General features: G+C 64.6%; 52 protein-coding genes (2 of these 52 cut by a window edge). 19 read left to right on the top strand and 33 right to left on the bottom strand.

What is annotated here, in order from left to right:
• Nucleotides 1–111: the 5' end (the start) of a selenoneine synthase SenA gene (senA, locus tag AC1DXS_RS04100; protein WP_477736309.1), read on the bottom strand. The gene continues 1,140 nt to the left of window position 1, outside the view; the window shows 111 of its 1,251 coding nt (coding positions 1–111); the start codon lies at nucleotides 109–111; its stop codon lies beyond the left edge, outside the window.
• Between the two features lie 447 nt (nucleotides 112–558).
• On the opposite strand from senA, the gene AC1DXS_RS04095 reads away from it, so the two are divergent.
• Nucleotides 559–2,334 (top strand): FimL-related protein, encoded by a 1,776-nt coding sequence (locus AC1DXS_RS04095; protein ID WP_477736302.1) that lies wholly within the window; start codon nucleotides 559–561, stop codon nucleotides 2,332–2,334.
• A 209-nt stretch (nucleotides 2,335–2,543) separates the two neighbouring features.
• On the opposite strand, the gene AC1DXS_RS04090 is transcribed toward AC1DXS_RS04095, so the two are convergent.
• The 3 genes from AC1DXS_RS04090 to AC1DXS_RS04080 are packed head-to-tail and all read right to left on the bottom strand — an operon-like array spanning nucleotide 2,544 to nucleotide 6,086.
• Entirely contained in the window at nucleotides 2,544–4,745 is a 2,202-nt protein-coding gene (locus AC1DXS_RS04090) for a glycoside hydrolase 64/thaumatin family protein (RefSeq protein ID WP_477736301.1), read from the bottom strand.
• The gene (locus tag AC1DXS_RS04085; protein WP_477736300.1) at nucleotides 4,742–5,410 is read right to left on the bottom strand and encodes a glycoside hydrolase family 25 protein; all 669 of its coding nucleotides are present in this window, start codon (nucleotides 5,408–5,410) and stop codon (nucleotides 4,742–4,744) included. The genes AC1DXS_RS04090 and AC1DXS_RS04085 overlap by 4 nt, the downstream gene beginning before the upstream one ends.
• Before the next feature lie 10 nt (nucleotides 5,411–5,420).
• Entirely contained in the window at nucleotides 5,421–6,086 is a 666-nt protein-coding gene (locus AC1DXS_RS04080) for a hypothetical protein (RefSeq protein WP_477736299.1), read from the bottom strand.
• A 424-nt stretch (nucleotides 6,087–6,510) separates the two neighbouring features.
• On the opposite strand from AC1DXS_RS04080, the gene AC1DXS_RS04075 reads away from it, so the two are divergent.
• Both AC1DXS_RS04075 and AC1DXS_RS04070 read left to right on the top strand, forming a co-directional pair.
• Nucleotides 6,511–7,503: an FHA domain-containing protein gene (locus tag AC1DXS_RS04075; RefSeq protein WP_477736298.1), complete on the top strand. Its 993-nt coding sequence runs from the start codon at nucleotides 6,511–6,513 to the stop codon at nucleotides 7,501–7,503.
• A gap of 122 nt (nucleotides 7,504–7,625) precedes the next feature.
• Nucleotides 7,626–9,122: a protein kinase domain-containing protein gene (locus AC1DXS_RS04070; RefSeq protein ID WP_477736297.1), complete on the top strand. Its 1,497-nt coding sequence runs from the start codon at nucleotides 7,626–7,628 to the stop codon at nucleotides 9,120–9,122.
• Between the two features lie 36 nt (nucleotides 9,123–9,158).
• On the opposite strand, the gene AC1DXS_RS04065 is transcribed toward AC1DXS_RS04070, so the two are convergent.
• From AC1DXS_RS04065 to AC1DXS_RS04035, 7 genes are all read right to left on the bottom strand, one after another.
• Nucleotides 9,159–11,450, bottom strand: coding sequence for a glycosyltransferase (locus AC1DXS_RS04065; RefSeq protein ID WP_477736296.1), 2,292 nt, complete (start codon nucleotides 11,448–11,450; stop codon nucleotides 9,159–9,161).
• Nucleotides 11,451–12,320, bottom strand: a complete 870-nt coding sequence (locus tag AC1DXS_RS04060) for an FkbM family methyltransferase (RefSeq protein WP_477736295.1) — start codon at nucleotides 12,318–12,320, stop codon at nucleotides 11,451–11,453.
• 19 nt (nucleotides 12,321–12,339) lie between these two features.
• Entirely contained in the window at nucleotides 12,340–13,719 is a 1,380-nt protein-coding gene (locus AC1DXS_RS04055) for a hypothetical protein (protein ID WP_477736294.1), read from the bottom strand.
• A 52-nt stretch (nucleotides 13,720–13,771) separates the two neighbouring features.
• Nucleotides 13,772–14,389, bottom strand: coding sequence for a phage tail protein (locus tag AC1DXS_RS04050; protein ID WP_477736293.1), 618 nt, complete (start codon nucleotides 14,387–14,389; stop codon nucleotides 13,772–13,774).
• Between the two features lie 11 nt (nucleotides 14,390–14,400).
• Nucleotides 14,401–17,364: a hypothetical protein gene (locus tag AC1DXS_RS04045; RefSeq protein ID WP_477736308.1), complete on the bottom strand. Its 2,964-nt coding sequence runs from the start codon at nucleotides 17,362–17,364 to the stop codon at nucleotides 14,401–14,403.
• Between the two features lie 87 nt (nucleotides 17,365–17,451).
• Entirely contained in the window at nucleotides 17,452–18,069 is a 618-nt protein-coding gene (locus AC1DXS_RS04040) for a hypothetical protein (protein ID WP_477736292.1), read from the bottom strand.
• Between the two features lie 111 nt (nucleotides 18,070–18,180).
• Nucleotides 18,181–18,801, bottom strand: coding sequence for a hypothetical protein (locus tag AC1DXS_RS04035; RefSeq protein ID WP_477736291.1), 621 nt, complete (start codon nucleotides 18,799–18,801; stop codon nucleotides 18,181–18,183).
• Between the two features lie 263 nt (nucleotides 18,802–19,064).
• Here AC1DXS_RS04035 and selD point away from each other — a divergent pair, with 263 nt between their 5' ends.
• The 4 genes from selD (at nucleotide 19,065) to AC1DXS_RS04015 (ending at nucleotide 23,109) form a co-directional block, all read left to right on the top strand.
• Entirely contained in the window at nucleotides 19,065–20,138 is a 1,074-nt protein-coding gene (gene selD / locus AC1DXS_RS04030; RefSeq protein WP_477736290.1) for a selenide, water dikinase SelD, read from the top strand.
• A 236-nt stretch (nucleotides 20,139–20,374) separates the two neighbouring features.
• Nucleotides 20,375–20,914: a TRAP transporter small permease subunit gene (locus AC1DXS_RS04025; protein ID WP_477736289.1), complete on the top strand. Its 540-nt coding sequence runs from the start codon at nucleotides 20,375–20,377 to the stop codon at nucleotides 20,912–20,914.
• 47 nt (nucleotides 20,915–20,961) lie between these two features.
• Nucleotides 20,962–22,503 carry a TRAP transporter large permease gene (locus AC1DXS_RS04020; RefSeq protein WP_477736288.1) on the top strand — a complete coding sequence of 514 codons (1,542 nt, stop codon included), beginning with the start codon at nucleotides 20,962–20,964 and terminating at the stop codon, nucleotides 22,501–22,503.
• 66 nt (nucleotides 22,504–22,569) lie between these two features.
• Nucleotides 22,570–23,109 carry a hypothetical protein gene (locus tag AC1DXS_RS04015; protein WP_477736287.1) on the top strand — a complete coding sequence of 180 codons (540 nt, stop codon included), beginning with the start codon at nucleotides 22,570–22,572 and terminating at the stop codon, nucleotides 23,107–23,109.
• A 130-nt stretch (nucleotides 23,110–23,239) separates the two neighbouring features.
• Here the strand turns inward: AC1DXS_RS04015 and AC1DXS_RS04010 are convergent, their stop codons facing one another.
• The 6 genes from AC1DXS_RS04010 to AC1DXS_RS03985 all read right to left on the bottom strand — a co-directional run bounded on the left by AC1DXS_RS04010 (nucleotide 23,240) and on the right by AC1DXS_RS03985 (nucleotide 30,632).
• A complete protein-coding gene (locus AC1DXS_RS04010; protein WP_477736286.1) occupies nucleotides 23,240–24,319 on the bottom strand; it encodes a TRAP transporter substrate-binding protein in 1,080 nt (359 codons plus the stop codon).
• Nucleotides 24,320–24,550: 231 nt separating this feature from the next.
• Complete coding sequence (locus AC1DXS_RS04005) at nucleotides 24,551–25,630, bottom strand: TRAP transporter substrate-binding protein (protein WP_477736285.1); 1,080 nt, start codon at nucleotides 25,628–25,630, stop codon at nucleotides 24,551–24,553.
• Nucleotides 25,631–25,906: 276 nt separating this feature from the next.
• Nucleotides 25,907–26,986, bottom strand: coding sequence for a TRAP transporter substrate-binding protein (locus AC1DXS_RS04000; protein ID WP_477736284.1), 1,080 nt, complete (start codon nucleotides 26,984–26,986; stop codon nucleotides 25,907–25,909).
• Nucleotides 26,987–27,376: 390 nt separating this feature from the next.
• A complete protein-coding gene (gene dxs, locus AC1DXS_RS03995; RefSeq protein WP_477736283.1) occupies nucleotides 27,377–29,284 on the bottom strand; it encodes a 1-deoxy-D-xylulose-5-phosphate synthase in 1,908 nt (635 codons plus the stop codon).
• A 102-nt stretch (nucleotides 29,285–29,386) separates the two neighbouring features.
• Nucleotides 29,387–30,307 (bottom strand): polyprenyl synthetase family protein, encoded by a 921-nt coding sequence (locus AC1DXS_RS03990; protein ID WP_477736282.1) that lies wholly within the window; start codon nucleotides 30,305–30,307, stop codon nucleotides 29,387–29,389.
• A 64-nt stretch (nucleotides 30,308–30,371) separates the two neighbouring features.
• The gene (locus AC1DXS_RS03985) at nucleotides 30,372–30,632 is read right to left on the bottom strand and encodes an exodeoxyribonuclease VII small subunit (protein ID WP_477736281.1); all 261 of its coding nucleotides are present in this window, start codon (nucleotides 30,630–30,632) and stop codon (nucleotides 30,372–30,374) included.
• A 279-nt stretch (nucleotides 30,633–30,911) separates the two neighbouring features.
• Between AC1DXS_RS03985 and AC1DXS_RS03980 the strand changes: the two genes are divergently transcribed.
• The 3 genes from AC1DXS_RS03980 (at nucleotide 30,912) to AC1DXS_RS03970 (ending at nucleotide 34,020) form a co-directional block, all read left to right on the top strand.
• Nucleotides 30,912–32,030: an aromatic ring-hydroxylating oxygenase subunit alpha gene (locus tag AC1DXS_RS03980; RefSeq protein WP_477736280.1), complete on the top strand. Its 1,119-nt coding sequence runs from the start codon at nucleotides 30,912–30,914 to the stop codon at nucleotides 32,028–32,030.
• Between the two features lie 97 nt (nucleotides 32,031–32,127).
• Nucleotides 32,128–33,084, top strand: coding sequence for a DMT family transporter (locus AC1DXS_RS03975; RefSeq protein ID WP_477736279.1), 957 nt, complete (start codon nucleotides 32,128–32,130; stop codon nucleotides 33,082–33,084).
• A 36-nt stretch (nucleotides 33,085–33,120) separates the two neighbouring features.
• Nucleotides 33,121–34,020: a sulfurtransferase gene (locus tag AC1DXS_RS03970; RefSeq protein ID WP_477736278.1), complete on the top strand. Its 900-nt coding sequence runs from the start codon at nucleotides 33,121–33,123 to the stop codon at nucleotides 34,018–34,020.
• Between the two features lie 100 nt (nucleotides 34,021–34,120).
• Here AC1DXS_RS03970 and AC1DXS_RS03965 read toward each other — a convergent pair whose 3' ends face one another.
• The 12 genes from AC1DXS_RS03965 to AC1DXS_RS03910 form a co-directional block, all read right to left on the bottom strand.
• A complete protein-coding gene (locus tag AC1DXS_RS03965) occupies nucleotides 34,121–34,432 on the bottom strand; it encodes a hypothetical protein (RefSeq protein ID WP_477736277.1) in 312 nt (103 codons plus the stop codon).
• Nucleotides 34,433–34,606: 174 nt separating this feature from the next.
• On the bottom strand, nucleotides 34,607–34,786 hold the full coding sequence (locus AC1DXS_RS03960; protein ID WP_477736276.1) for a hypothetical protein: 180 nt from the start codon (nucleotides 34,784–34,786) through the stop codon (nucleotides 34,607–34,609).
• Between the two features lie 152 nt (nucleotides 34,787–34,938).
• Nucleotides 34,939–36,207: an FAD-dependent oxidoreductase gene (locus AC1DXS_RS03955; protein WP_477736275.1), complete on the bottom strand. Its 1,269-nt coding sequence runs from the start codon at nucleotides 36,205–36,207 to the stop codon at nucleotides 34,939–34,941.
• 72 nt (nucleotides 36,208–36,279) lie between these two features.
• Nucleotides 36,280–36,501, bottom strand: coding sequence for a hypothetical protein (locus tag AC1DXS_RS03950; protein WP_477736274.1), 222 nt, complete (start codon nucleotides 36,499–36,501; stop codon nucleotides 36,280–36,282).
• A 241-nt stretch (nucleotides 36,502–36,742) separates the two neighbouring features.
• Nucleotides 36,743–37,024, bottom strand: a complete 282-nt coding sequence (locus AC1DXS_RS03945) for a hypothetical protein (RefSeq protein WP_477736273.1) — start codon at nucleotides 37,022–37,024, stop codon at nucleotides 36,743–36,745.
• A complete protein-coding gene (locus AC1DXS_RS03940; protein WP_477736272.1) occupies nucleotides 37,024–37,242 on the bottom strand; it encodes a hypothetical protein in 219 nt (72 codons plus the stop codon). Before AC1DXS_RS03940 ends, AC1DXS_RS03945 begins: the two co-directional genes overlap by 1 nt.
• A 162-nt stretch (nucleotides 37,243–37,404) precedes the next feature.
• Entirely contained in the window at nucleotides 37,405–38,649 is a 1,245-nt protein-coding gene (locus AC1DXS_RS03935) for a type II toxin-antitoxin system HipA family toxin (protein WP_477736271.1), read from the bottom strand.
• Nucleotides 38,639–38,995 carry a helix-turn-helix domain-containing protein gene (locus tag AC1DXS_RS03930; RefSeq protein ID WP_477736270.1) on the bottom strand — a complete coding sequence of 119 codons (357 nt, stop codon included), beginning with the start codon at nucleotides 38,993–38,995 and terminating at the stop codon, nucleotides 38,639–38,641. Before AC1DXS_RS03930 ends, AC1DXS_RS03935 begins: the two co-directional genes overlap by 11 nt.
• A gap of 90 nt (nucleotides 38,996–39,085) precedes the next feature.
• Nucleotides 39,086–39,934, bottom strand: a complete 849-nt coding sequence (locus tag AC1DXS_RS03925; RefSeq protein ID WP_477736269.1) for a ZIP family metal transporter — start codon at nucleotides 39,932–39,934, stop codon at nucleotides 39,086–39,088.
• Between the two features lie 219 nt (nucleotides 39,935–40,153).
• Complete coding sequence (locus AC1DXS_RS03920) at nucleotides 40,154–41,065, bottom strand: dienelactone hydrolase family protein (RefSeq protein ID WP_477736268.1); 912 nt, start codon at nucleotides 41,063–41,065, stop codon at nucleotides 40,154–40,156.
• A gap of 134 nt (nucleotides 41,066–41,199) precedes the next feature.
• The gene (locus AC1DXS_RS03915; RefSeq protein WP_477736267.1) at nucleotides 41,200–42,000 is read right to left on the bottom strand and encodes a fumarylacetoacetate hydrolase family protein; all 801 of its coding nucleotides are present in this window, start codon (nucleotides 41,998–42,000) and stop codon (nucleotides 41,200–41,202) included.
• A gap of 270 nt (nucleotides 42,001–42,270) precedes the next feature.
• On the bottom strand, nucleotides 42,271–43,176 hold the full coding sequence (locus AC1DXS_RS03910) for a helix-turn-helix transcriptional regulator (RefSeq protein WP_477736266.1): 906 nt from the start codon (nucleotides 43,174–43,176) through the stop codon (nucleotides 42,271–42,273).
• A gap of 97 nt (nucleotides 43,177–43,273) precedes the next feature.
• Between AC1DXS_RS03910 and AC1DXS_RS03905 the strand changes: the two genes are divergently transcribed.
• The 5 genes from AC1DXS_RS03905 (at nucleotide 43,274) to AC1DXS_RS03885 (ending at nucleotide 46,967) form a co-directional block, all read left to right on the top strand.
• Nucleotides 43,274–43,846 (top strand): GbsR/MarR family transcriptional regulator, encoded by a 573-nt coding sequence (locus tag AC1DXS_RS03905; protein ID WP_007865774.1) that lies wholly within the window; start codon nucleotides 43,274–43,276, stop codon nucleotides 43,844–43,846.
• A gap of 66 nt (nucleotides 43,847–43,912) precedes the next feature.
• Nucleotides 43,913–44,446, top strand: coding sequence for a thiol-disulfide oxidoreductase DCC family protein (locus tag AC1DXS_RS03900; RefSeq protein ID WP_477736265.1), 534 nt, complete (start codon nucleotides 43,913–43,915; stop codon nucleotides 44,444–44,446).
• Between the two features lie 46 nt (nucleotides 44,447–44,492).
• Complete coding sequence (locus AC1DXS_RS03895) at nucleotides 44,493–44,912, top strand: hypothetical protein (protein WP_477736264.1); 420 nt, start codon at nucleotides 44,493–44,495, stop codon at nucleotides 44,910–44,912.
• Between the two features lie 51 nt (nucleotides 44,913–44,963).
• On the top strand, nucleotides 44,964–45,902 hold the full coding sequence (locus tag AC1DXS_RS03890) for an SAM-dependent methyltransferase (RefSeq protein WP_477736263.1): 939 nt from the start codon (nucleotides 44,964–44,966) through the stop codon (nucleotides 45,900–45,902).
• Between the two features lie 15 nt (nucleotides 45,903–45,917).
• On the top strand, nucleotides 45,918–46,967 hold the full coding sequence (locus AC1DXS_RS03885; RefSeq protein ID WP_477736262.1) for an SRPBCC family protein: 1,050 nt from the start codon (nucleotides 45,918–45,920) through the stop codon (nucleotides 46,965–46,967).
• Nucleotides 46,968–47,018: 51 nt separating this feature from the next.
• Here the strand turns inward: AC1DXS_RS03885 and AC1DXS_RS03880 are convergent, their stop codons facing one another.
• From AC1DXS_RS03880 to polA, 3 genes are all read right to left on the bottom strand, one after another.
• Nucleotides 47,019–47,930, bottom strand: coding sequence for a M28 family peptidase (locus AC1DXS_RS03880; RefSeq protein WP_477736261.1), 912 nt, complete (start codon nucleotides 47,928–47,930; stop codon nucleotides 47,019–47,021).
• A gap of 211 nt (nucleotides 47,931–48,141) precedes the next feature.
• Entirely contained in the window at nucleotides 48,142–48,804 is a 663-nt protein-coding gene (locus AC1DXS_RS03875) for a hypothetical protein (protein ID WP_477736260.1), read from the bottom strand.
• A 2-nt stretch (nucleotides 48,805–48,806) separates the two neighbouring features.
• Nucleotides 48,807–51,638: a DNA polymerase I gene (gene polA, locus AC1DXS_RS03870; protein WP_477736259.1), complete on the bottom strand. Its 2,832-nt coding sequence runs from the start codon at nucleotides 51,636–51,638 to the stop codon at nucleotides 48,807–48,809.
• Nucleotides 51,639–51,795: 157 nt separating this feature from the next.
• Here polA and AC1DXS_RS03865 point away from each other — a divergent pair, with 157 nt between their 5' ends.
• From AC1DXS_RS03865 to AC1DXS_RS03850, 4 genes are all read left to right on the top strand, one after another.
• On the top strand, nucleotides 51,796–52,143 hold the full coding sequence (locus tag AC1DXS_RS03865; RefSeq protein WP_477736258.1) for a hypothetical protein: 348 nt from the start codon (nucleotides 51,796–51,798) through the stop codon (nucleotides 52,141–52,143).
• Between the two features lie 51 nt (nucleotides 52,144–52,194).
• Nucleotides 52,195–53,145: a homoserine kinase gene (locus tag AC1DXS_RS03860; RefSeq protein ID WP_477736257.1), complete on the top strand. Its 951-nt coding sequence runs from the start codon at nucleotides 52,195–52,197 to the stop codon at nucleotides 53,143–53,145.
• Nucleotides 53,146–53,268: 123 nt separating this feature from the next.
• On the top strand, nucleotides 53,269–54,102 hold the full coding sequence (locus AC1DXS_RS03855) for a BPSS1780 family membrane protein (RefSeq protein WP_477736256.1): 834 nt from the start codon (nucleotides 53,269–53,271) through the stop codon (nucleotides 54,100–54,102).
• Nucleotides 54,099–54,860 (top strand): FecR family protein, encoded by a 762-nt coding sequence (locus AC1DXS_RS03850; RefSeq protein ID WP_477736255.1) that lies wholly within the window; start codon nucleotides 54,099–54,101, stop codon nucleotides 54,858–54,860. Before AC1DXS_RS03855 ends, AC1DXS_RS03850 begins: the two co-directional genes overlap by 4 nt.
• On the opposite strand, the gene AC1DXS_RS03845 is transcribed toward AC1DXS_RS03850, so the two are convergent.
• Nucleotides 54,857–56,012: the final stretch of a UvrD-helicase domain-containing protein gene (locus AC1DXS_RS03845; RefSeq protein ID WP_477736254.1), read on the bottom strand. Its footprint extends 1,277 nt past the window's final position; only the last 1,156 of its 2,433 coding nucleotides appear in the window; its start codon lies off the right edge, out of view — the gene reads right to left on this strand; its stop codon occupies nucleotides 54,857–54,859. The genes AC1DXS_RS03850 and AC1DXS_RS03845 overlap by 4 nt on opposite strands.

The raw sequence follows: 56,012 nt of genomic DNA, 5'->3' as shown, positions 1-56,012 counted from the left end.
GCTGAAATCGCCGCTCTCCATAGCTTTTTGGTATTGAGCGAACAGGTTCAGGGTATGGTTGCGCGCATCCATCAAGGCCAGCGACAGCCGGTCACGGCCCGCGCTGCGCATCGCGTGCGAATCCGTCAAAAAAAAGCCAGTTTCAGCCGGCGATGAAGAGGGTAATGAATTAGGTGTAGCGTCTGTAGCCAAGGCTGCCGTCCTCGCGCGCCCGGCGGTGAGATGCGCCCACAAGGCGGCATCGCATCCGCGCACGCGTTGAAGCCAGAATAGCAGAGACAGGCACGGAGGCAAGGCCGCGCGACCCCTATAAGTCAATAGCGTGCATGCCGTGTTTCAACCAGCCCATCGCCCCCGCGCCACCGCCGGTCGGCCCGCGCCGTCCATGCGTATTTCCCCCTTGGGATTCCGCGAGGACGCGGATAGACTGCGGCCAGTCTCCTCCAATTGAAGGAGGCATAAGAAGAACCTGTTCAAGGTTTAAAGGGAGTCATGAGGCACAGCGTTTGCCTCCGGATCCACGACTAGAACCTCGGCCTTTTACCGGCCAGCCGCCACATGCAATTACACGACCTCAACTCATCGCCCGCCGAACTCGACATGACCCTGCTGGACCTGGGGCCGCTGGCCTGGGTGCTGGAAGAATTGCGCAAATCACTGGAAGGCTCCGCCAAGGCGCTGAAACGTTTCATACGCGAGACCGAGTCCGGGCGCGACTCCGAGATCGGCGCGCTGGACGCGGGCCAGTTGCGCATCGCCCGCCAGCAGTTGCACCAGGCCGTGGGCGCGCTGGAGATGGTGGGCATGAGCGCGCCGGCGCTGGTGCTGCGGGCCATGGAAACGGCGGTGCAAAAATTCATACAGTCGCCGGTGCAGTGCAAGCAGGACGCCGTGGGCAAGATTGAACTGGCGGGCTTTTCAATCGTCCACTACCTGGAAGAAGTCCTGGCGGGCAAGCCGGCTTCGGCCGTCTCCCTGTTCCCGCAGTACCGCGACATCCAGGCTTTGGTCGGCGCCGACCGCGTCCACCCCGCGGACCTCTGGGTCTTCGAGTGGCGCTGGATAGAGCCGGCCATGGAGATCACCGCCCCGGCCGTGGAATACGGCGATGAGACCCGGCAACTGCTGGACCGGCTGATGCTGACGTTGATACGGACCGGTAATCCCGAGGCCGCGCTCAGCCTTCGCGACACCTGCCTGGGCTTTGCGAAAACGCAGAAAGCCATTGAATCCCGCACCTTCTGGAAAATCGCCGCCGGCTTTTTCGAGGCGCTGGCGCAGGGCCTGCTGAATGTCGACCTCTACGTCAAGCGCGCGACCCTGCGCGTGCTGCTGCAGTACGTGTGGCTGGCCAAGGGCACCGACGCCTCCGCCAGGCTGGCGGAAGACCTGCTCTTCCTGTGTTCGCAGGCGAAAGTCCAGCGCGCCGGCGATTCGCCTGTCCTGTCTGCGGTGCGTTCGGCCTACGGCCTCAAACGCTTCAAGCCGGTGGATTACGAGTCGGTCCAGTTCGGCCGCTTTGCACCGGCCCTGATCGCGCAGGCGCGCAAGCGCATCGCCTCGGCCAAGGAAACCTGGTCGGCAGCGACCGCGGGCGACCTCAGCAAATTCAAGGTGCTGACCGACCAGTTCAGCCTGGTGTCGGACTCGCTGGTCAAGCTGCACCCGCCCAGCGAGGTGCTGGCGCGCGCCATGGGCCGCGTGATTGAAGGCACGGTCAGTTCCGGCCAGGCGCCCAGCCCCGAACTGGCACTGGAGGTCGCCACCGCCGTGCTCTTCCTGGAGGCGGTGTTCGACGACTTCGATCCGAACGACCCCCAGCTGTGGGCGCGCACGGCGCGCCTGGCCGAACGACTTCAAAGCGCGCGCAATGGCGGCGCTGCGCAGCCCCTGGAGTCGTGGATGGAGCAGCTGTACCAGCGCGTCAACGACAAGCAGACCATGGGAAGCGTGGTGGGCGAATTGCAGGCCTCCCTGGCCGCGCTGGAAAAATCGCTGGACATGTTCTTCCGCACGCCCGAAGACACCCAACTGCTGGCCGTGGTGCCGGGGCAACTGGCGCAGATGCAGGGTGTGCTGTCCGTGCTGGACCTGGACCAGGCCGCGCTCGCCGTGACGCACATGCGCGAACTGGTGGAGCGCATGCTCAAGCCCGGCGCCGACGAAAAGAAGTCGCTTGCGGACGGAAGCTTCGACAGGCTGGGCAACAACCTGGGCGCCCTGAGCTTCCTGATCGACATGCTCAACTACCAGCCCGCGCTGGCCAAGCGCCTGTTTGTCTACGACGCCGCCAAGGGCGAGCTCAAGGCGGACAAGGACCAGGAAGCTGGTTAGAACCAGCTCTTAGAGCCGCTTACAAAATCCTCCTGGCGTTGCTGATCAGTCCTTGCTCCCTCTCCCTCTGGGAGAGGGCGGGGGTGAGGGCCGCGGCCCGGGTTCGAAAGAGTGGCGTATTTACCGCCGCTGGCCCCTCACCCCAACCCTCTCCCAAGGGGAGAGGGGGGAAAACAAGGACCGCTTCGTTGCGGTTCTGCGATCAACCCTTAGTTCTCCCAAACCGTGTACGGCGGCGGGTTGTTGTACTGGGTGCTGAACTCGAAGGCATTGCCCTCGAAGTCAAAGCCCGGCACATGAATGTTGCACCACAGCCCCCAGTTGTAGCCGTCTGCATGCAGGGCCACCAGGGTCATATCGAGGGTCTCCGTCGCGCTTTGCAGCGCCACCGGTGGGGTGTAGCCGTCGCCGCTGAACTGGCCGCCCTGGATCGAGATCTGCATCGTGGTGTACACGCCACTGGCGTCGTAGTACAGCAGGAAGGTGAAGCAATAGTCCTCACTGGCCTGCCAGACGAGCCGTACCGGCAGCTGGACTCCACCCACAACGGCCGGTCTGACGGCCTCTGGCGCCCAGGGTCCCAGCGTGACCAGCACGCTGGCCGGGCTGGCGACCGAGGTCGCGGCATTGAGGTCCGAACTGAAGCCGCCCTGGTCGTCAAACGGCAAGGCATACGCCCGCCCATCAATGGTGACGGCGGGGTCGTGCAGGAAATTGGCAAAGGCGCTCCAGGTTCCGCCGGCGGGATAAAACTGCGAGAAGGTCAGCAGGTCCGGCGTGGTCGGCAGGATGTCCAGGGGCGAGCTCACGCTGAAGCTGCCCGAAGGCGCACCGTCCGGGAGGGACACCGTCATCGGAATATTCGCGATCTGGAAGGAGGCCATGTCCATCTGGTCCACCAGGCCTTCCGTGGTGGCGCCGCCGGCCAGGCTGACGGTCGCGGTGGTGGCAGGGTTGCCGGGCGTGATGCCGCCTTGCAGGAACTTCCAGCTGGTTGCATAGCCGCGCGCCAGTGCAGTGACGATGACGTTCTCGATCGCGCCCAGCACGGCGCTGCTGTTGGGCGCGGTGAGCGGCTGCTGGGTGTTGTCGGCAAATACACCGCTGGCGCCGAACACCATCATTGAAGGCGGCGCGTAATACGTCAGGCCTTTGAGGGGCGTCCACCAGGCCGGCGGCGGCGGCACGGCCGCGCCGAAAGGCGTGGTCTTGCCGGCCGCCGAGTTGGTGCTGAAGAAGGGGTAATAGAGGTTGTAGGCCTCGCCGTTGCCGCCGGTGAACTGCAGCACGGTATAGGTGTTGCTGTTGCCGTCGATGTCGATGATGCCGGCCACCTGCGTCAGCCTGCCGCTGTAGATGTGGTTGGCGTTGTTGTTCTGCTCGACCTGCAGCAGGCCGGGGTTTTTTCCGCACCAGGCAAAAAAATTGTCGATGGCCRCGTCAAAGTACGTTGCAAGCGCGGTCGTGGGCGGCGTGACGAAGAAGATCTCCACCGGGCTTGTGCTCGCGGTGAACGGGTTGGTGGCGGCGCTGCTCGCGCTGGCGATCACCACAGTGCTGCCGGCGGGCGCGCCGGGCAGGCTGCTCACGGTGGCGCCGGCGGGCATGAGGGGTCCGCTGACCGGCATGCCCACACTCAGGCCGCCGTTGGTGGGCGCCGGGCTTCCCGGGCCGGTGATGGTGAAGGTGGCCAGCCATGCGCCCTGCACGCCCGAGACGGTGACGGTCCCCTGCAAGCTGGCGGCCTGCAGCTGGCCGTTGATCAGGTCGTTGGGATTGAGCAGGCGATAAGGCGTGGACGCATCGCTGCCCTCGGGGTACACGCAGCCGGCGAAAGCCGCGAGCGGGCCCACCGCCATGGCCTTGAAGTCGCTCACCAGGGTCTGCCGGTCCAGCGTGGCCACGATGCCCGAGCCGGCGCCGAAATTCGGGTCACGGGGTGTGACCTGCAGCGTCAGCGGTATCCCCAGCTGGTCCACCTGGGTGGTATCCACATTGAGGTTGTTCGGCGCGCTGCTGGACGTCGCGCCTGGCGTGGTGCAGGTGAGCGCCAGTTCCACGAAGTCGTAGAAAAAATCCGCCGTCGCCGCGGTAGGCCCGCTGATCTTGTTGTTCGGTGCGGTCACCGCGTCCGGCGAATTGCTGAGGTACAGGCGCGCCGAAGGAACCTGCACGCTTGCATCCAGCTGGATCGCGCCACCGGCTTTTTTCAGGTCGGCCAGGGTAAACAAGGGAGCCAGCGTCCCCTGCGCGGCCACGGGGCTGGCGACGCCGGTGGCAGGGTCCATGCTCCACGCCTGGTTCAGGGTCTCCTGCGTGAGGAACAGGTAGATCGCACCATCGGCCAGGCCGGATGCCGAGCCGTTTTGCTGGCTGTTGTTGACGACGTTGAGGGTGACGTAAGTGGTCATGGAAGTCCTTGGCCTGCATTGGGTTGCGGTGGTTGTGAGGGTTGCGGTGTGGTCAGCGCCTGAAGGTCAGCCTGCAGGAACCAGTTCTGGTCCACGTCGACGGGCACGCCGGCCACGGGTGTTCCGCCGTTGACGGAGCCATCGCTGTACTGCCAGCACGACCACGCCGTCCAGGGCGGGGGAACAGTGGGGCTGGCCACATAGTCGGCCAGCCACAGCGGGCGCACACCGAGTTGCTCGCAACCCGGCAAGGACGCGAGGTTCTGCCAGAAGCCGTCGTCGGTGTAGATCATCGTCTGCCGCCCGAACAGGGCATCGGCAGCCTTGGTGAAGTCCAGCACCCACTGCAGCACCGCGGGTGGGCTGCCACCGTCCAGGGTTTCGATATCCAGCGCCGGGGGCAGGTCGTTCGGCCCCAGCGCGCCCACGGTCTTGAAAAAGAATTCAGCCTGGGCCTGGGCACCGCTGCCGGGATGCCCGAAATGGTAAGCACCGCGCGTCAAGCCGGCCGCCGCGCATCCCGGCCAGTTTTTGCTGAAACGGGGATCCACGATGCCGGTTCCTTCCGTGGCTTTGACAAAACAAAAAAACACGTCATCTGCCGCCACCTGGGGCCAGTCGATGGCGCGCTGATAGTGGCTGACATCTATGCCGCGTACCCACATGCCTGGCTCCTCAAACAACGTTGTTGAGCATGTCGACCTGCGCCTGCTGCAGGCCGTCTATCCTGAGCACCGTTTCCGTCAGGCCTTCATCCCACACCGTGCCGCAGTTGTATTTCAGCGGCCGCGGCCTCGCCAGGCTGCCGCTGACCTTCTGCTGGAAAGTGGTGGTCACGCCGTCTGTGGCCTGCACGCCCAGCGCCCAGTGGTCCCAGCCGTACCAGCTGCGGGTTTTCATGATCATGGTGTAGACGGCCGAGCCATCCGCGCCCAGCACCGTGTGGCCGTTGAGCTGCGCGGTGATGGTCATCAAGGCCACACGGCACGCACCCTGCGCGTCCTCGTCGCCGTCCAGCGCGGCCTGAAGGTTGTCGGCCAGCACCTGGTGAAACGGCACCGTCTGCGGAAAGATGATGTCGGTGGTGTTGAAGAAGTCCTCATTGAGGCCGGTGGGCACGCGCTCTTCGTCGAACACAAACGCGCCCTCGTCGGAGTTGTAGATGGTGGGCGCGGTGTAGGCGTTGTCGGCGCTCTCGTACTCGCCTGTCAGGGCCCATCCCCAGCAGGCGGTGTAGATGAAAGGAGCCTGGTCCGAGTTGGGCACGAGTTCACCATCGCGCGGATGGTCTTCACCGGCGGGTGCCAGCAGGTTGCGTTGGGCGTTGCTGAGGTAAGGCATGAGCTTCTCCGTGAAAGTGTTCGCTGCGGATGGCAGCCGCCACTCGCTTGGCAAATTGTGGAAGCGGGTCCGCGCGCTGGCGATTACAGGGCATTACAGGCGGCGGGCGCCGCCCAAGCCGGCCGCTGCGCGCTGCCCGCTTGCGAGCGGCACGCGCTAACACTTTGAGATGCAGGCAGTCGGGCGAATTTTTTATTCGCGAAACGTTTTGTTTTAGGTGCGCAGGCGCACCACTCGTGTCAAGGCAATTAATGCCAAATGAGAATGCATGTGTAAATCCCTGCCGCGGCGCTTGACGACGATTGAGCCTCTCGCAGATACTGCGGCCGACCGGCTCGGTTTTTCAACATTGGCAGGATGCACGTCTCCGCAGAGCGACGGCCCCCGCCGTGAAGCCTGATGGCAAGAAGGAGGGAGAAGGCAAGTGGCTATTTTGAGAAACCGCGTCACGCATCGAAGAATTTACCTTCGGACACACCATGTTTTCGGGCGCGGCCGCTCCGCCGACACCCTGCTTGAAAACCTCGACGCCTCGCAACTGCACGCGTCGGTACGCTGGACCGGCCAGGCCTGGGAGTTGCGCGACCACAGCCGCAACGGCACCTTCCTCGACGGCACGCTGCTCTCCAACACCCAGGGCCAGGCACTGCGTGCAGGCAGCACCCTGAGCTTTGGCAATGAAGGCGGGGCCGCATGGCTGGTAGAAGACCTGTCGCCGCCCCGAAACCTGCTGTGGCCGCTGGGCCATGACGAGCCCTACATTCCCCTGGGCCGCTCCAACCTGCTGCCGCAAGGGCTTGGCGCCGAGCTGTCCATCCATCACAGCGAGAAAGGCCAGTGGGTGTGCACCACCCCCGAAGGCAGCTGGCTCCTGGAAGACGGCGACGAGGTCCGTTTTGCCGGCAAGGTCTGGTGCTTCCTGCTGGCGGCCGAGGTGGTCTCCACCATGGACTGCATGGCCGGCAAGGCGCAGCTCAAGCGCTCGCAGCCGACGCTCTTTTTCAAGGTCAGCCAGGATGAGGAACACGCATGGCTGGAGCTGCATGACGCGGGCTTTCACCTCAACCTCGGTGAACGCTCGCACCACTACGCGCTGCTGATCCTGGCGCGCCTGCGGCTGGCGGACGCGCAGCGCCAGCTCGCGCCCCACGCCCAGGGCTGGGTCGAACTCGACCGCCTGGCCAAGATGCTGGGCCTGGACCCGGGCCACCTGAACATCCAGATCTTTCGCATGCGCAAGCAGCTTGCGCTCGCGATGCCGGCCGGTGCGCAGGTGCCTGAACTGATAGAGCGCCGCCGCGGCTCGCTGCGTTTCGGCGACCTGCGCTTTCGCATCATGCACGGGGCCACGCTCGAGGCCGACTTCGATCCATTGGCCGGCGGCCGGAGCTTTCCCGAAGAAACGCTCGTGGCCTAGGGCCTGTTAACACCCTGGCCCAGGCACCCGGCCTGGACGTCGCCGCGCGCCTTGATCGGCGCCGTTTTCACCCCATTCGCATTTGCATTCATGGTGTTGACACGCCTTAATCCCTCTCCTCCATGACGCGGGTGCCCTCGCACGGCTTCCCCGTCGGCGTGCCGGGGTACCAGTCGCTGGGTTTGCTGGGACAAGGTGCGTCAGGCCAGGTGTTCAAGGCCAGGCAACGCAGCACGGGCCAGTTCGTCGCCATCAAGATTCCCCATCCGGCTTCGGCGGACGACCCCGCGACGAACCGGCGCGTGCAGCAACGCCTGCACCAGGAGACCCGCGTGCTGGCCATGCTGCAGCACGCCCACGTGGTGCGTCTCATCGACAAGGGCATGGCCGAGGGTGGGCGGCTCTTCGCCGTCCTTGAGTTCATCCCTGGAGAAACCCTGGGGGATTTTCTGCAGCGCAACGGCCCGCTGCCCCTGCCGGACACCATGGCCCTGATGGCGCAGTTGCTCGATGCGTTGACGTTTCTGCACCAGCACCAGGTCGTGCACCGCGACCTCAAGCCGGAAAACATCATGGTCGCCTCCACCGGCACGGCCCTGCACCTCAAGCTGCTGGACTTCGGCTTGGCCAGCCATCGGGGCGAGCCGCGCTTCGTGACGGGCGCGGAGGGCACGCCTGCCTATTGCGCGCCGGAGCAGTTGCGCGCCGAGCCCTGCCTTCCCGCGACGGACATCTACGCCTGGGCCCTTGTCTTCCTCGAATGCCTGACCGGCCGTCCCTGCGTGCAGGGCGCCGACGTCGCTGAGGTGCTGCAGCGCCAGCTCAGCCCGGAGTCCATCGCCCTGCCCGACGAACTGGCCGGCCACCCGGTGGCGCCGCTGCTGCAGCAGGCGCTGCGCAAAGACGTGCGGCAACGCACGGCCGACGCGGCCGGCCTTTACCTGGACCTCATGCAGTGCCTGGCGCAGTTGCGGGTCTCGCGCCTGGCCCTGCCGGCGCAAGCGCCCAGCCTGGATGGCGGCCCCAGGCAACTGACGCTCGACAGCATGGACATTCACGCGGAGCCCTCTGGCACAGAGCATGCCCTGGGCATCCTCTGCGTGGGCCTGCGCCTCTACCCCGCCAGGAATTCCTCGCTGGCGCTGGCCTACCTGCAGGAGATGCGCGAGCAGCAGATGCGCTGGTGCGCCAACGCCGTGCAAGTCGGCCAGGGCCAGAGCGCCGGGGTGCTGGGCGACTGCATGCTGTTTCATTTTGAACAGGGCACGAGCAGCGCGCAGAACCTGCAGCAGGCGGCCGTCGCCGCCATGGACCTGTGCACACGCGTGCAGCGCAGAAGCCGCCTGCTGGAAGTCCAGCACGGCGTGCGCCTGGAAATATCGGGCGGCATCCACAGCGTGCGGCCGGCCTCGCGCCACGATGCCTCCAGCCGCAACCAGGGCGCCAACGTCGCGCTGCACCTGAACAGCGTGGCCGAGCCGGGCGCCATTGTGGCCAGCCAGCATGCCCGCCGTGAACTGGCGGCCAACATGCAGTTCGAAGAATATGTCGGAACGGCGGCGGCACGGCATGAGAGCGAGGACCGGGTGTTCAGGCTGATGGCAGACCTCCAGGGGTGAGTGCGCCATGGCCCCGCCGCCCGCCCGCAGGCGCACTCACAGCATCAGTTGCTCGACCTGCTCGACCGGGTAGCTGCGCCAGCGGCGGTTAAGGGTTTCCTTGGGGCTGGTGTTGCGGGCGTGCACCCGGGCCACGTAGAGGTGCTGGTCGGGATTGACCACGATGCGCTTGTGCTGCGGCGCCCACACGAAGGCATTGTCTTCGCCCACATTGATGTCGGCGAAAGGCGCGCCGCGCCAGAACTCGCGGCGGTAGCAAAGGGTGCCGCCGCAGACCCAGGGCGAGCGCCCGTCGTACACGTACTGCCAGGCGCGCCGCCCTTCAGGTGCATAAAAAAATACCTTGTCGAGCCCGCAGATGTCCGCGCCCTGCTCCAGCATGGCCTTGACCTGCGAGCTGAGCCAGCCGGGCGCCATCCAGTCGTCGTCGTCCCAATGCGCGATCAGCTCGCCGCGGGCCATCTCGCAGGCGATGTTGCGTTTGGCGCCCAGCGTGAGCTTGCGGTCCAGCCGCATGTAGTGGATGGTTTCGTGCGGCGGGATGAGGTCGGCCACGCTGTCGCGGCCGTCGTCCAGCACGATGAGCTCGCGCGGGCCGTAGTCCTGCGCCATGAAGTTGCGGATCGCCTGCGGCACGAAGTCGCGCCGGTCGGCGGTGGGCATGATGCAGGACACCAGCGGCTGCGCGGCCGCGGCGGGCGCCGGCATGGCGGCGGCCGGCGGAAAGTAGAAATCGCGGTCGCGCTGCAGGCATTGCGGCTGCGGCACCCGGGCCCAGGCGCTTTGCTGCAGGTATTGGCCTTCCTTGAACTTCCAGGTGTTGCCGTCATGGCGCACATAGATGTACAGCTCGCGCCCCGGCACGCGGCACAGGCGCGCGCCGCCGGCCAGGGCCTTGAGCAGGAAGTCGGCATCCTCGCGCAGCGAAGTCGTGGGATAGCGGCCATGGACCTCCCACAGGCTGCGCCGGAACAGCAGTGAGCCGCCGCAGACGTTCTCCGCGAACATGCGGCGAAACAGCGCGCGGCTGGGCGCCCAGAACTCCGCCTGCGGGCGCGCCATGAAGAGCATGTCGTTGATCCCGGTGATGTCGGCGATGTTGCACAGCAGGGGTGCGGCCTGGCGGCTCAGGCGCTGCTCGCCGTACCAGTCGTCATCGTCCCAGTTCGCGACCAGTTCACCCTGGGCCACGCGCACCGCCTCGTTGCGCTTTGCGCCTATGCTGGTTCCGGCGGCCACGCGCACGCAGCGTATGCGCGCGTCGCTGATGTCCTCGGGCAGGTCGCCGTCCTCCTCGTACACGATGATGAGTTCCAGTAACGGGTAATCCTGGCGCTGGAAGTAGCGTATGGACTGCGCGACGAAACCGGCCCGGCCGCGTGTTGGCATGATGCAGCTGAGCAGGGGCGCCGGCGGTCTTGCCGCTGCTGCCAATGCCACCGGCGGCTGCGGCGGCGGGGCCCCACCGGCATCCGCCTGCAGGAAGATGCGCATTCGCTCGGGCATGGCGAAGTAGCGGCACTTCTCCCCGGCGCAATGTACGTGGTAAGGCGCGGGCGGCTGGTGGGCCTCGCCGCGCCAGGCGCAGAAGCGGTCCTGGTACAGCTGCTTGCTGGTTTCCAGCAGTTCGGCCTCCAGCCGCAATCGCCGCGGGCAAGGCGGCGCCCGGTGCACAAAAGCCCCCTGGGCCCACACGCCGCGAAAGCCGGCGCGCGCCGCGCGTATGTTGTAGTCCATCTCCCAGCAAGGGCCTTGCGCATAGGCGATGTCGGCCGCGCCTATGGCGGCCACCACCTCGTTCTTCACCACATAGCAAAAATCCGACAGGCTGTGCAGCGGCTCCAGTGTCGCAAAGGCATTGCCGAACTTTGCCGCCAGCGCATCAGCCTGGTTCCACAAAGCTTCCTGTGTGGCGCCGCAGCCCGGCGCGACCGCCTGCTCGTTCCAGCCGCGGTTCGTCGAGGGACCGGCCAGGCCGTGGCTGGGGTCGGCATCGAGCGCGGCCAGCAGCAGCTCGAGCCAGCCGGGCGTGACCCGCGCGCCGTTTTCCAGGAACACATACACATCAGCGGGCACGCCCACCAGCCGGTTGAAGCACGCGGCCGCGCCTTCATTCAGGGGCCCGGGCAATGAGTCCATGCCCGGCAGGGCTTCGAAGCACGCCTGCAGCGCGGCGGCCCCGGCTTCATCAGCCGGGTCCGGCAGCAGCCGCAAGCCGAAAGGCAAGGAGGTGTTCTCGAACAGGCTGGCCAGGGTGGCGGCCAGTGCATCGGCCTGCGCGGCCACGTACACGCCGACCAGGATCTGGCGCTCTTGCGGAACGGGCATCTACCACTCCTCGCGGCTGGCCAGCAGGCCCGCGCCCAACAGCGCCTCGAGCTTGCGCCAGGGGCTGCCCGGGGCTTCATCGCCCCAGTCGCCCACCGCATCGAGCAGGCGCTCCAGCGCCACCGCCTGTGCATCGGCCGCGCGGTAAAAGCGCGGGTAGCACAGCAGCAGTTCCTCCGCGCAGGCGCGGATCAATGCCTCGCGCCGCGCCGGCTCGGGTGCATGAAAGGAGACATACAGCGTGGGCAGGCCCAGCTGCGGCAGGCGCCGCCACAGGCCGGGTATCACCGCGTACTCGCCGCCCTCGATGTCCATCTTGATGAAGTTGCAGTCGTCGATGGCGTTGAGCGACAGGAAATGCTCAAGGTCCAGGGCCTGGACCTCGCGGCAGGGCTGGCCGGCCGCGCCCGGCGCGGCCAGCATGCCCGACATGCTGTCGCCGAAGCGGCTTTGCTCGCCGAAGTACAGGCCCCCGGCGTAAAGCCGCAGCGGGCCGCTCTCGGCGCCTATGCCGTAGGGATAAAGCCTGATTTTCGGCAGCAGCCCGGGATTGGCCTCGACATTGGCCGCCAGCTCCGCAAACGCCACCGGGTCCGGCTCCAGGGCATGCACGCGGCGCGACAGCATCGCGCCGTAGAGCACCGTGGGCCCTATCCAGGCGCCGATGTCAATGTAGGACTTGTCGTGCCGCAGGAAGCGCTGGAACACCTCGAAGGTCTGCGGTTCCCACAGGCCGGCGCCCACGCGGCGCCAGAAGTCCTTGCGCGCATCGTCGGCACGAACCCGGAAGGCGCGGCGGTGGGCGAACACGCTGAGCTCATGCCGCGCATCCGCGGCCGGCGCAGCCTGAAAAAGATGGGCTTGCTGCATGGGCGGTCCCGCTCGCCGCTCACCAGACCGTCGTCGGCGCCGGGCCGGACGTGGTGGCGCTGAACTCGAAGGCATTGCCCTCGAAGACAAAACCCGGCACGTTGATCTTGCACCAGACGGCGCCGGCGTAGGGACTGCTGCCGGCGGCCAGGTGCATCTGGATGCTCACGTCCTGCTTGAGCGAATCCTGCGTCTGCAGCGACAGCGGCAGGTAATAGTTGTTGCCGTAGAAGTTGGTCTTCTTGCTGCGCGGTTCGCAGACCATGGTCACGTACTTGCCGTTGTCATCGTAGACCAGCAGGAAGACGAACTGGTAGTCGGTGCTGGCCTGCCAGAAGAGCCGCACGGTGCTGCCCGGAACGGTCTGCTGCGCCGGCAGGGCGCGCACGGGGTAGATGTTGATCACGCCGGCCCCGTTCGCGTAGAGGTCGTCGACGGGCACCGTCGTTCCGTTGTTCAGCGGCAGGTTGGTGTCGCCGACCGGCGTGCTGGAAGACATCGGCACATCAGCCAGCGGCGGCACCTGCTCGGCCAGCGTCGAATGGCGCGCGGCGCCGGAGCCGTCGCAGTTGAACACATAGCCGCCGAACTGCGTGACCACGCTGGGCGCTTCCACACCCATGCCGCAGGACGGCACCAGTTGCAGCTGGATCAGGTTTTCGCCCGGCAGCTGCGGCGATTTCTGCAGGCGGCGCACGGTGCCGCGGTGGTCCAGGCAGACCTCCAGCCCCCAGGTGATGCCGGCCAGCGAGAACACGCCCGCCCCGTCGTAGTTGAGCACCTGCTGCTCGCGCCCGGGGCCGCCCGTGGTCGAGGGCGCCAGGTGGTCGACCTCGCCGAGCAGCAGGCTGTTGGGGCTGGCCGCGGTGGCCAGGAAGTCGACACCGGACATGAGCTCCTTCATCACCACCACCGCGCCTGCATCGCCCCGCGTGGCCACCCCGCCCTGCTGCACCAGCGCGAAGTTGTAGACCTCCTTGTTGGCCAGCGGATCGATGTCGTAGGGCGGCGTCTTGAGCGTGGGCGAGGACACGCCCAGGATGGTGCCGAAGACGAACATCCAGTCGCCCCAGTCCGCAAGGGCGGCGTAGCTTTGCAGCTTGGTGATGATCCGCTGCACATCGTCCATCTGGTAGGCGCCCGTGGAGCCCCGAAAAAAGAACTCGGGCGCCATGAAGACATTGAGGGTGTCGCTGGGCACGGGCGGCGACGAGGGAGGCGACGCGGACTGCTGCAGCACATCGTAGGCCGCGTCCATGGCGCGGAACATCAGCGCGCAGCGCGCCTCGAGGTCGAGTTCCGGATTGTCCAGCCCGAGGTAGGTTTTGGACCCGTCGGGATTCAGCTCGGGCGCGGTGTCAATCACGTAGCCTATGAATCGAACGTTGTTGTAAGCCATGCTGTTTCTCCTGGTAAAAATGCTCGGTGGGTCAATTGCGGTTACGTGCCGGTCACCGGATGAACGGCGTCAAACCGTAGGTGAACTTGATGATGTGGTTCACGTACACGTTGATCGGCCGCGTTTCGTACTGGCTCACCTGGACCGGGGTGGGCTGCTTCTGGCCTGCGACCGGCGGGGTGGTCGGCGTGGCGGTGCTCGTGGTCGCGCCGGCCGCCGAGCCGCTTGAAGAGGGGGTTGCCGGCGCGGGCGCGCTGTCGTAGTCATGCGCATGGGTTTGCATGGCGAAAGACTGGGTGGAGCCCACACCGCTGCCCTGCCCCTGGCCGTCGGCGGCATTGCGCGCGCCGATGTCGGGATCGTTGTTGGTGCCCGTGCCGATGCCGCGCAGGAAATACCCGCGGTAATCGGGAATCAGGAACTGGTTGCCGCTGCCGCCGTAGACATAGCCCAGCACCGCGAAGAGCTCGGGATAGTCATAGGTGGGCAGTGTGCGGCCGTCGCAGTACATCCAGCCCCAGGCTTCCAGCGGGTTGGTGACATAGTTCTCAGGTGTCACCGTGGTGGCCGCGCCGGCGCTGTCCGGCGCGCCCAGTGTGCCGGCAAAAGCCGTCACCGAGCCGACCGGTAGCTCGCCAAAGCCCGGGCGCACGAAGTACGGCATGTTCATGCCCGGCGCCATCATGGAAGTTCACTCCCCACATTCCCTATGGCCACACCAGGCGCCACGCAGGCGCCGGGCTCGTCGAGCACCTGCATGGCCGTGGGCACCAGCACTTCCCAGCATGGGCCTATGGGGCGGACTGGATGGCGCTCGGGCCCGGACTGCTTGAGGTCGTTGACCAGCGGGACATCCACGGGATTGGCCGGTGCCAGCCGGTCGCTTGAGGCCCACAGCATGCCCGACGAATAGAAATACAAAAACGCCATCACATGCGCGGGCTGCACCGGCAAAAGCACGCGTGCCTGGTCGGCCTGCAGGAAGCTCGAGAACAGGGCGTCGTCGTCAGCGGCCAGGCTGCCCAGCTCCACGCCGCCCACAGCGCCGGAACCCGGGCCGGGGCCGGCGTAGAAGCTGTAAACCATTTCGTTCCACTCCAGCACCTCGTCGAAGAACTGCAGGTAGCGCGGCTCGTAGACGGCAAATTCGGACGGCGGCGACAGCGCATAGCCCTGGGCGCCCATGCCGGTCAGCGTGAGCATGCGCTCCAGCAGCAGGCGCAGGCAGGCGTTCCTGAGTTCGCGCTGCTCGATCTGCCGGTTCGCCAGCGGCGACCGGGTGGCCGCACGGCCTTGCGGGCCGCCCTCGACGCGCAGGTTGTAGGCGGCCAGGCGCTCCTGGTAGGCGCGCATGACGGCGGCGTAAATACCGATGCGCCACTCGTCCATGCACCGATCCGAAGGCGCGCACTGGATCTCGATGTTGACCTGCACCTGCGGATCGGTGGGCGGTGACAGGCTGGGCGGGTAATCGAGCACGGACACCGGCACGCTGTCGTCCTCGCCGAACAGCGCCATGCCGTCCGGGCTGCCGGAGGCCGTGACGGTCTGCCGCCCCACCAGCACCACGGGCGCCGGCAGGCCGGTGGGCGCGCTCACGTAACCGACAAAGGCCTTGGTGGCGCCATAGCCCGCGGGAATGGCGATCTGCTTTTCCTCGCCGTCGCGCAATGTCGCTGAAGCGAAGCGCTGCGCCAGCGGCGGCGGCTCCAGGTCCAGCACACCGTAGTAAGCACCCAGGCCGGCGTAATTGCCCGGCTGGATGTCCTTGAAGGTGGCGATATGCAGCCGCAGCGGCGGCAGCGGCTTGACGAAGTCGTGCCCGGCCGCGGCCTGCTCGCCCGCGATGAAAGCGGCGGCAGGTTTGCACACCATGAATTCCATCATCAGCCGCTGGCCGTAGTTGACGACGCAGGCTTCGTACACCTTGTTGAGCCATCGGTAGACGCCGCGCAGGCTGTGCGTGCCGGCCGTGTTGTCGACCAGGCTCACCACCGAGTCCTCGGTCTGGCTCATGGTGCTGCTCGAGCGCGTGAGGCTGACGCTGCGGCTGATGCGGTTGACGGTCTTGCTCAGGATGTCGCGCGCGAAACGCGTGGTGTCGTCCAGCCCCGGCGTGGCCCCGGGCTGCACGGTCTTGCTCCAGGAGCCGTCCAGCGTGGCCTGGGTGGGCGGGCCGTAGCTGCTGGTGAAATTGTTGTACTGGTTGGTCTCCACCACCCCGGCCACGGTTTTGCGCGCCTCCTCCTGCAGGTTGCTGCGTTCATCGGCGTCGTCGTTCTGCAGCAGCTGCTTTTCGCCGCTGCTTTGGCGCAGCTCGTCGAGCTGGCGGTGGGTGCGTTTGTGGGTCACCTCGCGGCGCTCGCCGCGCATCACGTTTTCGATGCGCGCGATCTCGCCGCACTGGTAACGCAACAGGCGCTGGCGCACCATCTGCAGGTCGCCTATGGCGTAGGGCTCTATCCAGCCCGCAAGCCCCGGGGGCGGTGAGGTCGCGGCGGCGGCCTGCGCCGGAGGCAGCGGAAACACCTGCGCGCTCAGCACGGGCGTGGCATGCAGCAGTGCATTGATCTGCCGCGTCGTCAGCAAAGTCTGCTCCGGAACCATCGGCGCTGTTGCGGGCGTTTCGCCGGCGGCGGTGGTGGCGGCAGCGCCGGCCTGCGTGAGGCTCTCGAAGGGCTGCAGCGCGACCTCCACCAAGTGCGCCATCAGCAGCGCGCGGGTCAACTCATCGAGCAGCGCGGTGTCGTAACCCAGGGTGATCACCAACGCGAAATAGCTTTGCCAGACGCGGTCCAGCGCCTGGGCATAAGCGGCGGTGTCGAAATAGTTCCAGTCCAGCGCGTAGCGCGACAGCAGCCGCGTGACCTGCTCGCAGGCCCTGGCCAGCCAGGCCGTCGGCGCGTCTTCCAGCCTGGGCAGGCGCATAAAGGCTTCCGGGAATTGGCTGACGGGGCCGGCGAGGCTGTCCATGTCGGCGATGAAGTCTCCCGGATAGATGCTGCCGTCGATGAATTCCACGGCCAGCTGCTGCGCGGCCTGGCGCGCGCCCTGCGGCTGGTTGCGCGCGCTCACCAGGTCGCCGAAGAAGCCGCTTGAAGGCGGGCTGGCGGCGGTGTAGCTGACGAAACCGTCAAGCAGGTCGGCGGCGCTCACCTTGGGCCAGCGCCGCACATAGACATAGGGAAACAGCTCGTCAGGATGGGTGGTGACGATGGGAAGGGGCTCGACCGGGTCTACGGGCAAATCCGGCTCTATGGGCGGCGGGCCCGGCGGCCAGGGCGGGCCGGGCGGCGGCACCGGGCCGCGCGTGGGGCACGCCACCATGATGCCTTCAAAATGGTGGTCGTCGCTTTGCCCTCTCATGCCGTAGTGGATGTCGGCAAAGATGGCGGTGTTGGTCACGCCGTTGATGTGAACCGGTGTTTTTTGCTGCAGGTAGCCCGTGACGTAGCAGCCCGAGCGGAACCTGAACTCAAAGGGCTTGCTGGGCCACAGCCGCGTGATGGTGACCAGCTGGCTCTCGGCCGGGCCGGATTTGCAAGCCACGCTGGCAATGGACGGGATGTCGTCCCCCGGCTCGCGGTTGATGGTGAAATCGAAGACCAGGCAGCCATCCATGGCCGACCAGCTTCTTTTGACCATTTCGTTCACGCGGGGGCTCCTGTGGGTGCGGCATACGGCCTGCATCACCAGCGCGGGCCCCGGGGGCCGCGCGCCGGCGAAGCGGCTTTAGCACATCACGATGTTTTCGAGGTTGAAGGCGAAAGGCGTCGAATTGGCGCCGGGGCCGCCGCCGGTCATGACGATGTCGGCGCTCAGGATGCCCAGCAGCGACAGCTCGGTGTTGATGTTGGAGATGATCGCGGAGTCCATCACCTGGCCCTGCACGATCTGCGAGGCCACGCCGATCCAGATGGTGGGCTTGAACTCGAACACCGCTTTTTGCTGCGGCGCGATCGAGGTCTTGATCGCCAGCAGCTTGCCGGACTTGTAGATGCTGGCGTTGATGGCGCCCTTGGGCAGGCTGTTGAGCACCTGCACTTCCTTGGAGCTGGTGCCGGCGCCCGCGGGCACCAGGCGGTCGCCCGAGGTGGTCAGCGCCATCTGGAACAGCTGGCCGTTCTGGGCGTCGAGCTGCGGCGTGTAGTTGCCGTAGCTGTCGCTGGCGCCGACCTGCATGGTCATGGGGAAGGTGAAGGGATGGTTGTCACCCTGGCCGCAATAGCGGATGACCTGCCAGGCCACCGCGAGCTCGTCGAAGTTGGTCGCGACGTTCTTCTGGAAAATCACGATCTCCGAATTGTTCGCGTCATTCGAGTTGTTGATGAAATTAAGTGCAATATCCATGGTTTTCTCCGGTTGATTAAAAAATGGCAGCGCACCATGCGTTGCCCGTTTGCCATCGTTGCCCTGCTGCCACGGCGGCGAACCCAGCGTGTCCAGTCCTGGCGGTCGCCCTCAGGCCTGGACGATGTTTTCGAGATTGAATTGATAGGCGGTCGCGCCCTCGCCGGGGCCGCCGCCGCTCATCACGATGTCGGCTCTCGCGATGCCGATCAGCGAGAGCTCGGTATTGATTTCCGACATCACGGCGGAATTGATCGGCTGCCCCTGCACAACCTCGGAGCACACGCCTATCCACAGTGCGGGCTGGTACTGGAAGACCGCCTTCTGCCCAGGCACCACCGAAGTCTTCGCGCCGACCATGCGCCCGTCCTTGAAGATGCAGATATCGACCGCGCCCTGGCTCATGCCGTTGACCACGTCCAGCTCGGTTGATGCGCTGGCCGGGCCGGTGTAGAGCAAGCGGCGGCTGCCGGTGGGAGTCGCCACCAGCGTCAGCATCTGGCCGTTCTTGGCCGGCAGGCGCGGCGTGAAGTTGCCGTACTCGTCGGTGACGGACACCTCGTAACCGTCGGGATAAACAAAGGGATGCGTGCAATCGCGCCCGCAATAGCGGATCACCTTCCAGGCCACGGACAGCGAAGCCATGGTGGTCAACACATTCTTCTGGTAGATCAGCACCTCGGACTTGTTGCCGTCGTTGGACTTGTTGACGAATCGCAGTTTGATATCCATGGTGCATCCCTTGGTGGCTGGTCCGCTCGGCCGTGAGGCCTTCGCGTTTCGATGTAGCAACTCTAGGGAAGGCACCCGGCCAAAGCGATTACAGGCAATTACAGAAAGCGCTCGTGAAAATTACCCTTGCGCTGCGCCGAAAAAATGGCGCGCGAATGGATTGCGGTGCAAGCAGTGCGTACACCGGCTGTCATAAACTTGACGCACTTGCGCCATGCATCCGAATGCGATGCGCCTGCGCGCCAAGATCCGAAAGTTGCCCCATGACCCAGCCAGACACGCCCAAACCACTCGCCGCCCCGCGGCTCACCAGCCTCTCGCACGGCGGCGGCTGCGGCTGCAAGATCGCGCCGGGCGTGCTCAGTGAAATCCTGAAAAATTCCGGCAACCTGCCGGGCCTGAACATTCCGCCGCAATTGCTGGTGGGCATAGAGACCGCGGACGACGCGGCCGTGTACCAGCTCAACGATGAGCAGGCGCTGATCGCCACCACCGACTTCTTCATGCCCATCGTGGATGACCCCTACGACTTCGGCCGCATCGCCGCGACCAATGCGATCAGCGACGTCTACGCCATGGGCGGCACGCCCATCATGGCGCTGGGGCTGGTGGGCATGCCCGTCAACGTGCTGCCGCTGGAGACCATAGGCGCCATCCTGCGCGGCGGGCAGGACGCCTGCCGCGAGGCGGGCATCCCCATCGCGGGCGGCCACACCATCGACTCGGTCGAGCCGATTTACGGGCTGGTGGTGATGGGCCTGGTGCACCCGTCCCGCGTCAAGAAAAATTCAGGCGCGCGCGCCGGCGATGTGCTGGTGCTCGGCAAGCCCTTGGGCGTGGGCATTCTCTCGGCGGCGCTGAAAAAAGAAAAGCTGGACGCCGAGGGCTACGCCCGCATGGTTGCACTCACCACACAGCTCAACAAACCCGGCATTGAACTGGCGCGCATGGAAGGTGTGCACGCGCTGACCGACGTCACCGGTTTCGGCCTGGCCGGCCACGGGCTGGAGCTGGCGCGCGGCGCCGGCCTGCAAATCCGCATCGACTGGCAGCGCGTCCCGGTGATCGCAGGCACACGCGAACTTGCGGCCCAAGGCTGCGTGACGGGCGCTTCAGGGCGCAACTGGGCCAGCTATGGCGCCGAGGTGAGCCTGCCGGCCGGCTTCAGCGAGGTCGACAAGGCCTTGCTGAGCGATCCGCAGACGTCCGGCGGCCTGCTGGTGTCCTGCAGCGCGGACAGCGTGGACCAGGTGCTGGCGATCTTCCGGGACCAGGGTTTTGCGCAGGCGGCGGTGGTGGGGGAAGTTGTGGCGGGCAAGGGCCTGGTTGTCTGCTGAAGCCCGGCCGCCTGCTGAAAAATGAGGCGGAAAGAAGGCGAGCGGTGAGAAAGCCGAAGGAATGTGAAAGGGAAGTGGAAGCTTGCGTGCCACAAGCCCAATATCCCTAGGGTAAACCCGGAAATTTTTTGTCAGTCTTTATTCAGTGCGGCGGCGGGCATCCGTCGTACCATTCATGCCTCGGCGTACCCGGTGGGTACTTTCTCATTCAAAAAAACTGATCGGAGACATCCCCCGTGTCCGCACTCCTCAAACTCGCACTGGCCTATGACTGGCTGACCACGCGGCTGGGCAAGATCGCCGCCTGGACGGTGTTGTTTGCCGCACTGATCTCGGCCGGCAACGCCTTTGTACGCTACGGCCTGGACATCAGTTCCAACGGCTGGCTGGAAATCCAGTGGTATCTGTTCGCCGCCACCGTGATGCTGGGCGCGCCCGTCGTGCTCAAGCTCAACGAGCATGTGCGGGTCGACATCATCTACGGCAAGCTCAAGGGCAAGGGGCCGGTCTATGTGGACATTTTCGGCCTGGCTTTCTTCCTGCTGCCGGTGATGGGCCTGATGGCCTACCTGAGCTGGCCGCTGTTCATGGGCATGCTGCGTTCCGGCGAGGTTTCGGGCAACGCGGGCGGCCTGATCCGCTGGCCCGCGATGCTGTTGCTGCCGCTGGGCTTCGGCCTGATGTTCGTGCAGGGCATCTCGGAAATCATCAAGCGTATCTGCTATCTCCAGGGCAAGTTCGAGATGGACACGCACTACGAAAAGCCGGTTCAGTGATCCGTTTGCATCGCTCAATCCCATAAAAACACTTTCAGGACTACCCCATGCAGATGGAAAATTTCGCCCCGATCATGTTCGCGGGCCTTGTGCTGATCATGCTGATCGGCTTCCCCGTCGCTTTCTCTCTGGCAGCCCTCGGGCTGGCTTCCGGTTTCCTGGCCATCGAGATGGGCTGGTTCCCGGCCAGCTTCATGTCCAACCTGCCGCTCAATATGTTCGGCATTTTGTCGAACGATCTGCTGCTGGCGATTCCCTTCTTCACCTTCATGGGCGCCATCCTTGAGAAGTGCGGGCTGGCTGAGGACATGCTGGACTCCATGGGCCAGCTGTTCGGCCCGGCCAAGGGCGGCCTGGGCTACTCGGTCATCATCGTCGGCTTCATCCTGGGCGCCATCACCGGCACGGTGGCCGGCCAGGTGATCGCCATGGCGATGATCTCTCTGCCCGTGATGATCCGCTACGGCTACAACATGCGCTACGCCACCGGCGTGCTGGCGGCCTCAGGCACCATCACGCAGCTGGTGCCGCCGTCGCTGGTGCTGATCGTCATGGCCGACCAGCTGGGCCGCTCCGTGGGCGACATGTACAAGGGCGCCTGGGGCCCCTCCATCCTGCAGGTGCTGATTTTCGCCGGCTACACCTTCGCGCTCGGCGTATTCAAGCCGCACCACGTGCCCGGCGTTCCCAAAACCGCCCGTACGCTCAACGGCTGGGCGCTGTGGGCCAAATGCCTGCGCGGCATCATCCCCTCGGCCATCCTGATCTTCGCGGTGCTGGGCTCCATGGGCGGCTTGCCCGGCATCGACACCGCGATCGCCACGCCGACCGAAGCCGGTGCCATGGGCGTGGTGGGTGCGCTGGTGCTGGCCGCCATGCACAAGCGCCTGACCCGCGCGCTGACGTGGGAAGCCATGATGGGCACCATGCGCCTGACGGCCATGGTGGTGTTCATCCTGATTGGCGCACGCGTGTTCTCCATGGTGTTCCAGGGTGTGGACGGCGCCAAATGGGTGGAGCACATGCTCACCGGCCTGCCGGGCGGCCAGACCGGCTTCCTGATCGCCGTCAATGTCTTCATCTTCTTCCTGGCTTTCTTCCTCGACTTCTTCGAGATCGCCTTCATCATCCTGCCCATGCTGGGCCCCGTCGCCGACAAGCTGGGCATTGACCTGATCTGGTTCGGCGTGCTGCTGTGCGTGAACATGCAGACCAGCTTCATGCACCCGCCCTTCGGCTTCGCGCTGTTCTACCTGCGCGGCATCGCCGACACGCTGTTCAAGGAAGGCCGCATTCCCAAACCGATCAAGTCCAACGACATCTACCTGGGTGCGATCCCCTGGGTGGCGATGCAGCTGCTGCTGGTGACGATCGTGATCTTCGTGCCGCAGACGGTAACCATCTTCCTCGACAAGCCCCAGGTGATTGACCTGGACAAGGTCAAGATCGAAGTCCCGGTCGACGACAGCGTCACCCCACCCGCGGGCGCGGCCAGCGGCGCGGCAGGCACCGACCCCCTGGCGCCACCGGCCGAGCCGACCGCCGATGAAGAGCAGAAAAAGGTCGACGAGCTGTTCAAGACCAAATAAGCCAACGGCCATATTGCCGGCCGGTACAAGCGCCCCTTCCCCAAGGGGCGTTTTTATTGGCCCCTCATGCTCCTTCATACCGTCACCCACCCCTACCCCGAGCCGTCCATGGACCCCACTCCCGCACCCACTCCCTATTTCGGCCCGCCGCCCTTCAAGTTCACGCCAAAAGGCGGGAGCATTTCGGGGCAGGCGTTTTCCGTAACGTTCAAAATCCTGGCGACTGTCATCGTGCTGGTCCTGGCCGCGGCCTTTGTGCAGGCCTGGCTGGCCGGCAGGGCCTCGGGCGCGTCCGCCGCCGGCGGCTGGTTCATCGCCGGCCTGCTGCTGGTGAGCTACACCTGGTGGCACATCCTGCGCAGCGTCACGCGCATAGACGAACAAGGCCTGCACCAAAGCTGGGTCTGGGACAAGCACATGGAGCTGCGCGAGCTGGCCTACGGCAAGCTGATCCGCGTGCGCGGCCTGGAATGGCTGATCGCCCCGCGCCTGTACGTGCGCACGCTGATGGGCAAGTTCGCGGTGTTTTATGCCGCCTCGCCTGAAATGGTGGCTGAGTTTGAGCGGCTGGTCAGCGAATTAAAGACTTTCCGTAGCATCAGGTAGCCCCCCGTTGAGGCTCACTTCGTGTAGCCTCCTCCCCCTTGCAGGCACCCTGCTTGCACTGAGCTCCGACGTCTGCTTCAGGCGAAAAAAAACCGCGACGTGTCGCGGTTTTTTCTTGCGTGGGCCACTCTTACAGAGTTACGCCTTGCATGTACGTGTCAAAGCGCGACTCGGCGAAGCGGAACCAGAGGATCTGGTCCTTCTGGAAAGCGCGGTAGTCGCTGTAGATTTTTTTCCAGTCGGGATTCTTCTCGGCCAGCTCGCCGTAGAGGTCCATCGCGGCCTTGAACGAAGCGTCGAGCACCGGCTTGGGGAAGGGCAGGATCTTGGTCTTGGCGCCCACCAGTTGCTTGAGCGCGGTGGGATTGCGGGCGTCGTACTTGGCCTGCATGTCGATGTGCGCGTGCGAGGCGGCGCTTTCGACAATTGCCTTGTATTCCGCGGGCAGGGCTTCGAGGGCCTTGTTGTTGATGAAGAAGTCGACTTCAGGACCGCCTTCCCACCAGCCGGGGTAGTAATAAAACGGCGCAACCTTGTTGAAGCCCAGCTTCTGGTCGTCGTAAGGGCCGACCCATTCGGCGGCGTCCAGCGTGCCCTTTTCGAGCGCCTGGTAGATTTCGCCGCCTGGCAGGTTCTGCGGAACCACGCCAAGACGCTCAACCACCTTGCCGGCAAAGCCGCCGATGCGGAACTTCAGGCCCTTGAGGTCGGCCACGGTCTTGATTTCCTTGCGGAACCAGCCGCCCATCTGGGTGCCGGTGTTGCCGCCCGGGAAGCTCACGAGGTTGTACTTGGCGTAGAACTCGTTCATGAGCTTGCGGCCGTTGCCTTCGTACATCCATGCGGACATCTGGCGCGAGTTCATGCCGAAGGGAATGGCCGCGCCGATGGCGAAAGCCTCGTTCTTGCCGAAGTAGTAGTAAGGCACGGTGTGGCACATTTCCACGGAGCCTTGCCCCACGCCGTCGACCACGCCGAATGCGGGCATCAGTTCACCGGCTGCATGCACGCTGATCTGGAACTTGCCGCCGGTCATCTCGCCGACCTTCTTGGCGAACACTTCGGCGCCGCCGTAAATGGTGTCCAGCGGCTTGGGGAAGCTGGAAGCCAGGCGCCAGCGAATGGTGGCCTGCGCGTGAACAGCGGGGGCGATGCCAGCAGCGAGAACGCCGGCAATGCCGGCGTTTTTGATAAGGGAGCGACGATCCAAAATGCTATCTCCTGAAAGTTTGTCAAACGTGCGGGGCCTGAATGGCGCCCGCCGGACCTCTCGAGCCGGTACGGCCGGTAAAGGCAGCGTTCCCAAGCGAAGGCCAACTGGGATTTTGTCAGCTTTTACTTCGAGATCGCACCGTTTTTATCCACCTGTTTCAAGAATAAAAAAACCGCCTCTGGGAGGCGGCTTGCAAATTCCTGACGGGGCGCGAAGGCCCCGCGGGAATCAGAGCTTCTGGGCTTGCATGAAGCGGTCGAAAGTGGCTTCGGTGAAACGGAACCACAGGTTCTGCTCGGCGCGGAACTTGGAATAATCTGCGTAGATTTTTTTCCAGTTCTCGTTCTTCGCGCTGAGCTCCTCATACAGGGCCATGGCTTCCTTGAAGGCGGCGTTCATCACGTCGGTGGGGAAAGGCCGCAACTTGGTACCCGCGCCCACCAGCTGCTTGAGAGCGGCCGGGTTCTTCGCGTCGTATTTGGCCTGCATTTCGCCGTGGGCCTGGGCCGCGGCGGCCTCCACGATGGCCTTGTACTCGGGCGTGAGCGCCTCGAAGGCCTTGTTGTTGATGAAGAAGTCCAGCTCGGGGCCGCCTTCCCACCAGCCGGGGTAGTAGTAAAACGGCGCGACCTTGTTGAAGCCCAGCTTCTGGTCGTCATACGGGCCCACCCATTCGGCGGCGTCGATGGTGCCTTTTTCGAGCGCCTGGTAGATTTCCCCGCCGGGAATGTTCTGCGGCACGCCGCCTATGCGCTCAAGCACCTTGCCGGCAAAGCCGCCGATGCGCATCTTCAGGCCCTTGATGTCCTTGACGGATTTGATTTCCTTGCGGTACCAGCCGCCCATTTGCGCGCCGGTGTTGCCGCCGGGGAAATTGACGATGTTGTACTTGGCATAGAACTCGCGCATCAGCTTCAGGCCGTTGCCTTCGTACATCCATGCGCTCATCTGGCGGCTGTTGAGGCCGAAGGGAATGGCGCAGCCCAGCGCGAAGCATTCGTCCTTGCCGAAGAAATAATAAGGGGCGGTGTGGGCCGCCTCGATGGAGCCCTGCTGCACGCCGTCGACCACGCCGAAAGCGGGCATCAGTTCGCCGGCCGCATGGACCGAGATTTCAAACTTGCCGCCGGACATGTTTTTGACCGCTTTGGCGAAGACCTCGGCCGCACCGAAGATGGTGTCCAGCGATTTCGGAAAGCTCGATGCCAGGCGCCATCGGACGGCGGCCTGCGCGTGAACGGCGGGCGCCACGCCGGCAGCCAGCACGCCGGCGATACCGGCATTCTTGATAAGTGAGCGACGATCCATAAACTCTCTCCTGAAGTTATTGAAGTTTTCCGTAGGGGGTCCGCCACACGGCCGGGTACTGCAATAGTTGCAGCGTCCCGAACGCGCCGGCGGAGCATGGACACTTTGTCACTCTTTTTCGGAAAGTTACCCCGTTCTTACCCGTAGATCACCAAAGATTTCGCCAAAAAAACGTCAAAAAAAAGCCGCCCCAGGGGCGGCTTTTTCCGGCACGGCCTGCAACCATGCAGGCGTGCTCTAGGCAGGTACCCGGGCCAGCAGCCCTGGGCAACGTGCTTACAGTTTCTGGCTTTGCATGAAACGGTCGAACGTGGCTTCGGTGAAACGGAACCACAGGTTCTGGTCGCCGCGGAATTTCGAATAATCGGCGTAGACCTTGCGCCAGTTTTCATTCTTGGCCGACAGTTCCTCGTAAAGCTTCATGGACTCCTTGAAGGCCGCGTTCATGAGGTCCGCCGGGAAGGGGCGCAGCTTGGCGCCTGCACCCACCAGTTGTTTGAGGGCGGTGGGGTTCTTGGTGTCGTACTTGGCCTGCATGTCGACGTGGGCCGCCGCGCTGGCCACTTCCACGATGGCCTTGTATTCGGGCGTGAGCGCGTCGTAGGCCTTCTGGTTGATGTAGAGGTCCAGCTGCAGGCCGCCCTCCCACCAGCCGGGGTAATAGTAGTTGGGTGCCACCTTGTTGAAGCCCAGCTTCTGGTCGTCATAGGGGCCTATCCATTCGGCCGCGTCAATCGTGCCTTTTTCCAGCGCCTGGTAGATCTCGCCGCCGGGAATGTTTTGCGGCACGCCGCCCAGGCGCTCAATGACCTTGCCGGCAAAACCGCCGACGCGGAACTTCAGGCCCTTCATGTCGGCCAGCGATTTGATCTCCTTGCGGAACCAGCCGCCCATCTGCGCGCCGGTGTTGCCGCAGGGAAAGCTGATGATGTTGTACTTGGCGTAGAACTCGCGCATCAGCTTCAGGCCGTTGCCCTCGAAGGTCCAGGCGCTCATCTGGCGGCTGTTCAGGCCGAAGGGGATCGCGCCGCCGATGGCAAAGGTTTCGTCCTTGCCGAAGAAGTAGTAGGGCGCGGTGTGGGCCGCTTCGATGGAGCCCTGCTGCACGCCGTCGACCACGCCGAAGGCGGGCATCAGTTCGCCGGCCGCATGCACGGAGATTTCGAACTTGCCGCCCGAAATCGCCTTCACGTGTTTGGCGAAGGTTTCAGCGCCGCCGTAGATGGTGTCCAGCGACTTGGGAAAGCTGGAGGCCAGGCGCCAGCGAACGGCGGCCTGCGCATGAACGGCGGGTGCGACGCCTGCGGCCAGAACGCCGGCTACGCCCGCGTGCTTGATGAGTGAACGACGATCCATCAGCTTGACTCCAAAGTGTGAAAAATAAAAATCCCTGGGGCCGGCGCATGCGCAGGCCAGACTGCTTGTGCTTGTGCTTGTACGTGTGCTTTCGCAGGTCCTGGGGAATTCTAAAAATCAGGGTGGCGGCACCCGGGCGGGTAAACCCTTGAAGACCTTACAGCAAGCTGAAGGTGTCGCCCCCACGCTCCCCCACTTCGTGTGGGTCGCGAGGCCTTGCAGGCCGCGGCTCGCGAGACGCTTCGCCTCTGTCGCCCGTCCAAGCCTGCGCAGGCAGGCTTGGAGCCGCGGGCTCCAGCCCCTCCGGGGCCGCCCGCCTGCGGTCTGGCAAAGCCAGTCCCGCGGCCCCTGCTGGTTTAAAAACCTTCAGGGCGTGCGGAGTCCAGTGGTTCAGGCGACGGACTTGAGCGCCGGCTTGGCGGGCTTGTTCGTCAGCAACGCGGCGAAGCGCGCGGTGACGGCCGCTTCGATGCCTGCGGCATCGAGACCTTGCAAGGCCAGCAGCTTGGCGGGGTCGCCGTGTTCGATGAACTCGTCCTTGAGGCCCAGGTGCAGCACGGGTTTGTTGACGCCTGCGGCTTGCAGGGCTTCGCTGACGGCGCTGCCTGCGCCGCCCATGATGGCGCCCTCTTCCACCGTGACGAGTGCTTCATGGCTGGCCGCGACCTTGAGCAGCAGTTCGGTGTCCAGTGGTTTGGCCCAGCGCATGTTGACGACCGTGGTGCCGAGTTTTTCTGCGGCTTGCAGGGCCGGGTACAGCAAGGTGCCGAAGGCCAGGATGGCGACGCCGCTTCCTTCGCGGCGGAGCTCCCCTTTGCCGAAGGGCAAGGACTCCAGGTTCGCCTCGGTTTCAACGCCGGCGCCGGCGCCGCGCGGGTAGCGCACGGCCACCGGGTGGTCCTGCTCGAAGGCCGACGACAGGAGTTTGCGGCATTCGCGTTCATCGGCTGGGCAGGCCACGCTCATGTTGGGAATGCAGCGCAGGTAGGGAATATCGTAAGCGCCCGCGTGCGTGGCGCCATCGGCGCCGACCAGGCCGGCGCGGTCCAGCGCGAACACCACGGGAAGGTTTTGCAGGGCCACGTCGTGGACCAGTTGGTCGTAGCCGCGCTGCAGGAAGGTCGAGTAGATCGCGACCACGGGCTTGAGGCCTTCGCAGGCCATGCCGGCGGCAAAGGTCACCGCATGCTGCTCGGCGATGCCGACGTCGTGGTAGCGCCCGGGAAAGCGTTTATGGAATTCGACCATGCCCGAACCTTCGCGCATGGCCGGCGTGATGCCGACCAGGCGGGCGTCGTGTTCGGCCATGTCGCACAGCCACTGGCCGAAGACCTGGGTGAAGGTCTGCTTGGCCGGCGCGCTGGACTTTTGCAGGCCCATGGCCGGGTCGAACTTGCCGGGGCCGTGGTAGGCGATGGGGTCGGCCTCGGCGAGCTTGTAGCCCTGGCCTTTTTTGGTGACCACATGCAGAAACTGCGGGCCGCCGTTGTTGGCCATCAAGTGCTTGATGTTTTCCAGCGTGGGCACCAGCGACTCGAGGTCGTGGCCGTCTATCGGACCGATGTAGTTAAAGCCGAAGTTTTCGAACAGCGTGGCCGGCACGACCATGCCCTTGGCGTGCGCCTCCAGGCGCTTGGCCAGCTCGAGCAGCGGCGGCGCCACACGCAGCACCTGCTTGCCCACATGCTTGGCCGACGCGTAAAAGCGCCCGCTCATGAGCTGGGCCAGGTAGCGGTTGAGCGCACCGACAGGCGGGCTGATGCTCATGTCGTTGTCGTTGAGCACCACCAGCAGCTTGCAGTGGTCGTGCACGCCCGCGTTGTTCAAAGCTTCGAAGGCCATGCCGGCGCTCATGGCGCCGTCGCCGATGATGGCCACCGCATAGCGGTCTTCGCCCTTTTGCTGCGCGGCCAGCGCCATGCCCAGCGCGGCGGAGATGGAGGTCGACGAATGCGCGGTGCCGAAGGTGTCGTATTCGCTCTCGTCGCGGCGCGGAAAACCCGACAGCCCGCCGAACTGGCGCAGGCTGCCCATACGCTCGCGCCGGCCGGTCAATATCTTGTGCGGATAGGTCTGGTGGCCCACGTCCCACACCAGGCGGTCTTCGGGCGTGTTGAAAACGTAGTGCAAAGCCACCGTGAGTTCCACGGTGCCGAGGTTGGAGCTGAGGTGCCCGCCGGTCTGCGAGACGCTGTCGAGCACGAAGGCGCGCAGCTCATCGGCCAGGGTCTTCAGGCCGGTGCGTGGCAATGCGCGCAGGTCGGCGGGGCTTTGGATGGTTTCGAGCAATGGGTACATCGTGGTGTCGTTGTTATGGCGAGGCCGGTTCCTCTTCCCTGGTTTCTGGTTTCTGGCTTCTGCCTTTACCTTTTACCTTTTACCTTTTACCTTTTATTTTTTTTAGTGATGGCGGTTGACCAGCATGTCGGCCAGCGCGCGCAAGGCTTCGGTGCGGGCCAGCCCGCTGGCATCCAGGCCGGCCAGGGCTTTGGCCAGCAACTGCTGCGCGTACGCTTTGGAAGCCTCCAGCCCCATCAGCGAAACAAAGGTGGGCTTGTCCTGGGCGGCGTCCTTGCCGGCGGTCTTGCCCAGCGTGGCGGAGTCGGCGGTGACGTCGAGGATGTCGTCGACCACCTGGAAAGCCAGGCCGACCGCCGCACCGTACTCGCGCAGGGCCTGTTGCGCAGCGGCTGTCGCGGCGCCGCAGGCCGCGCCCATCATCACGCTGGCCTCCAGCAGCGCGCCGGTTTTCAGGCGGTGCATTTCGTGCAGCTGCTGCGAGTTCAAAGGCATGCCCACACTGGCCAGGTCTATGGCCTGGCCGCCGGCCATGCCCTGAAAGCCCGCCGCCTGCGCCAGCATGCGGCACAGCCGCGCCTGTGTGGCGGCGTCGACGGCGCCGCCCTCGGGCGTGAGAAATTCAAAGGCCAGCGCCTGCAGCGCATCGCCGGCCAGCAGCGCCTGGGCCTGGCCGAACTTGACGTGCACCGTAGGCTTGCCGCGTCGCAGCACGTCGTTGTCCATGCAGGGCATGTCGTCGTGCACCAGCGAATAGGCGTGAATCAACTCCACCGCGCAGGCGGCGCGCAAGGCGGCCTCGGCATTGCCGTCCACGGCTTCGCAGGCGGCCATGACCAGCAGCGGGCGCAGGCGCTTGCCGCCGTCGAGCACGGCATAACGCATGGCGTCGCCCAGGCCGGCGGGCGCGGGCGAATCGGTGGGACAGGCCACCCAGCGGGACAAGGCTTGTTCGACGGTGGCAAGCTGTCTGGCGCTCCAGTCGCTCAGCGTAAACAGGGGCAGTTTGTCAGGGGCGTTCAATCGGTATCTCTGGTTATGTCTGGGTGATCGGGTAGCTGGCTGGCGACGAAGAGCGGCTTACGCGCTACTCCTGCACCCAGGGCTTGAGCTCCGTGCCTTCCAGCACCTTGATCTGGGTTTCCACGGCCTCGAGCTTGTCGCGGCAAAACTTCAGCAACTGCGCGCCGCGCTGGTAGCCGGTCAGCAACTGGTCCAGCGGAAGCTGGCCGGACTCCAGGCTGTCCACCAGCTCCTCGAGTTCCTGCAGGGCCGCCTCATAGCTGGGCGGTAGCGCAGCGGCGGGGGGCGTGGACGAAGAGGCGGAGGATGAAGCGCTTTTGGCCATGGTTCTTTGGTTAGGGCCTGATTTTAGGCCGTTGCGGACAGATTGCAGCGCCCCGGCATCCAGGGTTGCAAATGCAATATTCCCATTATCCGGCGGCGGCGCGCAAAGCCCCCAAATTCACCCCGCGCGGGTACAATTGATAACAGTTCTCGATAACAGCGGCGCCCCCCGTTGCGGGATACCCGGCCTTGTTTCACCCGCGGGCTGCCCTCCAGCCTGCTCCCTGGTTTGCCACCTGCCTCCAAGCCCTGCGCGGCGGCATGTTCACCCGAAATTTGCATGTCCGATCTCAGCCTTCGCCTCCTGCAGGCCACCAGCCAGCTCCCCGTTTCCAGCTACTTTGATGCGGGCCTCTACCAGCGGGAGCAGCAAAAGCTGTTCGCGCGCGGGCCGCGCTACCTGGGCCATGAACTGGCGGTGCCCAACCTGGGCGACTACTACGCCCTGCCGCACGAAGGCGAAGGCCGCGCGCTGGTGCGCAATGCCTCGGGTATAGAGCTGATCTCCAATGTCTGCCGGCACCGGCAGTCGACCATGCTGCAGGGCCGCGGCAACACCGGCAGCAATATCGTCTGCCCGCTGCACCGCTGGACCTACAACACCTCGGGCGAACTCATAGGCGCGCCGCACTTCGAGATCGACCCCTGCCTGAACCTGAACCGCTATAAAACGACCACCTGGAACGGCCTGGTTTTCGAGGACAACGGCCGCGACGTCGCGGCCGAGATGTCGCGGCTGGCCACCCACACCGACCTGGATTTTTCGGGCTACCAGCTCGACAAGGTGCACCTGCACGAGTGCAACTACAACTGGAAGACCTTCATCGAGGTCTACCTCGAGGACTACCACGTCGGCCCCTTCCACCCCGGGCTGGGCGGCTTCGTCACCACTGACGACCTGCGCTGGCAGCTTGAGGCCGACTATTCGGTGCAGACGGTCGGCGTGTCCGACAAACTGGGCAAGCCGGGCACCGACACCTACAAAAAATGGCACGACGTGGTGCTGCAATACCGCCAGGGCGTGCCCCCCAAATACGGCGCGATCTGGCTCACCTATTACCCGCACGTGATGGTCGAGTGGTACCCGCATGTGCTGGTGGTCAGCACGCTGCATCCGCAGGGACCGGACAAGACGCTCAACGTGGTGGAGTTCTTCTACCCTGAAGAAATCTGCGCCTTCGAGCGCGAGTTCATCGAGGCGCAGCAGGCCGCCTACATGGAAACCTGTGTGGAAGACGACGAAATCGCCCTGCGCATGGACGCCGGCCGCAAGGCCTTGCTGCAGCGCGGCGACAACGAGTTCGGTCCCTACCAGAGCCCCATGGAAGACGGCATGCAGCACTTTCACGAGTGGTACCGCCGCGAAATGGGCGCCAGCAAAACCACACAGATGATTTGACACTGTGCTTGTGCATATGATGGCTGCAGTCCCGCGTTCCCGTGGGGCCGCAGCCATTTTTCATTCCACACTCCCCTCTCATTAAGCCCGCCGCACCATGCAAGCCGTCTGGATGATTTTTTCTTCGTTCATGTTCGCGACCATGGGGGTTTGCGTCAAATACGCATCCGAACACTTCAACAGCGCCGAGCTGGTGTTCTACCGCGGCGTGCTCGGCGTGCTTTTCATGGCGGCCTATGCGCGCGCCCAGGGCATCACGCTGCGCACGCGCTACCCGGCGATGCACGCCTGGCGCAGCGTGATCGGCGTGATGTCGCTGTCGGCCTGGTTTTATGCCATCGCCCATTTGCCGCTGGCCACCGCCATGACACTCAACTACATGAGCAGCGTCTGGATCGCGGCTTTCCTGGTCGGCGGCGCGCTGATGGCGTGGACGCCACCCAAAGCCAATGCCGCACAGGGCGGCGCACCGGAGAGCGGCACCGTCAGCCTGGGGACCCTGTTCTCGAGCCAGGGCCCCTTGGTGATGGCCATCCTCGCCAGTTTTGCCGGCGTGGTCATGCTGCTGCGCCCGGCCATAGACCAGAACCAGGCCTTTGCCGGGCTGGTGGGACTGATGTCGGGCCTGGGCGCCGCCTTCGCCTACATGCAGGTCATGGCGATTGCGCGCATGGGCGAGCCCGAAACGCGCACCGTGTTTTACTTCGCCGTCGGCACCGTCATTGCCGGGGCGCTGGGCATGCTCTTCATGGGCTTTTCTCCGTGGAACTGGCGGCACGCGATATGGCTTCTTCCGATAGGCCTGCTGGCGTCGCTGGGACAGTTGAGCATGACCAAGGCCTACTCCATGTCGGAAAACCATGGCGGCACGCTGATGGTGGCCAACCTGCAGTATTCAGGCATTGTGTTCGCGGCCCTCTACAGCCTGATCCTGTTTGGCGACAATATTCCCCTGATGGGCTGGGCGGGCATGGCGCTCATCATCGTGAGCGCGATCGCCGCCACGGTGCTGCGGGCCCGCGCCGCGCCCAACGCCCCCGCTGAAGAGCACTGAGGTTCTCCCCAAAATGACCCCCTGAAGGAGCCAAGCATGAGCTACACCACACTGATTTCCGCCGAACAGCTGCAGGCCCTGGTGGCATCGGCCAAACCGCTGCGCATTTTCGATTGCACCTTCGACCTCATGAAGCCGGGCCTGGGGCAGGAACAGTACCTGGCCTCGCACATTCCCGGCGCCGTGTACGCCAACCTGGACACCGCGCTGAGCGCCAAACACGGCGTGCCGGGTGCCCACGGGATCATCACCGCCAGCGGCGCCGACGCGCCCGCGTCCGGCGGGCGCCACCCGCTGCCCAACCGCGAGAAGTTCGCCACTTGGCTGTCCAGTGTCGGTTTCGGCAACGACATGCAAGCCGTCGTTTACGACCGCAACGGCGCCAACTACTGCGGGCGCCTGTGGTGGATGCTCAAATGGGCCGGCCATGAAAACGTCGCCATGCTCGACGGCGGCCTGCAAGCCTGGCAGGCGGCGGGCGGCGCGGTCAACAGCGGCGAAGAGCCCGCGCACTTCCAGGCCAGCTTCCAGCTCGCGCCTGCCGGGGCCACGCTGGTATCGGCGGACACCGTGCTCAGCCAGCTGGGGCGGCCCGCGCAAACGGTCATCGATGCGCGCGCCACACCCCGCTTCAAGGGCGAGGTCGAGCCGCTGGATCCGGTCGCAGGCCACATCCCCGGCGCGCTCAACCGGCCCTTCACCCAGAACATCGCGCCTGACGGCAAATTCAAGCCGGCCGCCCAGCTCAAGGCCGAGTTTGAAGCGCTGCTGGCCGGGCGCGACCCGGCCACAGTGGTGCATCACTGCGGCAGCGGCGTCAGCGCCGTGCCCAACCTGGTCGCGATGGAAATCGCCGGCCTGGGCAGGACCGGCCTTTATGCCGGAAGCTGGAGCGACTGGTGCAGCGACCCGCAGCGCCCGGTTGCCCAGGGTTAAGCGCTCATACCGCCCTCACCGCTTTCAGTTTCCCCAAAGAAAAACGCCACCGGCACACTGCCGAGTGGCGTTTTTTCGCTCACAAGGAGCGATGCAATACTTACTTGGTGCCGCCGCTGGCAGGCGTGCCCGGCGCTGTTGAACCCGAGTTCGACACGGTCGCGCTGGCCTCCGGAGTTGGCGTGGGGCTGGTACCGCTGGCACCGCTTGCACCACTGGTCGAGCTGGACGAACCGGCGGAACTGCTGGTGGAAGGGCTGGACGGCGTGGACGAACTTGAAGAGCTGGAGCTCGACGGTGTCGAATTCGTAGCGCCGGTGTCGTCCACTTTTTTCCCGCAGGCGCCCAGTGCCAGCAGCGCGGCCAGGGCGACAGCCGTTGCGGCAGCGGGTTTGAATTTGGATGCTTGCATGTGTGTTCCTTGTTGAAGATTGTTGAAGATGTGAAAGTCAATCTGTCGATCGGCGAAGTTGGCTGAACGGCAGCCAGACATCAATTTAGCCGTGCCCTGCGGGTATGCCCCATGAGACAGCGACCCAGGGAGCTGTAAGAATTCTTCGATGGGTGCTGGCCGCTTGTGCACGCATCAGTCGGCGCGCGCGTGCCCCGTCAGCCGCAAACGCTTGTGCGGGTTGTCGCGCCGCGCCCCCGAACTCGGGCCGGCGCCGCGGCTGCTTCGGGAGCCGTTGTCGGGCCTGTCGCCCACTTGGCCCTTGGAGGGACTGGGTTCAGGCTTGTGTGCGTGAAGAGTGTCGCTGGTTTTCATGAAAGGTCTCCTCGGCCTGCGGGCCGCCGCGTTGCGCAATCAGTCAGGGGCTCAGGCGCGTGCCCGGCTTGAGCAATGCCTGTTGGCTTCACTCTAAAAGCCCTGCGGCGCGGCAGTTGTAGGCAATGCCTGCCCACGACGTAGGAGTAAGCCTACAAAACCGAGGCGGAAGCCGCGGGCGGCCGCGCCGGCGAGCGAACATGCTCGGGCCGCACACCCACGCCCACCGCATAAGCGGGCAAGGCCTGCAGCAGCGGCCAGCGCTGCATCAGCCGCAACGGCCAGGGCGGCGCCATGGGCGGCGCTTGCGTGCCGCGGCCCGCCAACACCGGGCTGAGCACACGGTTCTGGACGGCCACCTGCGCCGCCTGTGTGAGCCGGGTCGGCAAGAGGCGCCGCTTTTCGACCCGCGCCAAAAATGGCGTCAAGGCCGCCGTGTCCACCCGTGTATCGGCCAGCGGCGCCGCCAGCGTGTTGGCAGCCGCCACCGCATCCTGCACCGCGAGGTTGATACCCACACCGCCGACCGGCGACATGGCATGCGCCGCATCACCTATGCACAGCAGGCCGGGCTTGTACCAGCGTTCCAGCCGGTCCACTGTCACGCTCAACAGCTTGATGTCGTCCCAGCTTGCCAGCGCGTCCATGCGCCCGGCCAGCAGCGGTGCGACCTTCACCATGTCGGCCTTGAAGGCCTCCAGCCCCCGCGCGCGAACGGCCTCAATGCCGCCCTTGGGAATCACATAAGCGCACTGCCAGTAGCTGCCGCGGTCAATCATGGCCAGGAAGATGCCGGTGGTGATGCGCCCGCCCGAGGTGGAAGGATCGCCCGGCAGCTTGGGTAGCCGCATCCACAGCACGTCGATGGGCGCGCCCAGGTCGCGCACCACCAGCCCGGCTGCGGCGCGCACTGTGGAGCGGCGGCCGTCGGCGCCTACGACCAGGTCCGCCTTGACCTGCAGCGGGCCGTCCGGCGTCGTGACGTGCACGCCGGTCACCGTGCCGCCCTCTTCGCTCACGCCCGTGACTTCGGCGTTCTGCAGCAAACGAAAACCCGGGTACAGCTCAGCTTCATCGCGCACGAAATCCAGGAATTCCCACTGCGGCATCATCGCGATGAACTGGCAGCGCAGGCGCAGGCGCTTGAAGCTGGCAAGCACCAGCTCCGTGTCGCCGACCACCGCGCGCATCTCGCTCACCTCGTCATGCGGCCGTGCCAGGAATTTTTCCAGCAGGCCCAGCTCATCCATTACCTGCAGCGTCGACGGATGCACCGTATCGCCGCGAAAGTCGCGCAGGAAGTCGGCATGCTTTTCAAGCACCAGTACGTCTACGCCGGCGCGTGCCAGCAGCAGGCCCAGCATCATGCCGGCCGGGCCGCCGCCGGCAATGCAGCAGCGGACCTTGAGAACTTCGGCCATGGTGTCTCCCTCGAGGAAAAGTCCCCCGACCTTATCGAAGCTTGCCGCGCAGTGCAAGCGCGGAGCAGGCGCTCAAGCCGGCGGCGCGGGGGCAGGACCCGGTTTCAGGCTTGCACCCGGGGAAGCGCCGGATGCGGCACCGACATCGACCTCATCGTGGTTGTGGCCGTCATCATCGACGGCCTGATGGCCATGGTGGGCGTGGTGGGGCTCTTTGGGGCTGAACTCGGGAAATGGTTTGACGACCGGCTGGTGCAGCAGCTCGGCGCCCTCGGGGCTGGTGTCTATCGGCATGTCGGTTCTCCTTGTAGCAGTCAAACCCTGCAGGAAATCCGAAAACGGTTTCCCGCCTGCGTTGCGCATTTCCTCTGCGCCTTGTGACACTACACCGGTTTCGATTTCATTGCCGACAGCGCTTCTTTCGCCTATATCACCGTCATTGGCATGGGCGTGGTCTGCACCTCGCCCGGGTCCGGCGGCGTGTCCAGAGGCGGCAGCGGCTCGGGCGGCGGGACGTTGGGGCTGGTGGCCATGGCTATTTTTCCGTCTTTCCCGCCTTGCGCGGCAGCTCGCGAATCATGGCCTCTCCTTTTTTGTCGCGCCCGTCGGAGGGAAGGTCGTCCTCCAGCGTGGGCTCAGGCTCCTCATTGCCGGGGCGTTTTTTGGCAGCGGCACGCGGCTGCGCCGCTTCGGGCTTTGCGGACTGGGCTTTGGTGATCTGGGTGGGCTCGGCCGGCAGTGTGTGCGCCGGCTCATCGGGCGAGCCCGCGCCCAGCGGTACGCCGCCGTCAGGCGAATGGCCGGGTTTGGTGCCCATCACAATCCCACCACCATGAGAGGCAGGTCGTGCGTCGCCAGCGCCGCCGCGGCCGCCATGCTGGCAAAGACGGTGATGAAAAATGCGATATAGGCCGCTGCACGCGGGCGGCGAACAATACGCGGCTTGTGCTGCGATGCCTGGCGAAACGGCGCGCCGAAAGCAGTCGACGGGCGGAAGGCGCTGGAAACCGAGGTGGGCTCTGAATGGAAGTTCATGGCGGGCCTGCCTTTGCACAAGGGAATAAAGGGCTGGAGGAGGAGGACGTATCGCTATCTTCCTGCTCCGCCCCATCCCGGCCTATAGGTCGCCAAGCCCTGACCTTGTCAGGCGCCGTCTGACAGTGCTGGCGGCCTGGCCGGACCCTCGCCCGCCGCGCGTCAGACAGCGGCGATCCGCTCTGCCTGCATTTGCAGAAATGCGCTTACCCGCCGCATCAGTTCCGCGTCGGCGCCGTATTCCCTCAGCAAAGTCTCGCTGCAACGCCGCACCGTCTCGCGAACATGCGTGACGATGGCCTCCGCCTGGCTTTCGGACAGGCCAAACTGCGCCGCCGCCTGCCGCGCCAAACCCAGGCTTGACTCTGACTTGCCGGGCAAGATGGCCAGCAGCTGATAGCCCGTGTTGCCATTCAGCTGCATCACCAGGTCAAAGGCTGGAGCCAGGCGGTAGCGCCCTTTGCCCACCAAAAGAACGCCGTGGTTCTTCACATGGTCGTCACTGTTGCCCGTCACAAGGTTGAACACCATGCGGCGGTACAGCTCATGCAGGTCCGCCTCGGGTTGACCCGAGATGCGCCGCAGCACTTGGGCCAGTTCCACATAGCTGCCGCCGGCGTTGTCTTCGTAAGCAACGTCCAGCAGGGCCGAAGCCGAAAGGTAATGAAGCCGCCGCTCCTCGTCGATGCGTCCTTCCCTGTCGAATCGCCGCAGCACAAGCGCACGGCCCGTGCGCACGGGAAGCAGAAAAAACTCAGGTACGCTGATGCCGCAGGTTCTGGCTAACGCGAGTGTGGCGGCCTCCAGTACGGCGACATCATGGTCGTCCGCCCGCGCGGGGAATTTGGCGATGCAGCGCTTGCCCTCATGGATAAAAGTGGCCTTGGGACGCGCGCCGCCGAGGGTGCCGCCTTGTAGCAAGGGCTTGAGGCCGGCGGCAGGCTCCTGGCCCATCTCAAGCTGGCGGGCTGCGTTCGCCAGTTCGTCAAGCTGGAATACCGTGGTATCGGGCTGGGTGGCCTCTATGGGCAATGACGCACTGAACACCATGGCACCTACCCGGTCGGCATTGGTCAACAGCAACGCCTCCACATCCGACAGGCCGTGGCCGTATCTGGCCTCGAGCACCTTGCGGCCCCAGCTGCCGGGCAAGGCATCACGAAATGTCAACGGCATGGCGCCGCCGTCACGCAGCCTTCGCTCAGGCAGCTTGAAGACCGCGTCCTGCAGCGGCAGATGGTTCGGGTTGAACGGTTCGGCGTCCCCGCGGCGCAAATACTGGCGGCCATAGGCAAACTCGCCCGACATTACGGCACCACGCTGGGCGAGTTTGAGCACACCCGCCGGCGTGACGTCCGCCGCCGGCTCAAAAGCCAGGCCTACATAGAGGCTGTGCTCAGAAGTCACGGTCGCTTTCGCTGATGGCGCCCGGCCGGCTTGCCGCTGCGCGCTTGCGAACTTTGCGGCCCGCCGTGATGGACGCGGCAAAGTCCGCCGACAGGACGGCCACGCTACTCAGGGAATCCAGCTGGCCCAGCAGCCACAACGCATGCGCCATGACACCGAGGCTGGTACCGGGTTTTCCGGACTCAAGCGCCCGGCAGGTCGTTGGCGAGCAAAACAGGCGCTCGGACATCTCCTCAATCGTCCATTGCTGTTGCTGCCGGTATGCCCGCAACCTTTGCCCGAGTTGGACCAGTGCCTCCCCCGCTTCAGGAGGCAAGCCTCGCAAGGAATTTGACTTCTTAGACATCAATATAACAACTTTTAAGGCACATAAAAGTCATTATATTGTTTAATATCAAGCCGGTCTAGCGCACTAGCGGGTCCAGACGCAGATGCCTCAATGGTGGTGCGCCATCCCGCTGATCAGCGTGACCAGGCCTATGCCTATGGCCAGCCAGGCGATCTGCGCCACGGTTTCGCGCGCGGTCACGCGTTTTTGCAGTTGGGGGATCAAGTCGGCCAGCGCGACGTAGATAAAGCTGCTCGACGCCATGATCAGGAAAAACGGCAAGTAGTCATAAAGCTGGTCGACCAGCGCATAACCGACCACGCCGCCCAGCGCCGTCACCGCGCCGGCCAGCGACACCTTGATGAGGGCGGCGCGCCGGTTGTTGGAGGTCTGGCGCAGCACCACCAGGTCACCCATGTGGTGGGGCACCTCGTGCACCAGCACCGCCAGCGCTGCGACCACGCCCAGCCGCAGGTCCGCCATAAAGGCCGAGGCAATGAGGATGCCGTCGCCGAAAGCGTGGACGCTGTCGCCGGCCAGCACGGCCCAGCCGCCGGTCCTGGCCTCGCCATGACCGTGTCCGTGCTCATGTCCATGGTGGCTGTGCGCGGCATGCACGTGCCCGGTGTGGTCGTGCTGCGCATGTGCCGCCGCCTCGGGGCCGTGATGCCCGCCGCCATGGTGTTCATGGCCGTGATGCCAGAGCTCGGCTTTGTCGAGCAGGAAAAAGAAGACCAGCCCCACCAGCAAAGTGGCGAACAACTCCTTGGCGCCGGCCTGGCTTTCAAAGGCCTCGGGCAGCAGATGCATGAAAGCTGTGGCCAGCAGCGCGCCGGCGGCCAGGCTCAGCATGTGCTGGGTGTAGCGGGTCAGCACGCCGAAGCTCAGCAAGGCCGCCAGCCACACACTGCCTATGCCGGCGGCCAGGGTTCCCATCAAGATTGCTAGCAAAGTCATAGCTACATATGCCCGTATTGACTGGGCCTAAGCCCAAATTGATCAGCCCATGCCTGCAGGGGCAACCCGGAGGTTACACCACAGACGACAAAACCCCGGCCGCAGACATTGAATGCCGCGCCGGGGTTCTTTTAATCTTATCAAGCTTGTCAAGAGGGGCCGGCGAAAAAAGCCGCCAGCCCTCTCAGGCTTGGCGGCTTGCAGCCTGCCAGCAGGGAATCAGGCTACACCGTGGCTCTTGAACCATTCGAGGGCGCGCTTGAAGCCGTCGTCTGCCGCATCCTTGCGGTAGCTCGGGCGGTAGTCGGCATGGAAGGCATGAGGAGCCTGCGGGTAGACCACAAACTCGGAGGCGGCTGCCGCCTTGTTGCCCTTGGCGCCGGCTTCGGCCAGTGCGTCCTTCATCTGGTTGACGGTGGTCAGCGGGATGCCGCCGTCCTGGCCGCCGTACAACCCGAGCACCGGCGCCTTCAGGCCGGCAGCCAGGTCCAGCGGATGCTTGGGCGTGAGGGCCGAGGGCTGGCCGACCAGGCGGCCGTACCAGGCCACGCCGGCCTTGACGTTTTTGCTCTGCTCGGCATACAGCCAGGTGATGCGGCCGCCCCAGCAAAAGCCGGTGATGCCGACCTTTTTGGTGTTGCCGCCGTTGGCGCCTGCCCACTTCACCGCGCCGTCCAGGTCGGCCATGACCTGCTCGTCGGGCACCTTGGAAACGACCTCGGCCATCAGCTTGGCCATTTCGTTGTACTTGCTGGGGTCGCCCTGGCGCGCATAGAGCTCGGGGGCGATGGCCAGGTAGCCGGCCTTGGCGAAGCGCCGCGCAGTGTCGGCGATGTATTCGTGCACGCCGAAAATCTCCTGGATCACCAGCACCACAGGCAAGTTGGTCTTGCCGGCAGGCGCCGCGAAAAACGCGGGCACCTTGAAGCCGTTGACCTCGTAGGTGGTTTCGCCGGTCTTCAGGCCTTCCGAGGAGGTCTTGATCGCGGTCTGCGCCATGATGGGCATGGCGGTGGCGGCATAACCGACGCCCAGGGCCGTTTTGAGCGCGGTGCGGCGGCTGGCGCCGGCTTCGGTGGAGCGCCCGGGCAGCAGCGCGTCGAAGTCTTTTTTCTGGTCGTGTTCAAGCATGGCGGTTTCCTCAAAAATAATTGTTGGGGACAAAGGCAAGCTGTCGGAGTCTATGCGGCCCCGGAAGTTCTTGCCACCGCGGGGCGATGACACGGTGTTTTCCCTTGCCCCGCCCCTCCCCGCAGGCGTGGGCCTCAGACGATCTTGACGCTGAGCTCAGGCAGGCCGTCGATATGGCATTCGATGACGTCGCCCTTGACCACCGGGCCGACGTTTTCGGGCGTGCCCGAATAAATGATGTCGCCGGGGAAGAGCTCAAAAGCCTCCGACAGCTTGGAGATCTGCTCGGCCACCGACCAGATCATGTGGTTGAGCGTGGCCTGCTGCTTGACCTGTCCGTTGACCTTGAGCCAGATCGCGCCCTTGGTGTAGTGGCCGGTCTGCGCCACGGTGTGGATGGGACCTATGGGCGCCGAGCGGTCAAAGCTCTTGCCGATCTCCCAGGGTTTTTTCTGGTCGCCCATGCCGCGCTGCAAATCGCGCCGCGTCATGTCCAGGCCCAGCGCGTAGCCGTAAACCAGGTCCAGCGCCTTGTCCATGGGGATGTTGCGCCCGCCCTTGGCCAGCGCCGCCACCAGCTCGACCTCGTAGTGGTAGTTCTTGGTCAGCGTGGGATAGGGGTGGTCGGCGACCTTGCCGGGCGGCACCACCTGGATGGCGTCGGTCGGCTTCTGGAAAAAGAAGGGCGGCTCGCGACTCGGGTCCGAACCCATCTCGATCGCATGGGCCGCGTAGTTGCGGCCTATGCAGTAGATGCGGCGCACCGGGAACATCTCGGCGCTGCCCGCGATGGGGATATAGGTTCCGGCCACCGCGAAAGGCGTGGCCGGCGCATTGGCCGCCGTGCCGGGCGTGGCGCAGCCGACGACCGCGCCTGTCGCCATCAGGGCGCCTGTTTGCAGAATTCCGCGTTTGCTCATGTCTGGTTGTGTCATAGGTGTCTCCTGGATTAATAAAAGCTGGAGCTTGTTGTCGGCGTTTTTCTCCAACCGTAAAGCTTAGGGCGGACACGGCTTTCCCAGGGGGACGCAATTACGCATTTACCGGACGATTCAATGCAGTGCTGCTGCAGCGCAGCAGATGAATAGATTTACCTAGAGCCGCTCAAAAACCCAGCGAAGCGGTCCTGGCTAGGCGCGTCGCCGCAGACAGTGCTGAAGGCACGGCAAGGCGGCGCAACAACGCCAGGAGGGTTTTTGAGCGGCTCAGGCGCCGGAGATCTTGGCGCGTACGCTGTCGCGATAAGCCTTGGGCGTCTGGCCGAAGCGCTGGCGAAAGCGCCGCGCGAAATAAGCCTCGTCGGCAAAACCCGAGGCATGGGCGATGCTCGCGATGCGCTGGCCGCTGTGCGCGAGTTGCTCCTGGGCAAATTCCAGCCGCCGCTCGGTCACCAGGTCGGTGAAGGTCTTACCGGTTTCCTTTTTCAAAAGGTGGGCGAGGTAGTTGGGCGAGAGAAAAGCGGCCGCTGCCGCGTCGGCCAGCGTGACTTCGCCGGCCAGGTGCTCGCGGATGTAGCGCACCGCGCGCTGCAGGCTGGCGCGCCGGCTGCCCTGCTGCGCCTGGCTGGCCGAAAAGCGCAGCAGGTCGGCTTCGTACTTGCGGCAGACCAGGCCTATCAACTGCAGCATCAGGCCGCGGATCATCTCGATGGAGCCGAAGCGCCGGTGCGCGTTCTCAACCGCGAGCTTGTCAAGCAAGGCCTCTATCTCGGGAAACTCGTCCTCGGAAAAATAAAAATCGGCGTATTCCTGGAACAAAAAGGGCGCCAGCTCGGGCGCGCGCGTCAAGGGCACGTCCTCCAGGTCCAGCGGGTCCACGTCCAGCCCCGGGCGCAAAAACTGCTGCGACATATTGATGATGACGTAGCGCGAGCCCTCGGGGTGCGGGATCACATGCACGCGGTAGGGCAGGATAAAACTCAGGTAGCCGCGCCGGAAGGGCCGCACCGTGCCGGCCACGTTTTGCTCGGTGTCGCCCTGCAGGCTGATCTGGATCTGGAAATACTCATGGCGGTGCGGACGCACCAGCGGCGGCCGCACCAGCTGGGACCGGATGTCGAAATCCAGGTGGTCGGCCCGCTCGGACATGCCGTAGGTCTTGATGTCTGTCATGCGCCGTATTCTCGGACTTAGGCCCGCCTTGTTGTTTCTTTTCCGCATCTTTAATTTCTGTATTGACAGAAATTTCAGACATCGTATAGTCGGAGCCATGGAACTCAGCCCCGTCGCCCGCAAATTTGTCGTCCATTGGGGAGAAATGGGCACCGCCTGGGGCGTGAACCGCACCGTTTCGCAAATCCACGCCCTGCTCTTCTTCCACGGCCGCCCGCTCCATGCCGAGGACATCGCCGACACCCTGGCCGTGGCGCGTTCCAATGTCAGCACCAGCCTCAAGGAGCTGCTGAACTGGAACCTGATACGCGCCACCCACGTGCTGGGCGACAGGCGCGACTATTACGAAACCTCGCTGGACGTCTGGGAGCTGTTCCGCACCGTGGTGCGCGAACGCAAGGAACGCGAATACGACCCGACGGTGCGCATGTTGCGCGAACTCGTGAAAGACCAGGGCTTTGAGGCCGAGCCCGCCGACGCCCAGGACCGCGTGCGCGAAACCCTGAGGCTGATGGAATCGCTGGGCCTGTGGGCCGACGAGATGCTGCGCCTGTCGCCCAACACGCTCGAAAAAGTGCTGCGCATGGGTGCCAGCGTGCAGAAGTTCGTGCGCGGCGACAGCGACGCCAAGCCCATGGACCCTTCGGAGTTGCTGCCGCCTACCTTCTGAAAGGCCGGCTGGCTTTTTTTTGACCATGCATTTCTGTTTGTACTGAAATTTATAAAGGAGAGAAAAGTGACTGCCATCCACGACACCGCCCGCCTCGATCTGGGCAATACGGGCAATGTAGGCAACACCCGCTACGACAGCCTCAAAGCCGATATGGACCCGGCCATCTACCCGCTGACCCTGTATTACGAATCAGCCTGCCCGCTTTGCAATGCCGAAATGAGCAACCTGATGCTGCGCAACACCGAAGGCCATCTGCGCTTTGCCGACGTCTCGGCGCCGGATTTTGCTGACCTGCCTGCGGGCACGACGATGCCGGACTTGCTGGAACTGATCCACGCCCGCAGGGCCGACGGCCGCGTGATCAAGGGTGTGGAAGTTTTCCGGCTCGCTTACGAGGCCGTCGGCCTGGGCTGGGTCAGCACCGCGATGCGCTGGCCGCTGCTGCGCCCGCTGGCCGAACGGGCTTACCCGGTGCTGGCACGCAACCGCCACCGCATCCCGCGCGGCCTGGTGCGCCTGATCTTTGAAGGCGCCGTGCGGCGTGCGGCCCAACGCTCGGCCGCCGCCCGCTGCGACTCCGCCAGCTGCCCGCGTTAAACCAGGCTCGCCAAACAAAGACAAACCCAGAAAGGAAACACCCATCATGGAAGCGCATCTCGATGCCACCCTGTTTTTTGTCTCGCTGCTGGTCGCGGTGGTCGGTCCCATTGTGGCGATCAGCTACCTCAAGCCCATCCTCTACAAGGTGCTGCGCATGCTGTGCGACGCGGACGGCGGCGCGGAGTTCTGGATACGCTGCGCCTACCTGCTGGCCGTGTCGGGCACGCTGCTGCTGACGCTGAGCTTCGGCGAGTTCAGCGACCGCAGCAGCGCCATCGACGCGATGCGGCGCTCGCTGTGGCTGGTGATGGCAGGCGTGTTCGCCACCGTGGCCATCATCTCGCGCAATGTCTGGACGCAGGTGCGCCAATGGATGGCGACAAAGGAGCTGGCCGCCCATGTGCAGAGTGCTCAGCCAGCCGCGCCGTCCGCGCCTGCCATCGCCACTGCCGATGCGCACTGAGGGATGCTCAGCAACAACCAGAACCTGAAAGCACCGTGGACGGAGGAAAAAATGAGCACCACAACACCTGTTGCCTACCGCATCGGCACCTCAAACACCAAGGGCAAGGATGCAAGGCTGGCGGACATCAGGTCCTACTACAACGCCGTGGCCGATGACTACCGCGCCTGGAGCCCCGGCATGAACATGCACTTCGGCTATTGGTCCTGGAAGGTCAATCCCTTGGGCCGCGAGGCCATGCTGGAGCGCATGAATCTGGAAGTGCTGCATCGGCTGGCCCTGCCGCCCAGCGGCGCCGTCCGGCTTGCCGACCTGGGCTGCGGCGCCGGCGCCACGGCCAGGACCATCGTGAAAAACCGCAAGCACAGCACCGTGGACGCCGTCACGCTGGTGGCGCGGCAAATCGTTCAGGGCGTGCAGCTCAACCAGGCCGCGGGCTTGCCCAACCAGGTCCGCTTTCACCTGGCCGACTACGTGAACACCGGCCTGCGTGCGGGCGCATACGATGGGGTGTATGCCCTGGAAAGTGCCTGCCATGCCACCGGGGCCGGCAAGCGAGCTTTGGTGCGCGAGGCCGCACGCCTGCTGCGGCCCGGCGGCACACTGGTGATTGCCGATGCCTTGCGGCGCAACGACAAGCCCCTGCCCGGATTCATGGAGCGGATTTACAGGCTCTGGTGCCGCAACTGGGCGGTCAACGAACTGGCGGAGAAACAGGCATTGCATGCCGCCCTCGCCGGCCATGGATTTACCGATATCCGTTTTGAGGACATCAGCCTGCGCCTGGCGCCCAGCGCCCTGCAGATACCGCTGTTCGCCACGCGCTTTGCATGGCGCGAACTCTGGCGGGCCCGGTTCCGGTTGTCGCCGCTGCGGCGCGGCCACATCATGGCGTCCTATGCGGCCTTCCTGCTGGGCATGTGGCTGCCGGGCTTTGGCTACTACATGGTGACCGCCCGCAAGTCGGCGGATAAGCAAGCATCGCACTAAACCTGTCATACCCCCATGAGCGCAGAACAAGATAAACCCACAACCAATTCCGCCGCGCACGATGGCGCCCTGGCACCGAAAGAGGGACCCGAGTCCTCGGACGGCATGCCGTTTTCAGGCTGGACGCCTTTTCTTGCCGGAGCGCTCAGCGGGCTTCTTTTGCGCCTGACGTTTTCCGGCGCAGCGGGGAGCGCACTGTCGGCCATGGCGGCCGGCTTTGTCTGGTTCGCGCCATTCGCGGTGGGAGCCATCACGGTGTATATGGCCGAGCGGCAAAAGAGAAGAAGCTTTGCCTACTACCTCTTCGCACCAGCGCTGGCGACTTTCGTGTTTGTGCTCGGCAGCCTGGCCATCCTGATAGAGGGGCTGATCTGCGCCATCGTCATCCTGCCGATGTTCACCCTTCTCGGCATGTTCGGCGGCCTGGTCATGGGGCTTGTTTGCAGGCTGACCAACTGGCCCAAGCAAGCGGTCTACAGCATTGCAGCGCTGCCACTGCTGGTGGCGATGGCATTTCCTCAAAACCAGGTGCAGCGCATAGGCAGCGTTGAACGGAGTGTTCTGATACAGGCAACTTCTGCCGAGGTGTGGCAACAAATCAACAACGCACGCGATATCGCGCCCGCAGAGGTCCAGCATGCCTGGGCATACCGCATCGGCGTTCCGCTTCCGGTCAGCGGCATCACGACCGACACGGCTGAAGGCCCCATACGCAAGAGCACCTGGGGCAAAGGCGTTCATTTTGACGAGGTGATACGCCAGTGGGAACCGCAGCGGCATGTGCGCTGGACCTACCGCTTCGCGGAAGATTCATTTCCCGCAGGCGCGCTGGACGACCATGTGAAAGTGGGCGGCGCCTATTTCGACCTGCGCGACACGTCTTACACGCTGACGCCGGAAGAAGGCGGCACACGCCTGCACATCCGCGTGAGCTATCGCATCAGCACGGATTTCGATGCGTATGCGAACTGGGTGGCCCAGCGCCTGCTGGGCAATTTTTCAGAAGTGATCCTGGACATGTACAAGGCACGCAGTGAACATACCGGGAACGCGGCGCTGTCTTGACTGCCGCCGTGCCGGAATGGACAGTGGTGCGGGTGCTGGGGCCGGCGGCAACTAGCGCGACGGCACGGCGGGCCCAGCGTGCTGCATGACCACCGCACGCACGCCTTCAACGACTTTTGCCATGCGCCCGTAATCCAGCCTGTCCGCGGTGTCCTGCGGCGTGTGATAGGCCTTGTTCCTGTAAAAGGCCGTGTCGGTGACCATCATTCCCACATAACCTTCATTCCAGTAATTGAGATGGTCGGAAAAATCGACGCCCACCACAAAACTCGGCGCATTGATGGAATACACCGGCAGGTCCGAGGCCGACTTCATGGCGGCCTTCACCTGGCGCGAGACATCGCCGTCCTCATAAAAGCCCACTAAAGAAATGAAATTCCCCGTAGTCGGGTAAATGGCATTCAGGAGCCGCACGGGATGGTCCTGGCTCCCTGGTTCGTCGCTGAAGTAGCCTATGCACTCCAGCGACAGCATGAGCGAAGCGCGCTTGCCGGACTCGGCGAGTGACCGGGCGTGAACGGCGCTACCCATGTAGGGCGTGCGGAAGAAGGGAGGCTCTTCGTTCGTGTAGACAACCAGTTCCACCCGCTGGCGAAACGACTGGCCCTTGAGCAGCCGTGCCAGCTCAAGCAGCCCCGCTACGCCGCTGGCGTTATCGTCCGCGCCGGGCTGCTCGCCGGCCACGTCGTAATGAGCGCCTACCACCATCACTTCAGGTGTATCAGGGCCCAGCTTCACGACCAGGTTGCGGTAGGGCCGGCCCTCGGCGGTAAAACGCTGACTTTCCACCTTGAGGCCCAACCCGGCAAGCTGCGACTCCAGGTAGGCGGCGGCGCCTTCCAGGCGGGCACCGTTGTCAAAAGCGCGATCCGCAAAATCGGTGGAAAGCTTGCGGACCAGTTGCTCCAGCCTGGCAGCGGACGCGGTTTGCCCAGCCGGCGCCGCCGTTTCACTGGCAGTCACAAAAGGCTGGGTCAATCTGTACCAGGCGTACCCCGCCGTGGTACCCGCCGCCAGCACTGCCAGAGTGGTAAAGACGACAAAAATTTTCCGGGTTCTTCTCATAGGTGGGCCCACGGCAAAGGGACTGGGGACACATTCATGTGCCTTGTCCCAGTTCGGCCCAACGCCGATTTCAGGGAACAGCGACACATCAGATGGTGCAAGGCGTTGTTCAACGCGTCTTCCGCAACGGTGCAACGCGGCGTGACCAGTGCGCCGCTGCGAATGCCAATCCAAGGCCCACGGCAAACAGCACAAAGCCCCAGAGCAGGTACCTGCCTGGCTCCTCGGCGACCTGCCGCCGCACCCAGACCTCGTAATAGTCGCCCTGCTTGCCCGCGCTGAGGGGCAACAGAAGGTAGTAGGCTTTGCCATCCTGCAGGTCGTAGAGGCCCTGCTGCACATAGTGGCTGCCCAGATTCAGGCTTGGGTCGACCGGCCCGCCTTTTTTGCTGCGCCGCAAGCGTTCGCGCTTCCCCATGGCATAAGTCAGGCGCTCGGGGGTGAGCTCCATCAGACCCGGCCCGAAACGCGTGTCGAACTGCCAGGACCAGTCCCGGGTCACGACGGCAATCGGCCCGTCGCGGGGCTGGATGTCCAGCGGCAGAACCAGGGGAACCTCGCCCGTCTTGCTCTTCTGGTGATGCGCGAATTGCTCGCCGCCGGGCAGGCTTGTCACCGGTACGGCGCGCGAATCCCTGGGGCCCGAATGTGCTACGAGATCACCGCCCCACAGAGGTAAATACACCAGGTCAAAGAGCACCAGCGCCAGGCCCAGCAGGGCCACCACCACGCCGGCCTGGGCGCAACGCCTGGCCGCAGGAAAGGACAACATCGTCAGTGCGCCTTGTCCCAGTTAGGCCCAATACCAATTTCAGCCAGCAGCGGCACTTTCAAATCCGCCACACCGGCCATCAGGCGCGGTATCTCGGTGCGCACCCATTCGACTTCGGCCTCGGGCACCTCGAACACCAGTTCGTCATGCACCTGCATGATCATTTTGGTGGCGCGTTTCTCTTCGTCGAGCACTTGCTGCACCTTGTTCATGCTGAGCTTGATCAGGTCGGCCGCCGTGCCCTGCATGGGCGCGTTGATGGCCTGGCGTTCGGCGGCCTTTTTGCGCGGGCCGTTGCCGCCGGTGATTTCAGCCAGATACAGCTGCCGACCGAATACGGTTTCGACATAGTGGTGTTTCTGGGCAAACGCCACCGTCTCGTCCATGTAGTTCTTGACGCCGGGGTAGCGCTGGAAATATTTGTCGATATAGGCCGCCGCCGCCTTGGTTTCTATGCCCAGGTTGYGCGCCAGGCCGAAGCTGCTCATGCCGTAGATCAGCCCGAAGTTGATGACTTTGGCATAGCGGCGCTGTTCGCTGCTGACCTGCTCCAGCGCCACGCCGAAGACTTCGGCGGCCGTGGCACGGTGCACGTCCAGGCCGTTGGTGAAGGCACTGAGCAGCGCTTCGTCGCCGCTGATGTGGGCCATGATGCGCAGCTCGATCTGCGAGTAGTCGGCGCTGGCGATCACGCTGCCGGGGGGCGCGATGAAGGCCTCGCGCACGCGCCGGCCTTCCACGGTGCGGATAGGGATGTTCTGCAGGTTGGGGTCGTTGCTCGACAGCCGCCCCGTGACCGCCACAGCCTGCGCATAGTGCGTGTGCACGCGGCCGGTGCGGGGCAGCGCCAGCTGCGCGAGCTTGTCGGTATAGGTGCCTTTGAGCTTGCTGAGCGAACGGTGCTCCAGCAGCTTGGCGGGCAGCGGATAGTCTTCCGCCAGTTTTTCCAGCACCTCTTCATCGGTGCTGCGCGCGCCACTGGGGGTTTTTTTGATGACCGGCATGCCGAGCTTGTCGAAGAAGATCTCGCCGAGCTGCTTGGGGCTGCCCAGGTTGAAAGGCTGGCCGGCGATCTCATAGGCTTCGGCTTCCAGCTGGATGATGCGCTGGCCCAGCTCATGGCTTTGCGCGGCCAGCGTGGGCGCATCAATCATCACGCCGTTGCGTTCGATGCGGTACAGCGTTTCGCTGCTCTGCATTTCCAGTTCGTAGATGAAGCGCAGCTTCTCATTGGCCTGGATCCGCGGCCAGAGCACGCGGTGCACGTCCAGCGTCTGGTCGGAGTCTTCGCAGGAATATTCGGCGGCCTTGGCGATGTCGACCTGGTTGAACTTGATCTGGTGCGCGCCCTTGCCACACAGGTCTTCGTAGTTGATGCCGCTGCGGCCCACGTGGCGTTCGGCCAGGCTGGCCAGGCCGTGCGGCTTGGTCACTTCCAGCACATAGCTTTGCAGCATGGTGTCGTGCGCATAGCCCTGCACTTCAATGCCGTGGTTGGCGAACACATGGCGGTCGTATTTGACGTGCTGGCCCAGCTTGGGTTTGGCCGGGTTTTCCAGCCAGGATTTGAGGCGGGCCAGCACCTCGTCGCGCGGCAACTGCGCGGGCGCATCGGGGTAGTCGTGCGTGAGAGGGATGTAGGCCGCCTCGCCGGGCTTGACGCTGAAGCTCAGGCCGACGATTTCCGCCAGCATTTCGTCCAGCGAGGTGGTTTCGGTGTCCAGCGCGACGAGTTCGGCCGCTTCGATCTTGGCCAGCCAGCGATCGAAGTCCTCCCAGGTCAGCACCGTGTCGTAATTGAGGTTGCTGGCGCGCTGGGCCGGCGCCGCCTCGGTCGCGGCGGCCGGCTCGTCAAACAGGCCCGGCGAACCATCGGACGAGGCCCCGGCCTTGGCCGCCTTGGGGTGCCGTCCTTCGGGCCCGGCAGGTAACTCGGCAGGCATGCTTTCGGTGTCGATCTGCTTGACCAGGCCCTTGAAGCCGTACTTTTCATAAAAAGCCTTCAGCGCTTCGGTCTGCTGCCCGCCCATGGCAATCGCATCCAGGGCCGGCAAGCCGGCAATGTATTCGTCAAGCTCGCAGTCTTTCTTGATGGTCAGCAGTGCCCGGCCCTTGGGCAGCCAGTCCAGCGACTGGCGCAGGTTCTCGCCGACCACGCCCTTGATCTCGCCGGCGCGCGCCACCAGCGCATCGAGCGAGCCGTATTCGAGYAGCCACTTCACAGCAGTCTTGGGGCCGACCTTGGGCACGCCGGGCACATTGTCGACCGCGTCGCCGACCAGGGCCTGGTAATCGATCATCAGCCGCGGCGGCACGCCGAATTCGGCCTCGACCCCGGCCACGTCCCGGCGCCGGTCGTTCATGGTGTCGATGACGGTGATGTTTTCGTCGACCAGCTGGCTCAAGTCCTTATCGCCGCTGGAAATAATCACCTCAATGCCCTGGCTGGATGCCAGGCAGGCCAGTGTGCCGATCACGTCGTCGGCCTCCACGCCAGGAACGTCCAGCACCTTCCAGCCCAGGAGGCGCACCACCTCATGGATGGGCTCGACCTGGCTGCGCAGGTCGTCGGGCATGGGCGAGCGCTGGGCTTTGTAGTCGGGGTAGAGCGCGTCGCGGAAGGTCGGCCCCTTGGCATCGAACACGCAGGCGGCGAAGTCGGCGCGCACATCCTTGCGCAGCTTCTGCATCATGTTGACCATGCCGCGTATGGCGCCTGTGGCCGGGCTGGCCGGGTCGCCCGGGTTGGCGCGCAGGTCGGGCATGGCGTGGAAGGCGCGATACAGGTAGCTGGAGCCGTCCACCAGCAGCAACGTTTTTTTGTCGGTACTCATGGGGCCTGATTGTCGGGGAAATCGGCCCGGCCCCGCCGGAGGCGGCACAAGCGCCCCGCTCGGGCGCCAGCATGCGGTTTTCGCCTACAGGGGCAGCCTCTTAATTACGACAGGGCGAGGCTTTGTCGCCCGCCGTTCGCAGGCCTACAATGCAGGCATGAACCACGCTCTTCGCCTCCTTATCGCTGCAGCCGCAGCGCTGCCGCTGGCCGCGGCCATGGCACAGGCACCCGCGCAAGACGCGGCTGCGCCCGCCAAGGCAGAGGCGCCGCCGGCCCCCTCGGGTCGGCCCGACCAGACCATCAAGCGCATACGCACGGAAGATGCCGGCACCCGCATCGACGAACTGCGCGTAGGCGGCGAAACCCAGCAGATCACGGTGCAACCCAAGACCGGCGGCGCGGCTTACGAAGTCAAACCGGCCGAAGGCGCCAGGGGCTCCGCACCCGGCTCCACCAGCAACGACACCAACGGTTCGCGCGTCTGGAATGTGCTGAAGTTCTGACCGCCCAATTTCCATACACAACTTCAAGAATTCCAGGGCTCAGTTTCAGGCATGGCCGTATACACCGAAGTCTCGTTTGACGAGGCTGCAGCGTTCTTGAACGCCCTGAATCTGGGGCAGCTGCAAAACATCAAGGGTGCCGCGGGCGGCATCGAAAACACCAACTACTTTGTGGACACCGACCAGGGCCAGTATGTGCTGACCCTGTTCGAGCGCCTGAGCTTCGATCAGTTGCCCTTTTACCTGCACCTGATGCAGCACCTGGCGGCGCACGGCATCCCGGTGCCTGATCCGGCCGGCGATACCAAGGGCAACATCCTCCATGAGCTCAAAGGCAAGCCGGCCTCGGTGGTCAGCAAGCTGCGCGGCCACAGTGAACTCGCGCCCACAGCAGCGCACTGCGCGGGCGTGGGCGAGGCGCTGGCGCGCATGCACCTGGCGGGCCTGGACTACCCGCGCCGCCAGCCCAACCTGCGCGGCCTTGAGTGGTGGAACGAAACGGTGCCCGTGGTGCTGCCCCACCTCACGCCCGAACAAAGCAGCCTGATCCTGGGCGAACTGGCCTACCAGAACCATGTGGCGGCCTCCTCGGCCTGCCGAAGCCTGCCCAGCGGCGTCGTGCACGCCGACCTGTTTCGCGACAACGTGATGTTTGAGGACGGCAAGCTCACCGGTTTTTTTGATTTTTACTTCGCCGGCTGCGACACCTTTTTGTTCGACATCGCGGTCTGTCTCAACGACTGGTGCATAGACCTGGCCACGGGCGCCAAAGATGACGAACGCTCCGCTGCCTTTCTGGCGGCCTACCAGGCGGTGCGCCCGCTGACCGCGCAGGAGCGCCAGCTGCTGCCGGCCATGCAGCGCGCCGGCGCCCTGCGCTTCTGGCTGTCCCGGCTGTGGGATTTGCATTTGCCGCGCGAGGCCGCCGTGCTCAAGGCGCATGATCCCAGCCACTTCGAGCGTGTGCTGCGCGAGCGGCTTGCGCGGCCTTACGTTCTGTAGGCATTGCAGTGCGGCCGGATTCCCGGCCCCGCCGCAACCCGCGCCGGTTTAAGGCACACTGCCCCCTGCATCCCCGCCGTTTCCGCCACAGGCTACTTTCCCGCCAAGTCGCAACCCCAGACCATGAAACTCAACATCGTTCCCGCAAGCACAGGCATCACCTGGGTCAAGCTGGGCGTCAAAACCTTTTTTCAGCAGCCCCTGGCCCTGTCCGGCCTGTTCTTCCTCTATATGGCGGCAGCCGCGCTGCTGTCGCTTTTGCCTGTGCTCGGTCCCATCCTCGGGCTCATGATCGTGCCGGCCGCCACGCTGGGCCTGATGGCCGCCACGCAGGAAGCGATCAAGGGGAAATTCCCCATGCCGACGGTGCTGATCAGCGCTTTCCGCGCAGGCCGCCAGAGAATGCGCGCCATGCTGATCCTTGGGGCCCTGTACGCGGCGGCCTGCATGCTGGTCATCATGCTGGTCCCTTTGCTGGTGGATGCCCCGCCCGCCCTGCCTGCCGATGCGGGACGGGAAGCCATGATGACGCCGCAGTACCAGCTGGCCATGATGAAGAACACGGCCGTGATGCTGCTGTTGTACTTTCCGGTAATGGTGCTTTTCTGGCACGCGCCCGCATTGGTCCACTGGCACGGCGTTTCGCCAGTCAAAAGCCTGTTTTTCAGCATCGTTGCATGCATCCGCAACGCCGGCGCCTTTTTGATGTACGGCCTGGGCTGGGCCGCGCTGCTCATGGGACTGATCACGGTTCTCGGATTGGTGGGAGGCCTGGCCGGCAACGTTGAATGGGCCGCCAAAGCCATGCTACCCATCGTATTGATCCTGCCGGCCATGGTTTTTACCTCGATTTACTTCACATTTCGTGATAGCTTCGTGGCCACGCCACCCGACGATTCGACGGGGAGCGCTGAGGACGCCCAAAACATCAACGACAACCCCGGAGATGCTCCATGACCCAGCACCAGTTGCAAGGCCGTAGCGAAAAAGAGATTTTGTGGTTTCAAAGGCGTGACACGCTCAAGGCCGCCGCGGCCTGGGTCGCCATGGGCGGGCTGCCCGCCGCCATGGCGCAGCAGCGCAGCAATATCGTCGAACTCCGGGGCGACGCCCTGCTCAACGGCAACCGGCTGCAAAACGGCCAGACCATCCTGACCGGCGACCAGATACAGACCGGCCCGGGCTCCAACCTGATGTTCGTCATCGGCAACTCGGCCTTCCAGGTGCGCGAGAACTCGATGATCACGGTGGAGCGCGGCAGCTCACTCAACAGCGTGAGCCTGCTGCGCATGATCACGGGCGCCGTGGTCAGCGTCTGGGGCAAGGGCAGCAGCCGCTCCATCGTCATGCCCACCCTGACAGCCGGCATACGCGGCACCGGCGTGTATGCCGAGGTGTTCGCCGCCCAGGACAACCGCAGCTATTTCTGCAACTGCTACGGCACGGTCGACATGGAGTCGAACGGCCAGAGAGTCCTCTCGCAATCCAACTACCACCAGGCCTTCTGGGGTGAAGTGACACCCCGCGACGGCCGCCAGCTGACGCCGGCAAACGCGATCAACCACAGCGACGAGGAACTGGAGTTTCTGGCCGGGCTGGTCAACCAGCAAACCGCCTGGCAGGCGGCCGGCCGCAAAGGCGTGAAAGACGGCCGTGGTTATATGGACCCGCAGCCGGGCCAGATGCACCCGGCGCAGATGCCGGTCATGCGCTAAACCACGGTCAGTTTCGCCACGCTCAGCGCCAGCCACTTCACGCCATGCCGCGTGAAGTTGATCTGCGCGCGCGCATCGTCACCGCTGCCTTCGAGCATCATCACCTTGCCCTCGCCGAACTTGGCGTGAAACACTTCCATGCCGGCCTTGAGCCCGTGCGAGGGCGCGCTCTTTTGCGGCGGTACAGGCGGGTTGGCAAAGCGCTCGGACGCGCCGGTTTTTGACGAAAACACGCTGCTGGCCCAGTCCTTGCGCCCACCGCCCGCCTGGCCGCTGCCGCCCCAGGCGCCTGAGCCGCCCATGCCCGAGGCAAAACCCTGGTTTTTGGGCGTGATCCATTTGAGAGCGGCTTCGGGCAGCTCGTCAAAAAAGCGGCTCTTGAGGTTGTAGCGCGTCTGGCCGTGCAGCATGCGGGTCTGCGAATGGCTGAGGTAGAGCCGCTTGCGCGCGCGCGTGATCGCGACGTACATCAGGCGGCGTTCCTCCTCCAGCCCGTCGCGGTCGCTCATGGAGTTTTCATGCGGGAAGATGCCGTCTTCCAGGCCGGTGATAAAGACGCAATCGAATTCCAGCCCTTTGGAGGAATGCACCGTCATGAGCTGCACCGCGTCCTGGCCGGCCTGCGCCTGGTTGTCGCCGGATTCAAGCGCTGCATGCGTGAGGAAGGCCGCCAGCGGCGACAGCGTTTCGCCGGTTTCAGTGTCGGGCGCCAGGGCCTCGGGCAGAGGCTCGTCGAGTTGCGGCGCGGACGCATCCAGCCCCTGGCTGGCCGGCGATTGCGTGAGGCGCCCGCCCAGTTCGTCGACCGGCAGCGCCACCGCATCCCGGCCGAAGCCTTCCTGGCTCACGAAGGACTCGGCGGCATTGACCAGTTCGGCCAGATTTTCCAGCCGGTCCTGGCCTTCTTTTTCGGTTTTGTAGTGTTCCTCGAGGCCGCTGTGCTGCAGCACCAGCTCGATGATCTCGCGCAGGCTCAGGCCGGTGGTCTGCTCGCGCAGCACGTCGATCTTGGCCGCGAAAGCACCCAGGTTGGCGCCGGCCTTGCCCGGCACAGCGCTCACGCCGTCGTAGAGTGAGCAGCCCGCGGCGCGCGCGGTGTCCTGCAGTTGCTCTATGCTGCGCGCGCCTATGCCGCGCGGCGGGAAATTGACG

Source organism: Polaromonas sp. P3_B1 (assembly GCF_056402935.1).
The sequence above is the reverse complement of the archived record's forward strand: the minus strand, read 5'-3'. Positions and strand labels throughout refer to the sequence as shown.

What these genes read in the sequence shown, in the direction of transcription:
- dxs (WP_477736283.1), bottom strand. Translation starts at nt 29,284, where the DNA reads ATGTACCCATTGCTCGAAACCATCCAAAGCCCCGCCGACCTGCGCGCA.
- AC1DXS_RS03955 (WP_477736275.1), bottom strand. Translation starts at nt 36,207, where the DNA reads ATGGCCGAAGTTCTCAAGGTCCGCTGCTGCATTGCCGGCGGCGGCCCG.
- AC1DXS_RS03910 (WP_477736266.1), bottom strand. Translation starts at nt 43,176, where the DNA reads ATGACAGACATCAAGACCTACGGCATGTCCGAGCGGGCCGACCACCTG.
- AC1DXS_RS03940 (WP_477736272.1), bottom strand. Translation starts at nt 37,242, where the DNA reads ATGAACTTCCATTCAGAGCCCACCTCGGTTTCCAGCGCCTTCCGCCCG.
- AC1DXS_RS03950 (WP_477736274.1), bottom strand. Translation starts at nt 36,501, where the DNA reads ATGCCGATAGACACCAGCCCCGAGGGCGCCGAGCTGCTGCACCAGCCG.
- AC1DXS_RS04080 (WP_477736299.1), bottom strand. Translation starts at nt 6,086, where the DNA reads ATGCCTTACCTCAGCAACGCCCAACGCAACCTGCTGGCACCCGCCGGT.
- AC1DXS_RS03855 (WP_477736256.1), top strand. Translation starts at nt 53,269, where the DNA reads ATGAAACTCAACATCGTTCCCGCAAGCACAGGCATCACCTGGGTCAAG.
- AC1DXS_RS03875 (WP_477736260.1), bottom strand. Translation starts at nt 48,804, where the DNA reads ATGTTGTCCTTTCCTGCGGCCAGGCGTTGCGCCCAGGCCGGCGTGGTG.
- AC1DXS_RS03885 (WP_477736262.1), top strand. Translation starts at nt 45,918, where the DNA reads ATGAGCGCAGAACAAGATAAACCCACAACCAATTCCGCCGCGCACGAT.
- AC1DXS_RS03890 (WP_477736263.1), top strand. Translation starts at nt 44,964, where the DNA reads ATGAGCACCACAACACCTGTTGCCTACCGCATCGGCACCTCAAACACC.
- AC1DXS_RS04000 (WP_477736284.1), bottom strand. Translation starts at nt 26,986, where the DNA reads ATGGATCGTCGTTCACTCATCAAGCACGCGGGCGTAGCCGGCGTTCTG.
- AC1DXS_RS04035 (WP_477736291.1), bottom strand. Translation starts at nt 18,801, where the DNA reads ATGGATATCAAACTGCGATTCGTCAACAAGTCCAACGACGGCAACAAG.
- AC1DXS_RS03945 (WP_477736273.1), bottom strand. Translation starts at nt 37,024, where the DNA reads ATGGGCACCAAACCCGGCCATTCGCCTGACGGCGGCGTACCGCTGGGC.
- AC1DXS_RS03965 (WP_477736277.1), bottom strand. Translation starts at nt 34,432, where the DNA reads ATGCAAGCATCCAAATTCAAACCCGCTGCCGCAACGGCTGTCGCCCTG.
- AC1DXS_RS03960 (WP_477736276.1), bottom strand. Translation starts at nt 34,786, where the DNA reads ATGAAAACCAGCGACACTCTTCACGCACACAAGCCTGAACCCAGTCCC.
- AC1DXS_RS03925 (WP_477736269.1), bottom strand. Translation starts at nt 39,934, where the DNA reads ATGACTTTGCTAGCAATCTTGATGGGAACCCTGGCCGCCGGCATAGGC.
- AC1DXS_RS03920 (WP_477736268.1), bottom strand. Translation starts at nt 41,065, where the DNA reads ATGCTTGAACACGACCAGAAAAAAGACTTCGACGCGCTGCTGCCCGGG.
- AC1DXS_RS03860 (WP_477736257.1), top strand. Translation starts at nt 52,195, where the DNA reads ATGGCCGTATACACCGAAGTCTCGTTTGACGAGGCTGCAGCGTTCTTG.
- AC1DXS_RS04015 (WP_477736287.1), top strand. Translation starts at nt 22,570, where the DNA reads ATGCTCCTTCATACCGTCACCCACCCCTACCCCGAGCCGTCCATGGAC.
- AC1DXS_RS04055 (WP_477736294.1), bottom strand. Translation starts at nt 13,719, where the DNA reads ATGGCTTACAACAACGTTCGATTCATAGGCTACGTGATTGACACCGCG.
- AC1DXS_RS03895 (WP_477736264.1), top strand. Translation starts at nt 44,493, where the DNA reads ATGGAAGCGCATCTCGATGCCACCCTGTTTTTTGTCTCGCTGCTGGTC.
- selD (WP_477736290.1), top strand. Translation starts at nt 19,065, where the DNA reads ATGACCCAGCCAGACACGCCCAAACCACTCGCCGCCCCGCGGCTCACC.
- AC1DXS_RS03850 (WP_477736255.1), top strand. Translation starts at nt 54,099, where the DNA reads ATGACCCAGCACCAGTTGCAAGGCCGTAGCGAAAAAGAGATTTTGTGG.
- AC1DXS_RS03905 (WP_007865774.1), top strand. Translation starts at nt 43,274, where the DNA reads ATGGAACTCAGCCCCGTCGCCCGCAAATTTGTCGTCCATTGGGGAGAA.
- AC1DXS_RS04020 (WP_477736288.1), top strand. Translation starts at nt 20,962, where the DNA reads ATGCAGATGGAAAATTTCGCCCCGATCATGTTCGCGGGCCTTGTGCTG.
- AC1DXS_RS04095 (WP_477736302.1), top strand. Translation starts at nt 559, where the DNA reads ATGCAATTACACGACCTCAACTCATCGCCCGCCGAACTCGACATGACC.
- AC1DXS_RS03980 (WP_477736280.1), top strand. Translation starts at nt 30,912, where the DNA reads ATGTCCGATCTCAGCCTTCGCCTCCTGCAGGCCACCAGCCAGCTCCCC.
- AC1DXS_RS04045 (WP_477736308.1), bottom strand. Translation starts at nt 17,364, where the DNA reads ATGGTCAAAAGAAGCTGGTCGGCCATGGATGGCTGCCTGGTCTTCGAT.
- AC1DXS_RS03970 (WP_477736278.1), top strand. Translation starts at nt 33,121, where the DNA reads ATGAGCTACACCACACTGATTTCCGCCGAACAGCTGCAGGCCCTGGTG.
- AC1DXS_RS04040 (WP_477736292.1), bottom strand. Translation starts at nt 18,069, where the DNA reads ATGGATATTGCACTTAATTTCATCAACAACTCGAATGACGCGAACAAT.
- AC1DXS_RS04050 (WP_477736293.1), bottom strand. Translation starts at nt 14,389, where the DNA reads ATGAACATGCCGTACTTCGTGCGCCCGGGCTTTGGCGAGCTACCGGTC.
- AC1DXS_RS03865 (WP_477736258.1), top strand. Translation starts at nt 51,796, where the DNA reads ATGAACCACGCTCTTCGCCTCCTTATCGCTGCAGCCGCAGCGCTGCCG.
- AC1DXS_RS03975 (WP_477736279.1), top strand. Translation starts at nt 32,128, where the DNA reads ATGCAAGCCGTCTGGATGATTTTTTCTTCGTTCATGTTCGCGACCATG.
- AC1DXS_RS04085 (WP_477736300.1), bottom strand. Translation starts at nt 5,410, where the DNA reads ATGTGGGTACGCGGCATAGATGTCAGCCACTATCAGCGCGCCATCGAC.
- AC1DXS_RS04060 (WP_477736295.1), bottom strand. Translation starts at nt 12,320, where the DNA reads ATGCAGCAAGCCCATCTTTTTCAGGCTGCGCCGGCCGCGGATGCGCGG.
- AC1DXS_RS03915 (WP_477736267.1), bottom strand. Translation starts at nt 42,000, where the DNA reads ATGACACAACCAGACATGAGCAAACGCGGAATTCTGCAAACAGGCGCC.
- AC1DXS_RS04065 (WP_477736296.1), bottom strand. Translation starts at nt 11,450, where the DNA reads ATGCCCGTTCCGCAAGAGCGCCAGATCCTGGTCGGCGTGTACGTGGCC.
- AC1DXS_RS04005 (WP_477736285.1), bottom strand. Translation starts at nt 25,630, where the DNA reads ATGGATCGTCGCTCACTTATCAAGAATGCCGGTATCGCCGGCGTGCTG.
- AC1DXS_RS03930 (WP_477736270.1), bottom strand. Translation starts at nt 38,995, where the DNA reads ATGTCTAAGAAGTCAAATTCCTTGCGAGGCTTGCCTCCTGAAGCGGGG.
- AC1DXS_RS04070 (WP_477736297.1), top strand. Translation starts at nt 7,626, where the DNA reads ATGACGCGGGTGCCCTCGCACGGCTTCCCCGTCGGCGTGCCGGGGTAC.
- AC1DXS_RS03985 (WP_477736281.1), bottom strand. Translation starts at nt 30,632, where the DNA reads ATGGCCAAAAGCGCTTCATCCTCCGCCTCTTCGTCCACGCCCCCCGCC.